Below are 57,471 nucleotides of genomic sequence, written 5' to 3'. Positions count from 1 at the left end.
CCTCGGCGAACCGCGCATCCTGGCGCAGCGCTCGATAGTAGTTGAACCCGGCTGTCATTCCGCCGGGGCGGGCGTAATGATAGGCGAACTCTGAAATGGCATCCTCGGAAATGGCCATCTTGTTGTGCGACCAGGCCCGAATCTGCGCGCGGATGTAGTCGCGCTCTCGACCCATGGTCAGCATCTCCGGAAACTCCGGCGCCATGTGAAATCCATAGTGCCAGGCTCCACCGCGCAGGGCGTCCAAATTCTCGGTTCCCGGAAGCAGGCAGTCGACGAGCACCAGCCTGGAAACGGCTTGCGGGTAAAGGTGGGCGAGGACATAGGCCGCCTTGCCGCCCATATCGTGACCGACCACGTGGGCTGGAGCGGGTCCCAAGTGAGCGATCAATGCGCGTATGTCCTCGGCAATCGTCTGCTTGTCGTATCCAGCGTCGGTGCGTTCCGATAGTCCGGACCCGCGCAGGTCAGCCGCAACCACGGTGAACTTCCTGGCCAGTCGCGGCATGATGCCGCGCCAAGCAAACCAAGTCTCGGGCCACCCGTGCAGCAAAACGAGGACAGGGCCGGATCCCATGGCAACGTAGTGCATGCGGATGCCATTCACATCGACGAAACGACTAGACATCCCGGCCGGTATCTTAGTGGGCTCCGCGCTATCGAGCTTCTCTTGAGCAGAGACGGACTGCAGTCCCGTCGCGGCCGCGGCCGCGAGCAGTATCTGTGATCCTCCGAACAACAGCGATCGCCGGTCGAGCTCCATCGTGCACCTCATCTTGGCCGAGTTCTTGCGCGGAATGTTCATCATGGACCGCACCGCGTCTATCCGCTATGAGCGAATGATCTGCATAACCAGGTGTTATGAATGGATCTGACCGCCGCCCTTCGTGCTTTCGTGCGCACTGTCGAGCGCGGCTCCATCACCGCCGCTGCCCGTGACCTGGGCGTCTCACAGCCCGCGGTGAGCAAGCTGTTGCGTAACCTTGAGCAGCACGCCGGTGCGCGCCTGCTCGAGCGGACCGCGCGCGCGGTGCGCCCAACCCCGCAAGGCCTGATGCTCTATGAAGCAGGCGGAACGTCTCTGGCCGCCATCGATGCGGCGGTGGAGATGGTGCGCCGTGATATGGGCGAAGTCGGTGGCAAGCTGCGCATTCACGGCCCCGTCTGCCTTGGTGAAAGCCATCTGCACCGCATCGTCATGGACTTCCAAAAGCAGCACCCGACCGTATCGATCGACCTCACGCTGGAAAACAGGGCGGCGGACCTCGTGCATGAAGACATTGACCTGGCGGTTCGCATCGGACGCCCGATGGACCAAAGTACCGTCCTGCGCAAGGTGGGCCTCATCAAGCGCATCCTGGTTGCGACACCTGAGTACATAGCAGAGCATGGACCGGTCCGGCGCTGCCAGGCACTGACGGACCATGCGCTCGTTGTCACTGACGCGGTGCTATCTCGTCGAGGAACACTGACGCTCTCCAACGGCGCCAGAACCATCGAAGTGCCAGTCCAGCCCGTGCTGAAGACCAACAACGCACGGGTCCTTATTGCGGCCTTGCTGGCGGGCCGCGGCCTGGGTCCGGTACAGCTTCCATTGGTGACGGAAGAACTGCGTGCGCGACGTCTGGTGCAGGTGCTGCCGCAGTACGAGATTCGAGCGAGCGAACTCTACGTGGCTTATCCGACGTCGCGCTTCCTAAGACCTGCAGTGCGCGCCTTCATCGACTTCGTGGTACCCGCGCTGCGCGCTGTCGAGGGTATCACGTGAGCGCGCTCTTCCCATGAAGGCGGCTGAAAAGGGGAGCGAGGGAGGTTTTCCGCGGAATGTCGGCCGATCCTTCTTGGTGCTTCCCTCGCTGCGCCGAGTGGCGGTGAGAGATTCTCACCGATAGCGGCACATGGGATGCGGAGGAACATCCACCTCCGGCCTGAGTTACAGTCGCAGAGGGAACGCAACGTGGCCCTTTTCCTGCCGAGGACTGGTCATGACGGGCGGACGAGCGCAGATCAGCGACGTCAACATCGGTCCGCATCATCTCGCCGGCATACTGGACGCGCCTGAGGGCGCGACTGCCATCGTGATCTTCGCGCATGGCAGCGGCAGCGGCCGCAACAGCCCGCGCAACAATCAGGTGGCGGCGGGCTTGCGCGAGGCGGGTTTTGCGACTCTGCTGCTCGATCTCCTCAGCGAGCAGGAAGACCGCAACCGCGGCAACGTTTTCGATATCGGTCTGCTGGCGTCACGCCTCGCCGAGGCCTCGGACTGGGTTCGTGCCAGGCCCGAATTCGCAACCCTTCCCGTCGGCTATTTCGGTGCAAGCACCGGGGCCGCGGCCGCACTGGTCGCCGCGGCCGAACGGCAGAATGTCGGCGCGGTGGTCTCGCGCGGCGGACGGCCCGATCTGGCTGGAGAGGCGCTGCGCGCCGTCACCGCGCCGACGCTGCTGATCGTGGGCGGCGTCGACCTGCCGGTCATTCCGCTCAACCGTGCGGCCTTCGCCGCGCTTTCCTGCGAGAAGGATTTGGTCATCGTGCCGCGAGCCAGTCATTTGTTTGAAGAGCCCGGCGCGCTCGAGGAGGTCATCGAGCATGCCAAACGCTGGTTCCGCCGTTTCCTGTCATCGCCGCTGACGGGAACCTGCGACGAGCGCATTTTCGCCGACCGGCGCGAGGCCGGACGCCGGCTCGTGCCCACGCTCATGAAGTTCAAGAACGACAACCCGGTGGTGCTGGCACTGCCGCGCGGCGGCGTGCCGGTCGCATTCGAGGTCGCGCAGGCGCTGAACGCGCCGCTCGATGTCGTGCTGGTACGCAAGATCGGTGCGCCCGGTCATCAAGAGCTCGGACTCGGCGCGGTGGTCGACGGTCCCAAGCCGCAGGTGGTGATGAACGACGAGATCGTTCGCGCCCTTGAGCCCGGCGCCGACTATCTCAAGGCGGAGACATCCCGCCAGCTCGCCGAGATCGAGCGGCGGCGGCGCCTCTATCGCGATAGCGAGCCACCTGTCGACATTGCCGGCCGCACCGTGATCGTGATCGACGATGGCATCGCGACCGGGGGAACGATGAGGGCCGTGCTCAAGGCGCTCTCCAGGGCAGGTGCGCGCCGGCTTGTACTCGCGGTGCCGGTCGCTCCGACCGAAACGCTTGTGAGCCTGAAGGCGGAGGCGGACGGCATCATTTGCCTGATGACTCCTGAGTCGTTCTTTGCAGTGGGCATGCACTATCGGGATTTCAACCAGACCTCGGATCGGGAAGTGGTGGAGCTGCTGCGCCGCGCCAAGGGAAATGGCGGCCGGGCGTGAGCGTCTGTATCGGGCGTGCCGTCAAGTTCAGGAAAGGTGCGCCCTATCGAACCGGTGGTCTCTCCAGGATATCCTCCATCCCGTCGTGTGGACGCGGGATGACATGTGTGGAAACGACCTTTCCGATCTGGCTCGCAGCCGCCGCGCCGGCATCGACGGCGGCCTTCACCGCTCCAACGTCACCCTGCACGATGATCGATATGAGCCCGCCGCCAGGCTGCTGCCGGGTGACGAGCTTGACATTGGCCGCCTTGACCATGGCGTCGGCGGCCTGGATGGCGGCCACCAATCCTCGCGTCTCGACCAAACCAAGAGCCTGCAACGCCATGGCTTACTCCTTCTGCAAGCGTCCGAGCGAAAAGCGGACTTCGTCGCGCCGTCCTACCGGGACCGAGAAGCGGCGGAATCCGATGCGATGAAGCTCGACCAGCAGTTCAGGCGGCACTGTGCTGCCCTCAATCCCTAAGGAAGCGCCCCGCTCTGCAGCCATGGCGGCTGCCGACAGCAGGTTCGCCACATAGGGCGGAAGGCGCCGGAAAGGATTCGCTCGAATGAGCTTTTCGTTCGCGTACTGGTCCAGCACATCCAACGATTGCTGCACTTCAATCGGGAGACCACACACCGTGCGGACGATATCCCCGGCGTCGACCCAGATCGGCGCACCGGTCTCCGTGATCTGAACGATGTCGTCAAGCGCCATCACGTTCTGGATCATGGCGCCCGCACGCAGCCCCGCCTGTTCGGCTTCGCGCTGGAAAGTCGCAAATTCCGAGCAAGCTGAGATGCCGCCGATCAGAACGGCAGCGCCTTCGTGCCTGGCCCTTTCTGCCGCGGCCGATATTCCCAGCAGAATCGCGCGCAGATAGGTCATGGAGCCGAGAGGCAGGAAGAAGCCCGGCGGCAGCTCCTGCCAATTCTCGATCAAGCGCCGCGCGCGGTCCGAGCTCACGCGGGGCAGCCGAAACTGCAGCACGCGTCCCGAAGCTCCCGCAAGCGCCGGGGCACAGGCCTCACACACGATCGCACGGATCTCCTCCGCTATGCCGCGCGGCGGATTCGGCGGACCGGCGGCAACCGTCAATTCGACAAATCGGCCGATGCGGCCATTCGCAATGATGAGGTCGGTCACGCTGACGACGCTGCCGCTCGGGACACCCGCCTCAGTCGATTCGATCAGTTCGTCGCTCGATTTGGGCGAGATCCAGACCGACGCTTCGGACCTCTCATCCGCCCATTCAAGAATGCGCCTGAGGGCGGGCAGGCCCGCGCCGGCGGCCTTCAGCTTGATCGCGCCCGCAAACACCTTCCCGGTGCTTCCATCCATCGAGACTTGATCGCCCTCATGGTAGGTCCGGCCGGCGATCGAGAACGTCTTGCGCTTGAGGTCGATATCGATGGCGTCGCAACCGACAATGCAGGGCCGGTCGAGCGCGCGGGAAACCACGGCGGCATGACTGAGCGCCCCGCCTCGCGCAGTGATGATCCCGCCCGCGGCAAGCATTCCCCTGATGTCCTGCGGGCTCGTCGTCGGACGCAGGAGAATGACGGCCTCACCGGCCAAGGCCCTGTCGGCCGCGCGATCGGCGTCAAGGATAACGGCCCCGTGGGCGTGTCCTGGCGACGACCCGAGTCCCTGCGTCAGCAAGGCGGCCTTTGCGAGATCCGCCTCGTCGAAAGACGGTCGCGACACCTTTCTGACCTGCTCAGACGTAATCCGCGCCAGCGCCGCCTGTCTCTCAATGACTCCTTCCGCAACCAGATCCTCCGCTATCCTGATAGCGGCGGCCGCGGTTCGCTTCGCTGGTCTCACCTGCAGGAAATATAGCTGTCCGGATTCGACCGTGAATTCGATGTCCACGGCATCCGCATAGAGCCGTTCGAGTGTCTCACTGTGCCGCTCGAAGGCTTGCCGCAGGCCGGCGTCAAGCGCGCTCGCTTCGGACAGATCGATCGGCGTATGCGTTCCAGATACCAGGTCTTCTCCCTGCCGGCCGATGAGATACTCGCCATAAAGGGCTTTGTTGCCATCGTTCGGATTGCGGGTGAACGCCACGCCAGACCCGGAGTTTTCATCCGCATTTCCGAAGACCATGGCCTGAACCGTCACCGCGGTGCCGAGATCATCGGAGATTCCATGGTGCTTCCGGTAAGCCTTCGCCCGCGCGCTATCCCAGGACCGGAAGACGGCTTCCACGGCTTGCTCGAGTTGCCGGCACGGATCGGCGCTCGCTGTCTCACCTGCCGATTCAATCTGATCGAGAATGCAGCGTTCCAGGTTCTCGAAGGAGGCAAGCGTGAGATCGTTCCGCGCCATCGACTCCGCGTCTTTCACGGACTGCATCAGCTCGGATGGATCGATCCCCAACACGATGTCGGCGAACATCCGCCAGAACCGCAGCCAGGTGTCGAGCGCAAAGCCGCTTCCTCCGGGACCGCCCGCGAGCGCGAACGCCGACGCGGATGTCAGCCCGAGATTGAGAACGGTATCCATCATTCCGGGCATGCTGACCGGCGCCCCAGAGCGGACCGAGACGAGCAAGGGACGAACTCTGCCGGCAAATGAACGGCCAGACTGGTTTTCCAGAGCGCGGATCGCATCGTGGATTTCGGACAGAAGGCGTTGGTCGATCTTTCCGCCATCGGTCCGAAACTGATGGAAGCCATCGACGCCAATGACGAACGCGGGAGGAATGGGTATTCCCGCACGCGCCATCTTTGCCAGCCCGCTTGCCTTGCCTCCGAACCGCAGCGCGTCCTCGACGTCCCTGTCCGTCACTTCCCGAACGAAGCTGTCATCCATCACATTCGCCATCACACGCAATTGCATCATGTATCCCGTGGGCGCCCAATGACCGAGAGGATATCCTCGTGGAATTCGAACCAGATATTGTGAACGGAGTCGATCGTCGGCTTGCAGACGAAATCCTTCTCGCCGTGGTCGACCCTGGCGACGCTGTTGCCGAACCGGCTGACGTAGTTCTCATATCTGGGAATCAGCGGAATGAGCTCCTGCAGGTTCTTGGTCAGGCGCTCCACCGTCCTGATCAGACGCGATTGAATGCGTTCGTCGCCGTCGGCTGATTGCCACTCGCTCACCTGCTTGATGAACTGTTCGTTGACGGTCTCGAAGCGCTCGTACCATGCAAGAACGACCTGGTTGGAACGCATCGCCTCATAGGCTGTCCGGTAATAGTCGTGGACCGCACTCGTCCCCTCCGGCAAGAGCAGGTGCCTTCCGTCGGCGATCATTAAGAAGCCGGTGCCGGCGGCCGCGCCAAGCACCAATTCGACTGTCGAAACGTCGAGCCCGACCGCATTTGCGATTTCCTCAGTGGTTGCCATCTTCTTCAGATGGACGCCATTGAGCACGATAAAGTCTTGTTCGTTGAGGTCTTTCATCACCTGTCCGGTCGACTGCGAAGGACGAACGAGGCAAAGCGCGCCTCGCCCGTCCCTGTGCTTTGAGCGCTATTTCCAGAAATACTTCGATCTGGTCAGGCTTACATTATCAGGGAAGGGAAGATATCCCTCGCCCGAGAAGATCTTCTGCGGCACCGTCGCCTGCGCAAAGCCACGTTTCACGATGTCATAGTAGTAGTTCGATATGCGCTGGTCGATCTCCCAGAACTCGTAGTCCTTGCAGGCTTTGTCGTAGGTCCCGGCCAGGCGAAGATGCGGCAGGATCATGTCGATATAGTACACGTACAGCCCGTTGGTGATCAGCGTGCGCCGCGACATGCGGGCGAACTTCGTATAGAGCTTGAATGTCGCCTGCTGGATTCCCTCAAGCCGCTTCTCCAGCTCGGAGATCTTGACGGGATATACCTCACCCATCGGCGTGTCCCATTTCTCGCGAACAAAGACCGCGCCGCCGATGATGTGCTCGATGTAGTTCTTCGGACGCGTGAACGTGGTGGAGATGTCGTTCACCCGGATCTCCGAGAGACCCATCTTGTCCGGATCGATCACGAGGCACAGCGAGTAGCAGTGCGGCACGTTCTCGTGGTCGCAGACGTCGCTCCAGTCATAGACCTCCTCGTTGGTGAAGAGGTCGCGGATGATCATGATCTTGCCGTCCGGAAGCTCGTAGGGACCGGTATCGCCCAGTCCCAGGCGGCAATCATAGTGATCCAGGAACGAAAGCAGTTCCGCGGCCGCATTGAACCGCACCAGCGCATCATGCGTGTGGCTGCCCGGGTCGAAATACTCGATCTGCCCGGTCAGTTGGTCCAGGATATCCTTCTCATGGATTCGGCAGCGATAGCGATCCTGGGAGTTCAGGATATAGCCGTCCTGGCGCTTGCCCCAAAGAATGCGCTGCATGAACTTGAGGATGATGTTGCTTTCGCGGACGTAGTCCTGCGGCTGAATAGCCTCGAGCGCGAGCAGGCCGCAACGTCCCATTCCGAAACCGACCGCGCCGATGCACCAGTCGTGGACGCAGTTCACCTTGGTGCCGATCTCTCGTCTCGCCGTCGCCCCGATATTCATGACGCCTTGCGCGCCGATCTCGTTGGTCGTCATCTCCAGGATTTCCGGCCAGCGATAGAATTCGTGCATGAAGGCCAAGATCTCGTATTCCTGACGAGGTATCATGCCCGAGACACCTTCGGTGGCGCGCATTACCAGCACGTCCCAGATGTTCCAGGCGAGATAGTTGTTCAAATCGTTCAGCTCGTCGACCGTGAACTGGTCCCTGAGCACGTCTTCCTTGCTCACCTTCTCCAGCACTTTGCTCTTGGCGCGCTGGCGCAGGATCTTGTCGCCCAGGATGCCGTCGGGCACGGGGTCCATACCCCTAAAATTGCCTTGATACACCAGATCCTGAAATCGCAGACCGTCGTCGGCCGACTTGTAGCGGTCCTTGTAGGTAGACATCCGTTTCCTCCTCGACTGAGATTTGTTTATTGGGCAGTCAGGCGATGACAGCGACGCGCCCCGTTTCCCTGTCTTCGCAATGCAACTGCACCTTCTTGCCTTCGAGTGCCTTGATGATCGCTGCGAAGTGGGCATCGTTGTTGCCGCCGGTGACGTAGCGGGACTCGCTGCCGGTGAGGTAGGCCGTCATGACGCAAGGCATCTGGAATTCGCGGGACAGGATTCCGAGATGAGATTCCGGCGCACCGGACATCGTGATCACGCCGATGGAGCCCAAGCTCAGCGCCGGCGCAAGGAAGGTCGTCGTTCCACCCTGGACCAGCAGGATGTGCTCTTTCAGCTTTCCGCTCTGGATCAGCGCAATGACGGACTTCGGATCTGGAAGATACTTCACGATTCCGGACGGCGTTTTCTTGGTCTCGAAGCTGTTGTACCCTTCCGCGATATAGCTCATTAAACTCCTCCCTCTGTTGCTATCGTTGGAAACCCGGTCATCGCAGCGCTGGTCGGCCACCACCCTGCAGACGGCGTAAACTGGCCAGAAGAATCTTGTCGACGGCGCCGCTGCCCACCGGAGCGCCGACATTCTCTTCCTCGCGAGGTCTGTCGATGCCGCAGCTCACGGGTTGATCGAGCATGGCGGTTGCCGCCATCCTCCGCCGCCTGCGCTCAGCCGCGGCATCGGCCACATCGTTGTCCTGGCAACCGCAGCTACAGCCGGAGCGAGGGGTAATCGAACCTGCCTCAGCGGCGGGCGCAATCGAGCAGCTACTCGAGGCAAAGCCCCCGGGCAGAAGGTGCGCAACGAGCTCCTGCGGCCACACCGCAACGAACTCCGCTCCGGCTGCGAGCAACTGCTGTTCGGCATGCATCCCCCAGGCGACGCCGATGGCCCTTATCCCGCATTCGACCGCATGCCTGATATCGCCGACAGTATCGGTGATCAGGGCGATCTGGTCGGCGCTCGGCGCTTCCGGCTCGTGGCCTTCGCGATAGGCCGGCGAGCAATTCCTGTTGACCATGTACGACCGGTCGGACAGGAAACGTCTCACGCATGCACGCTTGTCCTGTTCGACGTCGCCGCCGAAGACGTGCGAGAAGCAGTGCGTGAGGTTTTCCCGATCCAGGATGCGCCGGATCGTCGCCACGGAATTCGACGAGATGACCGCAAGGGAGCAGCTTCCGGCGAACGCGCGTATGACGTCGGCCATCCCCGGCACGAGGTCGGGATTGTATTCACGCTGCAGCAGTTCGAGAAAATGTTGGGCGGCTTCGTTCGCCCGTCTGTCGTCGCCGCAATGCTTCTGCAACCCATGAAACATGTTGTCTTCGAGCAGACGAAAGAACTCGGCCTGCGTGTTGATGCCGAGCGCAAGCGCCGCGTTCGTCTTCGCAAAGACACGCCACGAGGCTTCCCTGGTCTGAACCAGCGTTCCGTCGAGATCGAAAAGGACGGCCCGCACGCTCATGGCAAGGCCGCCACGCCAGCACGAACCCGCGTCGCGGGTTCGGAATTCAACGCGGTGAGCTGCGGCATCTCGAAGAAGTCCTGGATTTCCCCGTAGCCGGTGAGACCGTCGCAGGTCCATTGCGCCAGCGCATTGAACGACACCATGTTGGGCCAGCATTGCCAGGGAAAGCTGGTCAGTCCCTTGCCGCGCAGCCTCCATTCCCGATCGCTGCTATCGACCAGGACGAGATCAACCTCGTCCGCGTAGCGGTCGCGCGATCTCTTCGTCGTGCCGTGCGCGGCCTTCAGTCCGAAGACCCTGCCCTTCTCGACGACGTAGCCATGGGCGAGCGACAATTCGCGCCCGTTGGTCTTTGGGTCGAAGCTGAAGATCGCGTGAAAGGCCAGATCCCGCGAGAAGTGCGCGTGCAGCCAGCTCATGTTGGGTGCGCCGCGCTCGGGACGAGGGCCCCAGCTATGATCCATCGTTGAGATACAATCGATCGGGAACGATTTGCCGCGGACCGCGACCTTGCCCTTGAAATGTCCGGTCTGGTCAAAATGACCGTTGTAGGCCGTACCCCACGCAAATTTGCCGCCCTGTTCAGCCTCCTTCAGCGCCTTCGCCTTCATCGGGTCCATGACGGGTTCATGGATATCAAAGGGAAGCATGATCGACCGATACTCGACATCGATCGTCGTTCCCTCGCCATCGTCGTATCCAATGTGCCAGTCCATGTTCGGGCGGAGGCACTTGATGCGCAGGGAGTTCTCGAGCGTGAAATCGCTGAGGTCACGCGGTTCTGGGATTGGGATCGAGGCCCGCAGATCGCAGAAGTCCGCCTCCCAGGGCGTGTTGGCAAATCCCGAATTCATGCAGATCGTGGAGCTCACGATCCCAAGATTTGGACGAAACAGGGCATAGACGCCCACATTTAGCGTGGCCTCGGCATTGAAGAAGCCGAAGAAGTTGGTCTCCGCCCAGTTCGGGACGCCAGCGTCCGCTTTGTGGAAATGGACGTCTTCGTCTTGGATCATTTTTGTTTCTCCCTAGCAGGCGCTCTTGGCGGCGCCTTCTGCGAGCACCGTCATCTTCTTCATTTAGTGAAGGCGTTGCCATGGTCCCGCAAGATAAATCGCCCGGCGTCTTTTTATCCGCCCGGGAGAATGACGCTCAGGACGATGCGCTCCTACAATCCGGAAAACGACGGCGATTGAACGCTGGCGATATCGATCTAGGGAGTGTGGCATGGAAATCGGGCGTGTGGTCGGGACGGTGGTTTCGACAATCAAGTCGTCCGGCCTGAACTCCTACAAGTTGCTTATCGTAACGCCTCTCGCTTTTGGCGAGGAGCCGGCGGCTGCCCAAGGAGCTGCCCAAGCCGCCAAGAATTACGTCGCGATCGATCTGGTAGGCGCCGGCGAGGGCGAGGTCGTGCTCGTCACGACCGGAAGCGCCGCGCGCGTCCTGGACGCCACTGAGGTTCCGACCGACGCCGCCATCATCGCGGTCATCGATACCATCCAGATCGGCAGCCGCAATGCCTATTCGAAAGCCTGACCGGCAAAGGCGCCTGTCGAGACACCGCACTCAACCCAAGCAACGAGGAGAAACAGAGATGAACAACACGCCGACAACGGGCCAGCCGAGAGGCGCTCTGGGCCTGATCGAGACCAAGGGCCTTGTGGGCGCCATCGAGGCGGCCGATGCGATGGTCAAGGCGGCCAATGTGCGGCTGATCGGGCGCGAGCAGATCGGCGGCGGGCTCGTGACCGTCATGGTCAGAGGCGACGTCGGCGCCGTGAAGGCCGCCACCGATGCAGGCGCGGCAGCCGCGGGCAAGGTCGGCGAAGTGGTTTCCGTTCACGTCATTCCGCGGCCGCATGAGGACGTGGAGGGAATCCTCGGCAAAGGGTGAGCGCATCGTCAGTTTGAACCTCGAAATTCGAAGGCATGAGCGAGCCGATGGGCGTGGCAGTGGATCTTGATTCCGATTTGGCGGGTTTGGCGGACGCGCGCAGCAAAGCGCGTCAGGCGCGATCGGCGTTCCGAGCATTTGCCGGAGTAGACCAGGAAAAAATCGACAACATCGTTCGGGCAATGGCTGAGGCCGGCACTGCAGCCGCCCAGGAACTCGCGCGACTGGCAGTCGATGAAACCGGGTTCGGCGTCTACGAGGACAAGATCCTCAAGAATCTCTACAACACCAAGTTCGTCGCCGCTTCCATGCTCTCGATGCGGACCATCGGAGTCTTGTGGGTGGACGAAGTCAACCGCATGACGGCCATCGGGTCGCCGATGGGCGTGATCGCGGCCATCATTCCCGTCACCAATCCGACCTCGACCGTGCTTTTCAAATGCCTGGCGGCCGTAAAGTCAGGCAATGCGATCGTGTGCGCGCCCCATCCCCGTGCTATCCGTTGCAGCGTGCGCGCGGCGGAAGTCATGGCGGAGGCGGCGGTCAAGGCCGGCGCACCGAAGGGCCTTATTTCGTGTCTCTCGCTTCCGACCATCCAGTCGACGGGCGAGCTCATGCGACACCCCGACGTCTCGGTTGTGCTGGCGACCGGAGGTCCGGGAATGGTGCGCGCGGCCTATTCCAGCGGCAAGCCGACATTTGCGGTCGGCGCCGGCAATGTGCCGGTTTATATCCATCGGTCGGTCAAGGACGTGAAAGAAGCCGCGCTGATGGCGATCACGTCGAAATCCTTCGACAACGGCACCGCATGCGTCGCCGAGCAATCCATCGTGCTGGACGAGCCGATTGCGGATGCCGCAATCGCCGCTTTCGCAGCGCAGGGAACGTTCTTCCTGAGCGCACCTGATCAGCAGCGGCTTGCGGACGTCATCTTCACCGAGAAGGGCGAACTCAGGCCAGAGGCCGTGGGCCTTTCCGCTCAGGAACTGGCGCGAAGGATCGGTCTCAACATTCCCGGCGACTGCAGGGTGCTTGGTGCCCAACTGAGCGAGGTGGGACCGCTGACACCTCTCTCGCGCGAGATCCTCGGCCCTGTCTTGTCGTTCTACCGGACGGCAGACGTTGCTGCGGCCTTTGAACGGTGCCGGCAGATTCTCGCCTTTGGCGGCGAAGGCCACACGCTCGGTCTTCATTGCGAGGACGATCAGGTGATCGCCACCCTGTCCGCGCTTCCCGCGGGCCGCATCGTCATCAATACGCCGACGCTGTTCGGCGGCATGGGCTATAGCTGCGCAACCGATCCGTCTTTCATGCTCGGCACGGGCACCTGGAGCGGCTCGATCGTCTCCGACAATGTGACCCCGCTCCATCTCATCAACATCAAGCGCATCGCCCACGAGGTGCGCCCGTGGCGCTCGCTGTATCAGGCGAACATGGGGCTCTGAGCATGCTCGCGCGCACGACATCATCGCAAGTGACTGCCAGCGTGGAGGCAACCGCGTTTCTTGAAGCGGCTGCGACGACCTTTCGCAGTCCGGCTTGCGATTCGGATGCAACGCTGTCTTTCGGAATAGACCTCGGGACCGCGACGATCGTCCTGACGGCCGTCGACCGGCAAGGGCGACCGGCCTATTGGGACAGCCTGCCCTGCCAGGCCGTGCGCGACGGTGTCGTTGTCAATTTCGGCGACGCGGTTGCTGCCGTGAAGCAACTCAAGGCCACCGCAACGGCCGCGCTGGATCGGGAGATTGCCGCGGCGGCGACGGCGTTTCCACCGGGCGTGCCACCGGCCGAGGCGAGGGCCTGCCGCTACGTCCTTGAGAACGCCGGCATCACCTGCCGACAATTGGTCGACGAGGTTACCGCGGCGCAGGCCCTGCTCCAGTTGACAGAGGGCGCGATCGTGGATGTGGGCGGCGGTTCGACTGGCGTCGGCGTCGTGATGAACGGCACGATCATCGCGCTCGATGATGAGCCCGGCGGGGGACATCATCTGGACCTGATCTTGGCCGGTGCCCTCGGCATATCGATAGAAGAAGCCGAAGAACGAAAGCGCCGCGGCGATCACGATTACTCACACATCCTGCGACCGGGCATCGAGCGGATCGCGAGCTCGATCGTTCGCCAGATCGGCGAGCATCCCGTTCAATCGATCCACCTTGCAGGCGGAGCCGTCCGGGTGCCTCACGCGGCATCGATCGTTACCGCTTTCAGCGGAATCAAGGCCTGGGCCTACCCGCACTCGGAACTCGTAACCCCCTTCGGAATCGCAATGAGCTGACTGATGGATTTCCAACTGCGCACTTACGCCTTCATCGACAGCATGCAGCCACAGGCTGCCGCGCACGTCGCCTCCACATGTCAGGGAGACGTGCCGATCGCGGGCATGTCTGAGCTCTTCATTGAAGTTGCGCCCGGCAACGAGATCTTCCGCTGCGCGGACGTTGCGCTGAAGGCAGCGGATGTCCGCCCTGCCCTCCAGATCATCGAACGCGAATTTGGCCTGCTGGAAATTCATTCCAGCACGCAATCGGAAGTGCTGGCGGCTGGCCAAGCGGTCCTCGACTATCTTGGCCTCAAGGAGGAAGACCGTGTGCGGCCTACGATCGCCTCGTCGCAATTCGTCACCAATGTGAACCCCTACCAGGCGCAGCTCATCAACAAATGGCGGAAGGGCAATCTGCTGCTGCCAAGGTCCAGTCTCTTCGTCCTTGAAGCGACGCCGGCCGCCTATGTGACGCTCGCCGGGAACGAAGCCGAGAAAGCCGCCAACATCAGCCTGATTGAAGTCCGCGCGGTCGGGCGTTTTGGCCGACTGTTCATTTCCGGCACCGAGAGCGAGGTCGAAACCGCAGCCAAGGCAGCGGTTGGCTCGCTCGAGGAGTTGGGAGCCAAGACATGAGCGTCATTTCGGTTTCTGACGTGGAGAAGGCCAATGGCGTTCTCGTCATTGCCGCGAGAGACGTTCTCACGCCGCTGGCAGCCGATCGCGCCAAGGAGCTGAACGTTCGGATCGAGCGGGCTGGTGTCGCAAAGGAGGCTGCAGCACAGGCTCCGCTGCCTTTGCGCCCAATCGTTCAAGGATCGGTAAAGCCGACGCCTGCAACCAAATCGCCAGTTGGCGGGAACTCAATTCAACCAGGCGCCCTATCGGGCGCGCTGTATCGTCGCGGCGCGCCGGTACCAACAAAGATGCGGGTTCGGGACAACCTTGAAGACGCTGCTCAGGAAAACCGACCCCGCGCTGCGGTGATCGGCGCAGGTCACGTCGGCGCCATGACGGCGCTGCGGCTCGCGGAGACCTCGCTTTTCTCGCGCGTCGTGCTTGTCGATATCATCCCGGGGCTCGCCGCCGGACTTGCGCTCGACATGTGGCACAGCGCTGGCTTGCGCGGATTTACCACCCGGATCGAAGGCAGCACCGAGCTGTCCGCACTCGAGGGCGTCAGCTACGTCGTCATGACCGCCGGCCGTCCCCGTCAGCCGGGCATGAGCCGAACCGATCTGACCGGCGTGAACGCGGAAATCGTCGGTGGTGTCGCAGATGGGATCCGGCGCCATGCGCCCAATTCGGTGGTGGTCGTCGTGACCAACCCGTTGGAGGAGATGACCCACCTGATGGCGAAGCGGACGGGGTTTCCCTCCAACCGAGTCATCGGGATGGCGGGGGTGCTCGACAGTGCGCGCTTCTGTTCCCTGATCGCGCTGGAGCGCGTTGCCAAGCCGCAGGATGTCAACGCCATCGCACTCGGCAGTCATGGCGCAGAAATGGTCATTCCCTTGAGCCTTGCGACTGCGAACGGACGTCCGCTCGAGGAACTGATCGCCAAGGATCGTCTCGCCGCCATCGTCGAGCGCGCGCGGGACTCCGGCGCCGAGGTCGTCAAGCTGCTTCAGAAGGGAAGCGCCTATTTTTCGCCAGCGGAGTCGGCGGCCTCGATGGTGGCGGCCATGGTGCGAGGCGGCAGCTCCTTGATCGCCGCGTGCGTGCAATCAGGAGGCGCATATGGCGTGGCGGATACGCGGATCGGTCTTCCGGTCCGCCTCGACGCCAATGGCGTGAAGGAGATCGTGAAGCTGCCGCTCAGGCCCGATGAACAGGCGGCCCTCGCGGAGGCCGCGCGAAGCATTGCCAAACGCATTTCCGAACTGGGCTGACATGCGCGCCGTTGTCTATCAGGGACCGGGAACCATCGCCGTCCGGGACGTGCCGCCTCCGCGGCTGGAAGCTCCTGACGATGCGCTGGTCCGGGTCGATCTGGCCGGCATCTGCGGCACCGATCTGCACGTCATCGCCGGCGATTTTGCGGGCATTCAACCCGGCGCGATCATCGGCCATGAATTCGTCGGCGAAGTCATTGCCGTCGGCAGCGCCGTCACACGGTTCAAAATCGGTGACCGCGTCACGTCGTCCGACTTCACCGCCTGCGGCCACTGCCATTGGTGCAACCGGGGCGACCATTGGGAATGTCGGGAAAGGGCGTTCTTCGGCACGGGAACTTCCTTTGGGCCTCCCCTCGCCGGTGCGCAGGCGGAAATCGTTCGCGTGCCGCATGCCGAGACCACACTTGGACTCTTATCCAAAGGCTGCTCCGACGAGGCGGCGATCCTGCTCGGCGACAACCTGGCGACGGGTTGGGCGGCGGTCGAGCGCAGCGGCCTCCTGCCGGGTGAGACCGTCGCCATCATCGGCGGCGGGACGGTTGGTCAGCTTGCGGCCCTGTCGGCGCAAGCCGCGGGAGCCGGCGCCGTCATCGTGATCGAGCCGAGCAAGGTACGACGCGCATTCGCCCGCGCCAATGGCAGCCTCGCCGCCACTCCGGAACAGGCCTCCGCACTGGTCGCCCGCCTGACCGATGGAGAAGGTGTCGACGTGGTCGTCGAGGCCGTAGGCAACACCGCCGCCTTGTCTGTCGGATTCGACCTGGTGCGGAAGCGCGGTCGCATCATCTCGGTCGGCGCGCATGCAGCCGAAGGCTGGTCATTTCCCCTCGCAAAGAGCTTTGCCAATGAGCTGACGCTGAGCTTCGCCATAGGTGATTCCATCCGTCTCCGTTCGCGCCTGCTGTCGCTGATCACGACGGGCGTTCTCGATCCCACGGTGGTGGTGGATCGCAGGATTGGATTTGCCGGCGCGGCCCAGGCCTATGCCGATCTCAAGGCACAGAGGATCATGAAAGCCGTGATCGATCCCCGGATCTGATTGAGATCAGCCCTGCCCCGGTTGCCAAATTGGGCCAACCAGAGCAAGCTTCCAGAAGCGGCAGCTATACTGCATCGCACAAGACAAGGTTCGCGACAACGACGAACAGTTGCGGTGTCGGATTCTGGGCCGCGCGGGAGGAGTGTCCATGAGCAGGACCGCGCATTTCGCGCAGAGGGAAGCGCTTGCGGATCATCCGGACCTTGCGCTCGAGCCGTTGCGACAGGCGATCGTCACGCTCGCCAACGCAGCCGATCGCGGCCCTCAGGCGCTGTTTGCCGAGGCACGCATCCTGTTTCGCAACCTCCTCGCCGCCCGCGATGTCCGGCTTCTCGTCCGCTCGGCCGGCGCGTGGCGCGAGTGGGAGAAGCTCAATGATGGCGCCGACGAAGCGCTGATCGAGAGCTTGCCGGATGCGCTGGCGGATATCGTCCGTTTCGACGATTCCGTTTTCGTCCCGGTCCAGGTCGGCAGCGTCGCCCTTCTGGTCGAGGGCATCAACAACGCGGCTGCGCTGCACGGCAGCGCCGCGACTTTATCCCGCGTCCTCAGGCTCGCGATCGCATCGAGCGAGAGCCAGCACGGCAACCCCGACAAGCTTGAAGCGATCCGCGTCTTTCAGCGCGTGGCAAACAAGATCCTGAAGAGCCGAAATCTCCAGGAGATCTTTCTGCAGATCACCCACGAGGCGAAGGCCCGCCTTTCCGCGGATATCTGCGGCATCATGCTGCTCGAGGACGACGCACTGGTGATGAAGCGCTGCACCGGTAATCTGGCCGCAGAGACTGCGTCGCTGAGCATGAAAGCCGGGCAAGGTGTCGGCGGCCGCGTCCTCGAGACCCGCCAGCCCTGCTCGATCGAGGACTACGTTCAAAGCGAAATCATCAGCCGCGACTTCATGAGCCTTGCGCGCGCCGAACGTGTCCGTTCCGCGCTTGCAGTCCCCCTTATGTCCCAGGATCAGGTGATCGGCGTTCTCGAAGTCTGGCGGCGCAAGCCGTCGACATTTACGCCGCAGCATACGGCGGAGCTCGCTACGCTCGCCAATCTCGCTTCGCTGGCGATCGAGAACGCGGCCCTGCTAGAAGCGCGCGAGCTGGCGGCTCAGAAACTGAAGGAAGCCCACGCGGAACTGCAGCAGCGGTACGACGTGATCCGCAATTCCGCCGACCTGCAGGAAAGCCTTATCTTCACGCTCCTCAATGGCGGCGGTCTGTCCGAAATTGCGCAACGCGCGCACGAACACCTCCGCACTCCCGTGCTTCTGCTCGACAAGCACCTCGATGTGCGGGCCTGCCATCCCGAATTGTCCGCCGGAGAAGGCGTCCTCCACGCCATCCGCATCGGAATCTCGCAGAACAGGGGCTCGGAAACCAGATACAGAACGCTCTCCGCAGGGCCGCTGCGCTTCGCCTTTCAGAGCATAACCGCCGGATCGGAACAGTTGGGTTGGGCCGTTCTGATCGATCCGCAGATCGAAGACGAAAGCGCGCAACTCGCCATCACCGAGCTGTGCGTGACTGCCGCGCTCCATCAGACCAAGGAAAGAGCGGCGGCCCGTGCGCTGAGCGACAAGCTGGCCACGCTGACCTGGGATCTGCTGGAGGGAACGGACCATCTGCGGCAGTTGGCCCTGCAGCGGGCGAAGGAGCTGAACGCCGAGATTCCGGCGGAATATTGCGTCGCCGTTTGTCGCATCGACGGGCTCGACAAGCCTGACCAATCAGGCGTCCTGACCGGTGGCGAAATCGAGGGCCGCCGCCGTTCCGTCGCCGAGGCGCCGAACAATCTGCCGGTGCGCCACATTGCAAAGCTCTCGGGACTGCGTGGAAACGAGCTTGCGATCGTCATTTCCACCTGCGAAGCCGTACGGGCCCGCGATTTTGCCCAGAGCCTCATTGCCGAGATCATGCGCCGCGTCCCCGGATCGATCGCGCGCATCGGCCTGAGCCGGAGCTGTTCCGACCCGATGTCGATGCCAGCCGCCTGGAAGGACGCGCGCATTGCACTCGACGTCGCCTGTCAGAGCCGCAAGGCCACGGTCATCGATTACGACGACGTCGGAGTTGCCGGACTGTTGATGAGCATCCGCGACGGAACCGATTTCCAGGGATTCGTCAGCGAGACCCTAGGAGAATTGCTGAAGGAGAAGAGCCCGCAACGCGAGACCCTGTTGCAGACCTTGCGCGTGTTCTTTGCATGCAATTGTTCTCAGCAGGCGGCAGCGAAGGAACTGCGAACTCACCAGAAAACCGTTGCCTATCGGCTCGACAAGATCGAGCGCGTGACAGGTCTGAAGCTCGCTGCACATGAGCAGCGGGTCCTTCTCTATCTCGCGCTGCGGATGAACGACCTGACCGCCTGATCTAGCCGGCCGCAAATGATGGCATCGACGCGCCCCTTCACGGCCGCCTGCAGCGACTCCTTCGGATAGCCGTATCCGAGGGCGCCACATGGGGAGACGACGCGGTAAATGAGCTTTGGCATCGAATTGCCCTTTCCAAAAAAGCGCGCAGACCATCATCGTTACGGCTGTAACTGCTCAGTCCGATCGCGTCATGATCCAGTAGCAGAGCTCGCCAACATTTGAAGACGGCACAGGCCGTGCCTGGCAGTGCCCTTGCTCACGCGTGCGAGGATGTCGAATGAACATCGTCTCGCGCAACGGAGACCGAAGGATTTGTCTGAAGCGTCATTTACACAACGGCATGACTAGCGTCGCGATCAAGATGATTGTCCTGAGCATCGCAGATCGCATTTCGTCAGCGATCGACGTCAGAGCGCTACTCGCTCGACGGGCGTTGCAGGATCGCGGACAGAAGGTAAGCAAACAAGTGACTCTTTTATCACGCCTATTCCTGCTGGTGGCTATCGCATTGATCCCAGCTATCGCGATTCAAGCCTACAATGAATTCCAATTCCGTTGCGCCCGCCAAGTCGAAGTGCAAAACCAGGCACTCAACCTGGCGGAGCTCGCCGCGGCCGAACAGCGCCAGATCGTCCAGGGAATGCATCAAGCCCTGATCGCGCTGTCGGAGCTTCCGGCGATAAAGGCGAAGAACCCAGAAGGATGCAATGCCTATCTCGCCAGGATCAAGCGACGATACCCGGGGTTCATCAGCTTTATCGTGGTCGACACCAACGGTGATGCCTTCTGTGACACCAACAATGATCAAAAGCGATCGACCGCGGCTGGAAGGCCCTACTTCGCCGACGTACTGAAAACCGGCAAATTCACGGTCGGAGAGTTCGCAATCGGTCGGCAGACCGGTCGCAAGGTCCTTCATTTTGCGCTGCCCTTCTATGGCGACGATGCCCGGCTTGGCGGCGTCGTTATAGCCGCCCTCAGCCTGGATTGGCTTGCCGGCTCCATCGCTCAGCAGGATGTGCCGCCGGGGGCTGCACTTGCGATCACGGACCGGAACGGCACGTACCTGGCCCGTTATCCCGATAACGACCGCTTTGTCAGCCGGACGATACCCGGGGATAACGATCGAAAGCCCGACCATCGGAGCACTGCCGACATCGTCGATCTCGATGGTGTGGAGCGGATCGTCGGCTATTCGGTTTTGCAAGACGGAGGGCTCGTTATCGCCTTTGGCCTCGACAAAGCCCGGGCGTTCACGGAGATCCAGCACGGCACACAGCGTGGCGTCTTCCTGATCGTACTGAGCACCGCACTGGTGTTGAGCCTGACATCGCTGGGAGCTCGGCGGTTCATCCATCGCCCGCTTGAGCAACTGGTCGACGCCGCCAACCAATGGCGGCTGGGCGACCTTGCACGACGCGTCGACATCCAAGGAACATCCGAAATCATCCGGGTCGCCGAAGCGTTCAACACCATGGCCGACGCGCTCCAACGCCGCGAGCACGAATTGTCCGAAGCAAAGGAGAGAGCCGAGGAAGCTGCCGCTCGGTTCACCATGATCTTTGAGAACACCACCGACAGCGTGCTTATCGTCGATCGGGATTGGCGGGTCAGCTATCTCAATGGACCGGCCTCGGCGAGTGTCGCCCACGGCCGGGACATCGTCGGCATGGCCCTTTCAGAAGCCTTTCCGGTCGCCGCCGAGCTGGAAGCCTTGAAGAAAATTCGGGAGGCAACGTCAGAGCGACGGCCGACCTATCTCGAAATGTTTTGCCCGCGCATGGAGGCCTGGTACGCAATCAATGCCTTTCCCTCCAGCCACGGCCTCGCGGTCTTCCTCCGCGACATCACCGATCACAAGCAGGCGTTGGAGGAGCGTCGTCTGATGGAGGAGCAGCTCCATCAGAGCCAGAAGATGGAGGCCGTCGGCCAGCTCACCGGCGGCGTCGCACACGACTTCAACAACCTGCTTACGGTGATCTCTGCGAACCTCGAACTCATCGAGGATGCCCCAGATATCGGCAAGATCCGGCAATACGCAGCAGCGGCACGACGTTCCGTCCATCGCGGAACGAAGCTTACGACGCAACTTCTCGCCTTTTCCCGTGGGCACGCATTGAAGCCGGAATTGGTCAACGCCAATCGACTCCTTTCCGAATTCCAGGGCCTCATCCGCCAAGCCGTCGGGAACGGATGCGAAGTCGAACTGCGGCTCGACGAAGCATTATGGATGTGTCGCGTTGATCCGTCGCTTCTGGAGACCGCTCTTCTCAACCTGGCCTTGAATGCGCGCGATGCCATGCCCGATGGAGGTGTGCTGCGGATCGAAACCCGGAACATGGTCCAGGACAAGAGCTCAATGTCCGGCTGTCCGCCCGGATCGTATGTGAGGCTGTCCGTCGCAGACACCGGCTGCGGAATGTCCCCGGAAGTGCGGGATCGCGTGTTTGAGCCATTCTTCACGACCAAGGATGTCGGGAAGGGTACGGGACTCGGACTCAGCATGGTCTATGGCTTTGTTCGACAGTCTGGCGGTCATATTGCCATCAACAGCGCACCCGGAGCCGGAACGACGATCGATCTATACCTCCCCAGCGCTGCGCAAGCGCGCGAGGCTGATCCGGAGCGCACTCAACCCCAGGCCATACCGACCGGCACGGAGCGAATTCTACTCGTTGAAGACAACGAGGATCTGCTGGAGGCCACGTCAGCCATGCTGACCACGTGCGGCTATCAGGTTTCCTGCGCCCGGAACGGCATGGACGCGCTTCGGATACTCCAGAGCGGTCAGGATTTTGAGCTCTTGCTGAGTGATATCGTAATGCCCAACGGAATGAGCGGAGTTGAGCTTGCTCGCGAAGCGAGGAAGCTCGGCAAAGATATCAGAATCCTGCTCGCCTCCGGCTATGCGGCGGATGTATTGGAGCGACACAATGCGGTCGGGGAGTTTCCAATTGTCGAAAAGCCCTTCCGCCTGGCAGACCTTGCCCGGCGTCTGCACGCGATGCTGAACGAAGCATGAGCGCTGACCCGTTTACTCCCGATATCGCCAGTCGCGTAGGCCACGAAACCTATCACGGTTTTAGCTCTGACGTTCCGACGACGAAGGTTGCCGCAAGGCTGATCGGAACGTCAGACCCACCGCACGAGATCATGATCCGATTAGGCGGAATCGGATCATGATCTCATCTCTTTGTTTGAGCATGATCTCCGCGCAAACGCTTCGCGTTTGTCGCGAGGGAAAACCGGTTTCCACTTTTCCGGATCATGCTCTGAGGCTGCAGAAAAGCGATCTCGAAGTGCATGCCGTCCTGGCGCCCGTTGAAGTGGCCGCCTCAGTAGAAGCCGTGCTGGTTGGCGATCGGGACCAGCTTGCGTACGCTCCCTTGGCTGCCGACCAGGGCCGGCGTGTTGCCGAACTTGTTAAAGTGTTCATTGATATCGAACGCCGTGCCAGAGGCATGATCGCTCAAAGAGCTAAAGCGGGATGACGATTCGAAGAAAAGTCATCACGCTTCAGCGCCCCCGGCCGCGATTGGCGGCAATCGGTTCGCGCGGGATCGTCACCTGTGACAACGCTTCAACAAAGATGGGCTCCCAGGCCCTGATATGATGCCTGAGCAGATTTGTGAGAGCCTCCTCCTTGCCGGCAATCGCAAACTCAATGATCTGATAGTGCTCCGCGGTTGACTCATTCTGGCGGGCAAGGCCTGCACGCGACTTGATACCGTAAAGTCGCATTTGGTCACGCAATCCCATCACCAACTCGGTGAGGCGTGCATTGTCCGCCGTAGCCGTCAGCATCTGATGAAAGCTTCGATCGGATTCGAGATAGAGCCTCAGGTCTTCCGTTCTCACCGCGCGCGCGATGTCATCGGCAAAGCGATAAAGCCCTTCGAGATCCCTCTTTGGCTTGCGTGCGACGATCGCCGCCGCATGGAGCTCCAGGACTTCGCGGAGATCAAACAGGTTGCGGAGTTCGGTCAAGGTCGGTTCCACTACCTTGAAGCCCCGATTGCGCATGGGTTCGATCAGCCCGCTGCGCGTCAACTCCAGCAGCGCTTCCCGCACGGGAGTCGTCGAGATGCCGAGGCTCGTGGCCAGCGTCGGCACGGAATACATGGTTCCCGGCATGCTCTGGCCGGAAATGATCTCGGCCCGCACCTGCTGCACCACCTGCTCCCGCAAATTCTGCTCCATCCCCCCTCCCGCTCCGTCGGTTCCAGAGCCCTCCGGTTTAGCAAGTGCAGCACAATAAATGCGCTTGACGGAGGATATGCCCACAGATCATGCTGTGTAAAGCGTTACAGTAACGCGCTACATTAACTTCCCTGTGACACGGTTTCATTGACGATGGCTGAGCGCATCCCGGGCTATTGCACGCTCTGCCGATCACGGTGCGGCTCGACCATGGTGGTCGAGAAGGGCCGGCTGATCAGCGTCGAGAGCCTGCAAGGGCATCCGACCGGCGGAGCGCTATGTGCAAAAGGCCGCGCCGCACCGGAGATGGTCCACAGTCCGCGGCGGCTGACCAAACCGCTTCGTCGAACGGCACCGCGAGACGCTGCCGATCCGGGCTGGACCGAAATTTCCTGGGACGAGGCTCTGGACGACATCGTCCGAGAGCTCGGCGGCATTCGCAGAACATCCGGCGCTGAAGCCGTGGCCTTTGCCGTCACCACGCCCAGCGGCACGCCGATGGTCGACAGCTTCGAGTGGGTCGAGCGCTTCATCAGGTGCTTCGGCAGTCCAAATCTGATCTACGGGGTCGAAATCTGCGGCTGGCACAAGGACTATGCCCATGCCCTGACTTTCGGCCGCGGTATCGGCTTTCCCGATTATGAGCACGCCGACGCCATCGTGTTGTGGGGACATAATCCCGCCCGGACATGGCTTGCCCAGGCGACCCGTATTGCCAATGCGCGACGACGCGGAGCGCGGATTGCAGTGGTCGATCCCAAGCCGAACGGATCGGGACAGGACGCTGACGTCTGGCTACGCATCCGTCCCGGCTCGGACGGAGCCCTGGCCATGGGCGCAATCCGGCATCTCATCGCGACAGGATCGTTCGATGCGAGCTTCGTCACGCGCTGGACCAACGGGCCTTTCCTGGTCGACACCGATACAGGCCGCTTCGTTCGTGCCAACGAACTCTGGGACAATCAATCGTCGGAAGCTTTCGTCGTGCTGGATCAGTCCGGAACGGCGCGGGCCTACGACACCCGCGCTGCGGCTCTCGATCCTGCGCACTGCAGGCTGGATGGCCGGACGACGCTCGCCGCGCGCGATGGTCGCGTGATCGCTGCGGCGACCGCTTTTCGTCTGCTGGCTACGGAGGCTGCCCCCTACACCATCGCTCGCGTCGCCGAAGTGAGCTGGCTCGAGGAGCGCGACATCGCGGCGTTCTACGGTCTGTTCGAGAACAGCCCGAGACTCGCCTACCACGCGTGGACCGGCGTCGGCCAGCATACCAATGCGACGATGACCGAGCGGGCGATCGCGACGCTCTACGCGCTGACCGGCGCCTGCGACCGGCCGGGCGGCAATGTCTGGCCGGTGCCGCCACCGACGCGGAGCGTCAACGACTATGCCTTGTTGCCGCCGGAACAGAAGGCCAAAGCGCTCGGCATCGACGAATTGCCGCTCGGGCCGCCAAGCAGGGGATGGATCACGGCGCGCGATTTCAGCCGCGCCGTGCTCACGGGTGAGCCCTATCGCGTCCACGCGCTGATGAGCTTCGGCACGAACTTCATGGTTTCGCAGGGCCACTCCTCGCGTAATCGGGACGCATTGCGTGCGCTCGACTTCCACGTTCACGTCGACATGTTCATGAATCCGACGGCCGAGAATGCGGACATCATTCTGCCGGCCAATATGCCGTGGGAGCGGGACGCCCTCAAAATCGGTTTCGAGATCACGCAGGATGCCGTCGAGACGATACAATTCCGTCCGCAGATGCTTCCGCGTCTCGGCGAGTGCAAAGCCGACTATGAAATCGCAGCCGAGCTCGCCGTCAGGCTGGGCCTGGCAAACGAATTCTTCGGTGGCGACATCCGCGCCGGCTGGAACCATCAGCTCGCACCGCTCGGCGTAACGGTCGACGAACTGCGTCAGCATCCAGAGGGCCTGCGCTTTCCCCAGCCGTTTCGGCACGAAAAATACGCACTGCAGCGGGATGACGGCACGATTGCGGGCTTTGCCACGCCCACCCGCCGCGTCGAAATCTATTCGGAATTGATGCTCGATCATGGCTACGCACCGCTGCCGAGCCATATCGAGCCTGCCGAAAGCCCGTTTGCGGACACCGCCGACAGCCGTTTCCCACTGGTGCTCACCACAGCCAAGAGCGGTTGGTTCGTGCACAGCTCGCACCGTCACATCGCCTCGCTTCGAAAGAAAACGCCTGATCCCGCGATCGAGATCAGCGGCACGCTCGCGGCGCGGCGCGGTCTCAAGGATGGCGACTGGGCGATTGTCGAGACGTCAACGGGAGAGGTACGGCTGCGCGTGCGGCTGAACGAATCTCTCGACGATCGCGTCGCCATCGCCGAGTTCGGTTGGTGGGAGGATTGTCCGCCACTGGGCCGGGACGCGACCACCCCCGCCGGATTTCCGACATCGAACATGAACGACGGCTTGAGCGACGCGACGCGTGATCCGGTCAGCGGCTCGGTGCCGCTGCGGGCGATACGTTGCGACATTCGCAAGGACGAGACCGCGAGCCGTGGCCGCTGGGTCGGCCAGCGCGCTTTCTCGGTCGCCGCCATCCGCAACGAGTCCAACGATGTCGCCGCGCTCGATCTCATCCCGCGCGACGGCGGCGCGCTTCCCGCGTTCCGGCCGGGACAGCACGTCATGCTGGGCCTGCCGGGAATCGATGTGACCCGCGCCTATTCGTTGACCGGTCATGACGGCCAGGATGTCCTGTCGGTCGCAATAAAGAAACGGCGTTCCGACGATTTGGCCCTCACCCGCGACACCGGTCATCTTTCCGCTCATATCCATCGTCTGACCGTCGGGGATGAAGTCCGGATCGAGGCGCCGAGAGGAATTTTCACCCCACCGCTGGCGGGACCCCGGCCTCTCATTTTTCTCGCGGCCGGTATCGGCATTACACCCTTTATGAGTCATCTCGAAGCGCTAGCGGAACGCGAGCCGACGGAGCGCGTCGCCAAGGTGCTTCTGCTCTACGGCTGTCGCAACGGCAGTGAGCATCCTTTTGCCCGGCGGCTGCGGGAGCTTGCAGACCTCTTGCCAGGGCTCGATCTCGTCACGGCGTTTTCAGCGCCGCGCGCGCAGGATCGCTGTCCGCGGGACTACGATTATGCGGGCCGGCTCGACCTGTCGGCGATCGATCCGCTGCTGCCGCAAAGGCCTCTTGTCTATCTTTGCGGCTCGCCGGACTTCGCGACATCAATGACTGCGCGGCTGGTCGAACGGGGCATGCCGCGCTTCGACGTATTTGCGGAGGCGTTCGCATCGCCGCCGATCGTGCCGCAGACGTTGAAGCCACAGACGGTTCACGTCGTCGGTACCGACAAGAGCTTTATCTGGTCGCCCGAACTCGGAACCCTTCTGGATGCCGCCCAGGCGGCAGGCCTGTCTCTGCCCAGCGGTTGCCGTGTCGGCCAATGCGAGAGCTGCGCCATGCGCATCGTCAAGGGCGACGTCGCACAACTCGGCGGCGATGACGGCGCGGCGGATCAGTGCCTGACCTGCCAGACGGTTCCTCTCTCCGAACTCACGCTCGCGCTTTGACCGGCAATGACGCGACGAAACCAACACAGACATAATAATGGGGGCTGCAATGACCGATGCTACGCATAGAAATTCCTTTCCGGACAAAATGCCGATGCAGGCCAACCCGCTTGCAAGGCTTTCGCAGCATATGGTCGCCTTCGCCGAGCGTTGGTTTCCGGATGCCTATGTGTTCGTTCTGATTGCCGTGGTCGTGATCGCGCTCGGCACCATCGCGCATGGGGGCTCACCGCTTGCGGTCAGCCGCGCCTTCGGCGACGGCTTCTGGAATCTCATTCCGTTCACGATGCAAATGGCGCTGGTCGCGATCGGAGGCTACGTGGTCGCGATGTCGCCACCTGTCGCGGCGGTGCTGCGGCGGCTGGCGGCCGTCCCCTCCACCGCGCGCGGCGCTGTGGTCTTCGTCGGTGTGCTCAGTATTGTCCTGTCGCTGCTGAACTGGGGTCTCAGCCTGATCTTTTCCGGCCTGCTGGTGCGCGAAATCGCGCGGCGCAAGGACATCAGGCTGGACTATCGCGCGGCCGGCGCGGCTGGCTATCTCGGCCTGGGCTGCGGTTTCACGCTCGGCATTACGTCGTCAGCCGCCCAGCTTCAGGCCAATGCGGCCAGCATCCCGAGCTCGCTGTTGCCGATCACCGGCGTCATCGGTTTCTCCGAGACGATTCTGACATGGCAGAATCTGGTCACGACAGTGATCGTGACCGCGCTGTCCGCGGTGATCTGCTACCTGACGGCGCCAAATCCGACGCAGGTCAAGACCGCTGAGGAGCTTGGCGTATCTCTGGACGACGACCGGATTGAGCCGAAGAAGCCGGCACGGCCCGGCGACTTTCTCGAGTTCAGTCCCATTTTGACAATCTTGATCGTCGTGCTGGCGCTGGGCTGGCTCTGGCAAACCTTTCAGTCCGGCAATCCGCTGATCACCCTGTCGGGCCTGAACACTTACAATTTCGTCTTTCTGGTGCTTGGCATCCTCCTGCATTGGCGTCCGCGCAGCCTGCTCGAGGCTTTTTCCAAGGCCATGCCAAGCGTCTCGGGCGTGCTGTTGCAGTTTCCTTTCTACGCCGGCATCGCCCAGATGCTGACCAAGGTGCCAAATAGCAGCGGAGTGACGCTGTCGGACACCATCGCGCACTGGTTTGTGGACGCATCAGCCAATTCGACCGTTTTCTCGTTTTTGGTCGGGCTCTATTCCGCGGTGCTGGGCTTCTTCATCCCGTCGGCCGGCGGCAAGTGGATCATCGAGGCCCCGTACATCATGAAGGCGGCCAATGAGATCGGGGCTCATTTGGGCTGGACCGTGATGATCTATAACATCGCGGAGACGCTGCCGAACTTCATCAATCCATTCTGGATGCTTCCGCTGCTCGGCATACTCGGGTTGAAGTCAAAAGACCTGATCGGCTACACCTCGGTGCAGTTCTTTGTGCATTTCCCGATCGTCATGATCGTTGCGGCACTCCTGATGACGACGTTCACCTATCACCCGCCAATTCTTCCCTGATTGACCGCTGAGCCGCGCGAACTGACACGCCGGGACGACCGCATTGACGTCCCGGCGTGTCCTCGTCCGGCATGCCGGAGCACAACGTCGATTTGGTTCGGCAATCGCGAAAGCATGCGGACGCCGCGCGAGCGCCGCGACGCAAATTCTTGCAATGAGAAAAGCCATGACCGAGAAACAATCGCTGCAGACCATTGATGCAGAGGAGGCAACGCGCCTTCTCCCGATGGACGAGCTGATCCGGCATCTGCGCACCTTCTTTGTCGGGGGGTGCACGGTTCCACCGCGACATCATCATACGATTCCAGTTCCCGGCGAGCCGGACGCAACGCTGTTGCTGATGCCTTCATGGCAGCAGAAATCGGAAGGCGATGACCTGCTTGGAATCAAGCTGGTCGCCGTATTCCCTGGCAATGCCGCGCGCAAGATGCCGGCGCTCACATCGGTCTATCTGCTGTTCGATAGCGGCACCGGCGCGCAACTCGCGACGGTCGCAGGTGACGTCCTCACCGCTAGGCGAACCGCTGCGACGTCAGCGCTCGCAGCGTCCTATCTGGCGCGCGAAGACGCGACCAACCTGCTCGTTCTCGGCTCCGGTCGGATCGCAAGCCTTTTGCCGGAAGCCTATCGGGCCGTCCGCGACATTCGCCGGATCAGCGTGTGGAACGTCAACGCCGACAGCGCCGTTCGGATGGTGGATCGTCTCCGTAACGCCGGACTGGATGCTGTGTTCGTCTCCGACCTTGAACGTGCCGTCCGGACGGCTGATATCGTCACGTCGGCCACTCTGGCAACGTCGCCGCTGATCAAGGGCGAATGGCTGCAGGCCGGCGTCCATGTCGATCTCATCGGCGCCTTCACGCCGGCGATGCGGGAAGCGGATGACGAAGTCGTCAAGCGTTCCGCCATATTCGTGGATACCTATGAGGCGGCCCATGAGGCCGGTGATCTCGTCCACCCGATCGAGGCGGGAATTCTCTCACGTCAGGACTTGAAGGCGTCGCTAGCCGAACTCTGCAGCGGAGCCGCTCACGGGCGACGATCGCGCGACGACATCACCATATTCAAGGCAGTAGGAACCGCTCTGGCGGATCTTGCCGCCGCAGGTCTTGCATACAAGACCCGCATCCAGCACGTCGCCCACATCGCGCAACAACGCGACAGCTACGGAAATTGAGGGCCGCGCCCCCTGCTGCCTCGCCGAGCGCATCGGCACATGCCAAATCCCGTCTCGACAGACAGAGTTCAAAACGGCCGTGGGGCTTGCCCTTCTATGGCGACCTCTGGCGGATTTTGAGCTCGGCGCGTCATGCATCGAAAGCCGGTTGTGCGCTGCGTACTGTGCCGACCTTCCGCCGATCCAGCAAGCGCCTGACCCAGTCACGCCCGGGCTCTTCGACAAAACGATAGGTTGCAACCGATAGCAGGACGGTCAACAACAGCATCGCAATTTGCAGGAGATCACCAAGCCAGAGCGATCCATTTAGAGAGACAACTTTCGTCGGTTCATGGCCCGAGCTCAACGCGTAAGAGATAAACAATTCCGTATGCCTAAGGCGTTCGACGACCATAAGGATGGCCCGCACCACCGCCCTGACGAGCGGATGCAGCATGTAGATCGAATAGGTCAGCGTCCCGATCATGAGCATGGACGGAACCGTCAGCCAACGGCTGACCGCGCCACCTTCACGCGCGAACACCAGAACGACCAGCGTAAACACCAGCGGCGAGGCGACCTGCAGAGTGACGCTGCTTCCAGCGACCGAAACATAGCCCACAACGAGCATGAAACTCGCCGCCTCGAGCAATGTCTCAACGGACGGCGCCAGGCGCGAGCGCAACACTGGGAAGCGCTCTCGTAAATCGAAAGCGAGAACGCCAAGCGCGAAACCATAAAGGCAGCGCACCAACCCATAGTCATAAGTCGCATTCATCCCGTCTGGGCTGATGGTGGCGAGCACAACCGGCCCCGCAATGATCGGAAGCAGCCAAGGCCAGACTGCCGGCCCGATCCTGCTCACGACGGCGGCGAAGATCACATAGGCGGCGAACTCAGTGCTGATGCTCCAACTCGCGAAGTTCAACCAGTTCTGCGGATTAACGCCGAGTCCCTGCAGGAGCAGAATGTTGGTGACGATGGCCTGCAAGAGGTTTGGGCCAATACCGTCCTTCGCAGCGTCGATGGGAATGAACAGCAGCAAGGTCACGAGATGCAGCGGATAGATCCGCCCAAGCCGCAGGACCAGGAACCGGCCCGTGCCGAAACCCTCAGCGAGACGCGAACGATAATTCGAGGCGATGACAAAGCCGCTCAGCACGAAGAAGAAATCGACGAACAGGTAGGCATTTCTGGTGAGCGGCAGGAACGACAGATGGCTGATAACGTCGAAGTGAAACAGCGCGACCATGCAAGCGCAAATGCCACGCCAACTGTCGAGAGCATGATACCGGGTGATATTTTTGGCCGAGTCCATTGAAAACGGGTAGGCAAGACCTGCCACCGGCACAAGCAGCGGTTGACTCTATGCTTAATGTGGCATCATCACCGTCACGGGATGTATCTTGCGCCATGGCAAGGACGACGACAACACCGGCAACGACTCGCCGGCCGTCCGGGCACGCGAAGCGGCACCAGCGGCAACATCAGCGACCCGTTCGACCTCGGCCGCGATCTGGAATTACCGGCGCATGGCCATCGCTGGTATCGTCGAGCTCGCATCGTGGCGCGGGGGCTCGCTCGGACGGCGGTCGGCACGTGCTGCGCGGCGCTGCGCGCTGCAGCCTGCACGGCCTGCATCGCCTCGATCGCGCGCGTCGCCCGCTCGAGAGAGTTGCGGGCATTCGCGGCAGCAATCTGAGCTTGCTGGGCGGCGGCCTCCGCCTGCTCCGCGGTTGCATTCACGGGCACGGAAACGCCCGAGCTCCCCAGCGGCCTTGCCTGTGCACCGAGACCGGCGGACAGCAAGGCTACCGCACTCACCCCCACAAGAAGAGCTGCACGATAGAAACCGATACCGTTTTGTCCGATCGCGAGACGGTTTGAAGTGCCCAACCCAACGCCGCTGCCGAGCCCATCTCGTCGCTTTGATGGCAGATATGATTTTGTTGACGGCATCAGCTCGGTCTCCAGCAGCAAAATCGGCGGCAATGCGCCACCGGGTCTGCGTCGCAGATGGCCGCGCATTCAGGGTCTGATTGTGAGACGAACGCCGAGGCACCGCAGCCAACCACCCGTCGCGATATTTTTTGTGAAAGTTTTGCTACGTCAGAACCACGATGCCGCCGGGCAGCGCCCGCACATTGGCGCCAAAAACGCTGTGGACATAGGAAATCACCTCGCCGATGCGCGCGAGTTCCAACGCCAGTAGCAGCCAAAGCCGACCCTATGCCAACGCACAAGCGTCTCGGGCCGGATGATGGTGAGAATCTCCAGGATTGATGGGAACCATCGATACAGCAGGATCAAGAACCAGCGATCCTGGTTCGTGAGCCGGACGCGACCGTGCAGCCTGCGCCTTAAGACAATCAACTGATGTCGAAGCACCGCGTTCTCCGCTTCGAGCCGCAACTTTGACTTGAACGGTGACCCAAGGACGGCCAGAGCAAAACACAACAGCCCGATCATTCTGCCAGCTTAAGCGATTCCATCGCGTCATCAACTCGGGTGAGGTTTTCGGTACACACAAGATCGGGCGTCATCGCGTTCAGGCTCTCGGGTTCGTTCAATATGAGGATTCCGACCGCGCCATCCCTATCCTGTTTCACTCCGGCCATTCTCTTCTCCTTGCAGCTTGTTTTTCCACCTGTGCCACGCTTCGGACGAGGCGGAGGTCTAGGCTGGCATGCCGGCGACCGCCGCTTGTACGTTGGCACGCGAGAGCGAGCTGAACTCGATCTCCTGATAACCCTTCGCCGCAACGTCGTTGATGATGCCGACGAATTTCGGTGTGCCGCCGTTGTAGACGAAGTATCGGACGGTGCCTTCTTCGTGACCGGTGACGTTCGAATTGTAGCCTGTGAACCATGACTTGGCTTTGCGCATCAGCATGATCTCGTACATCTTGACCACATGCGCGGTCCAGCGCTCCTGCGCCTCGCGCGTGGCTTCGGCGCGGGTGTAGCCGCGGTCCCAGATGTATTGCAGCAGGTCCATGCACCAGTTGACGCCGTTCTCGATGCCGCGCGGGAAATTGGTCGAAGCGGACGCACTTTGCGGTCCGGTCGGCATCAAGAGATTGGGAAAGCCGTGGACAAGCATGCCGAGGAAGGTGGATGGTGCATGCTTCCATTTTCCGGCCAGCGTCTCGCCGCCCAGGCCGCGGATATCGATCAGGTCATAGGCGCCGGTGATGGCGTCGAATCCGGTGGCGTAGACGATGATATCGACGTCATAGTCGCGCTCGGTGGTACGCAGGCCCTTCTCGGTGACGCGAACGAGCGGCGTCTGGCTGATATCGACGAGATGCACATTGTCGCGGTTATAGGCCTCAAGATACCTCGTCTCCAGCGGCAGGCGCTGCACCCCAAAGCCGTGATCCCTGGGGATTAGTTTTTCGGCCACTTTGGGATCCTTGACGCGGCGACGGATGCGATCGGCGATATATTGCGACAGCTCGGCATTGGCGGCTTCGTCCATGAATATTTCGCGGAAATTGGCGAGCCAGATGCCGAAGCCGGGCTCATCATAGAGCTTGTCCCACAGGTCCACCCGCTCCCCGCGCGTCACCTCGTAGAAGCCGCGGCGATCGGGCCCGTGCAGGAAGCCGCCCGGCGTGCGGGCGCAAGCGGCAAAGATCTCGTCATAACGGGAGCGAATGTCGGCCATTTCCTCCTCGGAGATCGCGCTGTTGTTGAGCGGCGCGGTCCAGTTTGGCCGGCGCTGGAATACGGTGAGTCCGCCGACCTCGTCGGCGATCTCGCCGATCAACTGAATGCCGGTGGCGCCGGTGCCGATCACGGCCACTTTCTTGCCGGCGAGATCGACCGGCTCATGCGGCCAGTAGTAGGTGTGGAACGAGCGGCCCTGGAAGTCCCCGATGCCTTCCAGCCGCGGCATGGTCGGCGCTGAAAGCAGGCCGATCGCCAGAACCACGAAACGGCACGTCATCTCACGGCCGTCGCCGATCTTCACCTGCCACAGATCGCGCGTCGCGTCGAAGTGCAGCGCCTCGACCTTGCAATTGAACTGCATATGCTTGCGCAAATCGAATTTGTCGGCGACGTAGTTGAGGTAGCGCAAATTCTCCGGCTGGCCGGAAAAGCGCTCCTTCCAATGCCACTCGTCGAGGAGTTCGCGCGAGAACGAGAAGCCGTAAGTGTAGCTCTCGGAATCAAAGCGGCAACCGGGATAGCGGTTCCAGTACCAGGTGCCGCCGAGGTCGGCAGCCGAATCGAGTACGATGGCGTCGATGCCGAGCTCGACGAGCCGCTTGATCTGGTAAATGCCCGCCACGCCGGCGCCGACGACGATCACCTCGTAATGGGTTTTGGCCTCTCCCATCGTTTCCTGCTCCCGATTTCGTTTTGCGTCGGATTGGCTCGATTACAATCCCTTTCGCCCGGCGCAAGCAACCACCCGCAGTCGAAAGACCGACGCGCGGCACCCGCGGATCGACAGGCGATTCACGATGACAGGCAGGCCCGCAGGAAACCCGACTCGGCAGCCTGCAGATCCGCCTCGTTAACGAGAACAACGAGCTGACGTTTAGTTAGTCGACCGTTCGTTCCTGGCGCGGGGTCAGCCCGAACTGCCCCCGGTAGGTTCGTGAAAAATGCATCGGGGTCGAAAAGCCGGTGGCAAGCGCGATCTCGCTGACCGGCATGGTGGTCTGCCTGAGCAACAGCCTCGCGCGCTCGATCCGTATCTGCAGGTAGCGTTTTTTGACCGTGGTGTGGAGATGTTGCGCGAACAGACGCTCAAGCTGGCGCACCGAGATACCCGCGAGTCCGGCCAGTCGTTTCGGTGCAAGCGGCACCTCGATATTCTGCTCCATGCGCGACAATGTCGCGACGAGCTTCGGGTGATGCACGCCGAAGCGCTCCGTCGGCGAAAGGCGCTGTGCAACCTCGCCGCGGCGAACCTCCGTCTGCAGGAACCAGTCGCTGACGGCTGCGGCGACCGATGACCCGTGATCGATGCGGATCAGCGCATGCATCATGTCGAGTGCCGCAATTCCGCCGGCGCAGGTGAAGCGGTCGCGATCGATCTCGAACAATGAATGGCCGAGGTGAAGGAACGGAAAGGTCTCGGTGAAGGCCGGGATGTGCTCCCAGTGCACCGTACATCTGTAGCCGTCGAGCAGCCCCGCTTTGGCGAGAAGATACGGCCCCGCCGACACCCCGCCCAGTCTCACGCCGTGGCGTGCGACCTTGCGCAGAAAGGCAAGCGTCGGCGGATGATGGAAGACTTGCGGATTGCCGCCGGCGCAAACGACGATGGTATCGAGCCGTCCGACATTGGCGATCGAGGCGTCCGCCTGGATACGCACGCCGTTCGAGGCGACGATCTCGTCACCCTGGATCGCGATATGCCGCCATCGATAGAGGTTCTTGCCGGTCAGGACGTTGGCGGCACGAAGCGGCTCGATGGCGGACGCATAGGACATCAGCGCAAATCCTGGGATCAGCAGGAAGCCAATCCGGCTGCTCCGCGGTTTGTCGCGAACAGACAATTTTTGGTCGTTTTTGGCCATGCGGTGACCTGGATATCAGCGCATTTTGCTGTCCACAAGCTCTCCACAGCGACCCACTCATGCGCTATTCGCTTTTCGCCCTCGCCCGCCAGGCCCTTCGCGGCAATCGCGACTGGCGGCCCGTATGGCGCGATGCCGAACCTCGCCCGAGCTACGACATCGTCATTGTCGGTGGCGGCGGGCACGGGCTCGCAACGGCCTATTATCTTGCGAAGCAGCACGGTGTGCGCAACGTCGCAGTCATCGAGAAGGGCTGGATCGGATCCGGCAACGCCGGACGTAACACGACGATCATCCGCTCCAACTACCTTCTGCCCGGCAACGAGCCCTTCTACGAATGGTCGATGAAGCTGTGGGAGGGCCTGGAGCAGGACCTGAACTATAACGCCATGGTGAGCCAGCGCGGCGTACTGAATGTCTATCATTCGGATGCGCAACGCGATGCGTTTGGTCGGCGCGGCAACGCCATGCGCCTGGCTGGCGCGGACGCCGAGATGCTCGATGCGGACGCTGTACGCCGCATGCTGCCATTCCTCGATTTCGACAACGCGCGCTTCCCCATCAAGGGCGGACTGCTGCAGCGGCGCGGCGGCACCGCCCGTCACGACGCGGTCGTCTGGGGATATGCCCGCGGCGCGAGCGATCGCGGCGTCGACATCATCCAGAACTGCGAGGTCACGGGCTTCCTGCGCGAAGGCGATCGGGTCATCGGGGTCAACACGACCAGGGGAACCATCCGTTGCGGCAAAGTCGGACTTGCCGTCGCCGGCAGCAGTTCCCGGGTTGCGGGGCTGCTCGGCTTGCGGTTGCCGATCGAAAGCCACCTGCTGCAAGCCTTCGTCTCGGAAGCCATCAAGCCCCTGATCCCGTGCGTCGTCACTTTTGGCGCGGGGCACTTCTATGTCAGTCAGTCGGACAAGGGCGGCCTCGTCTTCGGCGGCGACATCGACGGCTACAACTCCTATGCCCAACGCGGCAACCTTCCTGTTGTCGAAGACGTGTGCGAAGGCGGCATGGCCTTGATGCCCGCGATCGGGCGGCTGCGGCTGCTACGCTCCTGGGCGGGTCTGGTCGACATGTCGATGGACGGTTCGCCGATCATCGACCGGACGCCGATCGACGGCCTCTATCTCAATGCCGGCTGGTGTTACGGCGGTTTCAAGGCGACGCCAGCATCCGGCTGGTGCTTCGCGCATCTTCTGGCGCGCGACCAGCATGATCCGGTTGCCGACGCCTATCGTCTCGATCGTTTCGAAACCGGGTACCTGATCGACGAAAAAGGTCAGGGCGCTCAACCCAATTTGCACTGAGACTTGGAGGCTGTCGGTCAAGAGACATGCGGATCCCCTGCCCCTATTGCGGTGAGCGTGACCTGAGCGAGTTCGTCTATTACGGCGATCCCGTTCCGCGCCCCGATCCGACCGCCGCCGATGCTCCGCGCAGATTCTACGAGGCGATGTATCTGCGCGACAACCCGGCCGGCCCGCACGAGGAGCTCTGGTATCACGCCAATGGATGCCGCGGATGGCTGCGCGTCAGCCGTGACACGCGCACGCATGATGTACTCGGCGCGAGCTTCGCGGGGAAATGAGCATGGGCGATCCGGCATCCCGAGCGGCGCGGCACAGGTTGAGCTCAGGCGGACTGGTCGACCGCAATCGGCGGCTGCTTTTCTCGTTCGACGGCAGGACATATGGCGGCTATGCCGGCGATACGCTCGCTTCGGCACTGCTCGGCAACGGCGTCAAGCTGCTCGGCCGATCGTTCAAATATCATCGGCCGCGCGGCATCCTCACCGCAGGCCCGGAAGAGCCCAATGCGCTCGTCGAACTGCGGAAGGGATCGCGCCGCGAGGCCAATACGCGTGCGACGACGGTCGAACTGTTCGACGGGCTGGAAGCGCAAAGCCAGAATCGCTGGCCGTGCCTGAAATTCGATGTTAGCGCGATCAATTCGCTGTTCTCGCCGCTGTTCGCCGCGGGCTTCTACTACAAGACCTTCATGTGGCCGGCCTCGTTCTGGGAAAAGGTCTATGAGCCTGCGATCCGCCGCGCCGCCGGCCTCGGGCGCGCCAGTGGCGAGGCCGATCCCGACAGCTACGAGAAGATGCGTGGCTTCTGCGATCTTCTCGTCATCGGCGGCGGACCGGCCGGCCTTGCTGCCGCACTCGGGGCCGGGCGCGCCGGCGCCCGCGTGATCTTGTGCGACGAGGACTACGTCCCGGGCGGCCGGCTTAACGGCGATGCGCGGGAGATCGACGACCACCCGGGCTCGACCTGGGCGCAGCACACAACGGCCGAACTCGACGCGATGACGAATGTGCGGGTGCTGCGCCGGACCACCGTGTTCGGTGCCTATGACGGCCGTACCTTCGGCGCGGTAGAGCGCGTGGCGGATCATCTTCCGTCACCGCCGCCGCACCAGCCGCGCCAGCGGCTGTGGAAGATCGTCGCCAGACAAAGCGTGCTGGCATCGGGCGCGATCGAACGGCACATCGTTTTCGGCGGCAACGACCGGCCCGGCGTGATGATGGCTTCGGCCGTGCGGACCTACCTGAACCGGTTCGCGGTAGCCCCGGGAAGACGGGCGGCCGTCTTCGCGAACTCCGACGACGCCTGGACGACGGCGCTCGACCTCGGAAAGGCCGGCGTTCAGGTCGAGGCGATCCTCGACACGCGGACGGAGATCGACCCGCACCTGGAGAACAAAGCCAAGCTTGGGGGAATTGCGATCTTTCGTGGCGCGCAGGTGCTCGATACGCATGGAACGCATGAACTGAGAGCCATTTCCGTTCGCAGCGCAGACGGGCAGACGCGCAAGCTTGCGGTCGACCTGCTCGCGGTGTCGGGCGGCTGGAATCCCAATCTGGGCCTGACCACCCATCTCGGCGGACGGCCGGACTGGTCGGATGCGCTGGCGGCGTTCGTCCCGGGCAAGGCGCCTCCCGGCATGACGGTGGCAGGCGCGGCGGGCGGCAGATTCACGCTGGTGGACGCGTTGCGTGCAGGCATGGCGGCAGGGACTGCTGCGGCGGAGGCGGCAGGATTTGTGGCACGACCTCAGCCCCTGCCCAAAGCCGATGACGACCATATCGGCGTCAGGCCGTTCTGGCATGTCGCCGCCTCCCGCTCGAAGGCCTTCGTCGATTTCCAGAACGATGTGACCAGCGAGGATGTCGCACTCGCCGCGCGTGAGGGATTCAAGTCAGTCGAGCTGCTGAAGCGCTATACGACGCTCGGCATGGCCACCGACCAGGGCAAGACCTCGAACGTCAACGGCCATGCGATGATGGCGCAATTGACCGGGCGGCCGATATCGGAGGTCGGGACCACCGTGTTCCGCCCACCCTACACGCCGGTGGCGATCGGCGCATTCGCCGGCCATCATCGAGGCAGGCACTTCAGGCCGACCCGCCTCACCGCCGGACATCGCTGGGCCGAACAGCAGGGTGCAAGCTTCGTCGAAACCGGCCAGTGGCTGCGGGCGCAGTGGTTCGCGAAACCGGGCGAAGCCGACTGGCTAACAACCGTCTCGCGCGAAGTCAGGGAGACCCGCTCAAGGGTCGGGGTGTGCGATGTCTCGACCCTCGGCAAGATTGATATCCAGGGCGCCGATGCCGGCCGTTTCCTCGACCGGATCTACGCCAACATGTTCTCGACCGTGCCGGTCGGCAAGGTCCGCTACGGCCTGATGCTACGCGAAGACGGCATCGCAATGGACGACGGGACCTCCGCCCGGTTTGCCGACGACCATTTCGTGATGTCGACGACCACGGCCAATGCGGGCAAGATCATGCAGCACCTGGAGCACGCCCGCCAGGTGCTTTGGCCCGAGCTCGACGTGCAGCTCGTCTCCGTAACAGAGCAATGGGCACAATATTCGATTGCCGGTCCTTGCTCGCGGGCGCTGCTGGAGCGCCTGCTGGGAGAGGCGTTCGACGTCTCCGACGCGGCCCTGCCCTTTCTCGGCTGCGCCGAATTCAACTGGCGCGGCGTGCCGACGCGAATCTTCCGCGTCTCCTTCTCGGGCGAGCTCGCCTATGAACTCGCAGTGCCCGCCAATTTCGGCGACGCCACGATCCGGGCGATCATGGAAGCCGGCGCCGAATTCGCCGTCGCGCCCTACGGCACCGAAGCGCTCGGCGTGATGCGCATCGAGAAAGGACACGTCGCCGGCAACGAACTCAACGGCATGACGACTGCGGCCGATCTGGGCCTTGGTCGCATGATGTCGAAGAAGAAGGATTTTATCGGCCGCGTGCTGGCGGAGCGCCCCGGACTCGTCGACCCGGAGCGGCCGGCGCTGGTCGGGATCCAGCCCATCGACAAGGCCACGCGGCTTCGCGCCGGCGCGCATGTTCTGGCGCCAGGAGCCCAGGCGACCATGGAGAACGACCAAGGCTATGTCACGTCGGCCGCCTTCTCGCCGATGCTCGGACACTGGATCGGTCTGGGCTTCATCAAGCGCGGGCCGTCGCGGATCGGACAACGCCTGCGCGCCTATGATCCGGTACGCGGCGGCGACACTGAGATCGAACTGGTCTCCCCCATCTTCTTTGATCCCGAAGGAAAGCGTCTCCATGGCTGACATGGCACTCTCCGGGCTGCCTGCCTTGCCGGCTGCAGGTCTGCCGCAGCGGCCCGGCGGCGGCGTGACGATCACCGAGCGCTGCGGTCTTGGGATCGCCACCATGCAGGCGCGCCACGGGCAGGACGCATCCTTGCGAGAACGCATCCGACAGCATTTCCTGCTCGAGCTGCCTGGTCGGCCCGCCATCGTGCGCGCCGGCTCCGTATCCTTCACCGGCATCGGTCCACATCATTGGCTGGCATTGAGCGAAGGCGGTGGCCACGTGTTCAGCGGCTCGCTCCGGGCGCTCGTCACGCCGCTCGCCTCTGTATCCGATCAAAGCGGCGGCTATGTGGTGTTTCGCGTCGGCGGTCCCGCCATCCGGGACACGCTCGCCAAAGGCTTCCCCATCGACCTGGATCCGCGCGCGTTCAAGCCAGGCGACGCGGCGACCACGATCGTCTCGCATATCGGCGCCACCATCTGGCGGTGCGACGATGGCGCGGACGGCAGCGCCTGTTTCGAGATCGCCCTGTTCCGTAGCCTCTCCCAAAGCTTCTGGGAGTGGTTCGCGAGCAGCGCAGCCGAATTCGGCTGCCAATGGCAAGGGGCAGTCCAGCAATAGCTTCTCATCAGGACCTCACACCTTCAGCGCCGAAGCAATCCGCCATGCCGACCAACAGCCATATCCTGACATTCTCATGCCCGAACCGCCCCGGCATCGTCGCCGCCGTCGCCCGCGCCCTGTTCGAATGCGGTGGAAACATCCAGGAGGCGCATCAATATGACGACGTCGAGACCAACGTCTTCTTCGCCCGCATCCGGTTCAACTTCGTAGCCGGCGGCGAGATCGCCGCCTTTCATGAGGCGCTTCTGTCACTCGCGGACAGCCTGCAGATGAAATGGACGATGCGTGCCCAGGCCGAACGGCCGCGGCTCCTGATCCTGGTTTCGCGCTTCGATCATTGCCTTGCCGACCTGCTCTATCGCTGGCGGATCGGCGAGCTTGCGATCGACATCGCAGGCATCGTCTCGAACCATCCGCGCGAGATCTACATCCATCACGACCTGACTGGCATTCCCTTCGACCATCTCCCAGTCACTCCACAGACCAGGCCGCAACAGGAAGCTGCGATCTGGAAGATCGTGGGGGAACGAAAGGTCGATCTCGTCGTCCTCGCGCGCTACATGCAGATCCTGTCGGACGAGTTGTCCGCCAAGCTCGCCGGACGCTGCATCAACATCCACCATTCCTTCCTGCCGGGCTTCAAGGGTGCGAGGCCCTACCACCAGGCCCACAGCCGTGGCGTCAAGCTGATCGGGGCGACCGCGCACTACGTGACGGCCGATCTCGACGAAGGACCGATCATCGAGCAGGACGTCGAGCGCATCTCGCATCAGGATCAGCCGGACGACCTGGTCCGCAAGGGACGCGACATAGAGCGGCGCGTGCTGTCCCGGGCGGTGTTCTGGCATATCGATGGCCGCGTCATTCTCAACGGCGTCCGGACCGTGGTCTTCAGGGATTGAACGATGACAGCGACCATCATTGACGGCAATGCGGCGGCGGAGCGGCAGCGCCTTCAGATCGCAGCCGAGATCGCACGCTGGAAGGAGCAGCGCCGTTGCATTCCCGGACTGGCCGTGATCCTCGTCGGCAACGATCCCGCGAGCGAGGTCTATATCGGCTCGAAGGCACGTCAAACCGTTGCCGTTGGGATGCGCTCGTTCGAATACCGCCTTCCGGCCGAGACATCGCAGGACGAGCTGCTGACGCTCATTTCGCGGCTGAACGCCGACGAAGAGGTCGACGGAATCCTGGTGCAGCTTCCGCTGCCGCAACATATCGACACGGACGGCGTCATCCGCGCCGTCGATCCGGCCAAGGACGTCGACGGCTTCCATCCGGAAAATGCCGGACGCCTGATGCGGGGCCTGCCCAGCCTTGTGCCCTGCACGCCGCTCGGCTGCATGATGCTGCTGCAAACCGTTGCAACCGACCTGCGCGGCCTGCACGCCGTCGTGGTGGGACGATCGAACATCGTCGGCAAGCCGATCGCGCAACTGTTGCTGCAGGCCGACTGCACGGTGACGATGACCCATTCGCGCAGTCGCGACCTGCCGGCCGTCTGCCGCCAGGCCGACATATTGATCGCGGCCGTCGGCCGGCCGGAAATGGTCCGCGGCGACTGGATCAAGCCCGGCGCGATCGTGATCGATGTCGGCATCAACCGGTTGCCCACCGCAGGCGCAGCGAAGGGACGCTTGGTCGGCGACGTCGCCTTTGAAGAGGCCCGGCATATCGCCGGTGCGATCACGCCCGTTCCGGGCGGCGTCGGGCCGATGACGATCGCCTGCCTGCTGCAGAATACCCTGCTGACCGCCGGCGGGCGCGGCAAGTAGGCAGCTCACCGCGGTTGGGGCGACCTCGTGCCGAAGCCGCGCGGCCGCCTCAATACTCAGGCCGACAGCCGCGCTGCGTTTCGCGCACTGAGCCGCTCGGCAAGGCGACGCCGCGCTTCGCGCTTCTGCTCCTCGCCCATGCCACGTACCAACTCTTCGAGCTCGGCCATCGCAAGCCCGACGCCGTGCTGTGCCGCCGCGCTGAGCCAGACAAACGCCTCGATCGGATCGGTGGCAACGCCGAGTCCCTTGGCGTAGCAATAGCCGAGTCGTCCCTGCGACGGGTAATGTCCCCGCTCGGCGGCCCGGCGATACCATTCCACCGCCTGCTTCATATCAGCGTCCACGCCCTGTCCCTTGGTCAGCACGACGGCGTAGTTGAACTGGCCCAGCGCATCGCCCTGTTTGGCGGCCCGGTGAAACCATGACGCCGCCCGCACCGCATCGGTCGCGACGCCCTCGCCCTTGGCATACATCGCCCCGACATTGTTCGCCGCGAGCGGATTGCCTTTCTCGGCCGCGCGCAGATACAGCGCGAAGGCGCGCGTCGGATCCTTCTCGATCCCGAACCCGTTGGCATAGAGCGAACCGAGCCATGCCTCGGCCTCGGCATCGCCGCGTTCGGCGAGCGGCTCCCAGATTTCGCGCGCTTTCGCGTAGTCGCGATCGATAAAGGCGGCTTCTCCATCGGCGGTGGTCAGCATGGGCTTCTCCTCATTGACGCGTATGGGGTGCCATCTTGAACAGATACACACAGTCGAAATCGTTGGAGTCGCCCGCCGGCTGGACGCCCGCCGTCTTCAGATGACCCACGAAATAATCATAGACCGTGCGCGCCGCCCGGTGAGTCAGGAGCTGCTTGTAAAGCCAGGGATCCGCGTCGGCACGCACGCCGTGCTGCTCGAACAGCGTCTGTTTCGGCGCGTCGGAGATGCCGACGCACCAGCTCGAAAACGACTGATCGAATTCCTTGATGTAGGCGAGGAATTCGTACTTGACCTGCTGTACGCTGAAAACCATGCACCTCCTCCCTTCAAGCTCGCATCAAGGGGGCACTCCAGTAGGCGACATGATGTCGGGTGACCCGCTCAATCAAGGCCTGGTTGAACAGCCAGCCGGCGCGGCTTGACTCGGACGGATCCGACGCGAGCGAGAGCTCAATCTTCTCCTGCAGCGAGGACGCCTGCCCGGCTGCCTGGTCGAGCAGGCGCATGAGGCCGCCGCATGCGTCCTCATGTGCGGAACGCGAGAGCTCAGGCGGGCTGAAGAAGGAGAGCCGCCAGAGCGTCTGGTCCAGTGCGGTCGGCTGCAACACCACCACAAGGGTTGCGTAGCGGGACCGGACAAGAACGAGATTGGGAAACGTCCATTCGGCGCTGACATGGTTGGTGGCGCCGCCACCGGCGAGGCTGGAGCGCGCGATGTCGACGATCGTCGCACCCGCAAGCTTCCAGTTCGAACGGTGTTCCTGCCAGTGACCTTCCAGGCGCACAAGGTTCTCCGTCCATTCCGGAAGCAGCGGCCGCTGTTCGGCGTCCAGCGTCGGATCGATGTTCGCGAAGATCAGCGGGCCAGAGGTCCTGACCTTCACCGGCAGAAGGCGCTCCGGCACGGCACCGAGATACTGACCCATCTGCGGCGACATCTCGGCGAGGGCGTTGGCGAGGATGACGTCGCGGTCGCGGCTGAATCCGCAGGAGGTGTAGGAACATCTGGTCTTCTTGCCGGTGCGGCACTGTGCCGGTATCGTCCGGCAGCCGCCGTGCTGCGCCTTGTTGAACCGTCCCTGCAAACCGCCATCGGGCAATCGCTGAACGTGGATCGCGTGCTGGCCGATCGTATAGGGAAGCAGATCGAGCGGATCGGGGATTTCGGGCGACGTGCCGATGCAGACCCAGTCCCGCGTCCAGACCTTTTCGTTCTCGAGGCGCTCGAACACCTCCGATGTATAGGCGCGGCGGGGAAGCATCGTCGCGAGCCCGAACGGCGCGCGACACGATGAATAGAGCCGGGGATCGAGGAAATCGATACCCGCGTCGATATAGACCGTATCCGGATGAGTCAGCATCGTTGCGCCTCCGTCACGGAGGCGGCGCTGGCAAAAACCCGCGCCGCCTTCGTCGTCCTCTCCTGCGCTACTTGCGCGCCTTGTTCATCGGCTGGTCGTAGTCGGCGCGGCCACGATGGATGATCGCCTCCGGATCTGGCATCGGCAATGGACCGTCCTGCATGAAGCGGTTCAGTACGTTGCCGACCAGCGTCGAGATGTTGTTGTCGCCGTTGTTCCAGGGCAGCGCGCCGCAGAAGGCGATCGACGAGAACGCGAACGATCCGCCACCGTTTGGCGTCTCATGATAGGCGATGTCGGAGCGCACGCGCGGGTGCTGAGTTCCGTCAAGGCCCTGCTGGTTGAAGCCGTAGTCCTCCATGACCAGCAGATAGCCTTCTGTGTGGCGCCCTGCGGAGGTTGCCACCACCAGCGTGTGCGGCGGGCTGCCGAGCATGGTATCCACGATGTCGAGCTCGGTGCCCGCGGCGCCGCCGCCGACGAGACCGAAATTTCCGAGCTTCTCGTCGTAGGAGATGCCCTCGAAGGCCCAGGCTACGCGCGTGTCGTTGCTCTCCGGAGTCCTCGAATAGTAGGTCGAGATGTCGAAACCTTCCGACGACATGCCCGTGCCGGCTACCGTATGCAGATAGCGTCCGCGGAACCGCCACATGCCGCCGAGTTCGCCCGTGCCCTGGTGATAATATTCGCCGGGATCGGCACGCCAGGTGCGAATGCCGCTTTCGCAGCGCCTCATCTCCGTGACGATGCCGCGACCCTGTCCGTCATATGCGGGATGATAGGAGTGCACCCAGTACCAGCCGTCCGCGCCCATATACATGAAGCGGCCGCCGCGCTGCATGTAGTTGTGGAGCGCATCGAGCTGCGGTCCGCTGTTGTGCTCGGGATGCGAGCCGGTGATGATAACGTTGTAATTCTCAAGCCGCGCAAGGCCATCATAGGTGACGTCCTCGTCGGTGATCACGTCATACTCGTAGCCCTTCTTCTCCAGCCAGTAGATCATGTGCAGATCGGCCGGGTATTGCCAGGGTGCCTGCGCCAGGAAGTGATCGTACTTCGGCCGGATGCTGAGGATCGGCCGCAGCCGCGACGACAGGCAAAGACCGCTGCCATCGGTGTGGGTGTCGTAGATCGATCCACCGTATTCGCGATGCTCCGACAGGAACATGTTCTGCTGCTGCATGATCGGCACCCGATAGACCAGCAGTTCGGCGCCGCCGGCATTGTTGGCGAGATGCTCGTTGGCATAGGCCATGTAGCTGATGGTCGGCACCATGAAGGCGATCTTCGCGGTCTCTTCGCCGACGCGAGGCACCACCCAGAACGGGATGTAGTCCTCGCTTCCGTCCTTCGCCGTCAGCTTCGCGGCGTAGAACTTGCTGCCCGTGCCCTTCGGCACGTTCCACTCGAAGCTCGTGCTCCAGCGGGCGTCATCGATATCGTCGTCATGGAAATGGATGGCGCCGTATTGTTCCGGTGCGACCTTCCAGTCGAACACCTGGCCTTCCCAGTTGTAGCCGGTCATCGCCCGGGTTGGGCAATTGACGATCGTGGCATGGAACAAATATGGCCCCTTGTCTTTCCCGACTAGCGTGTTGATCCCGTCGGAGAAATCCCATGATGCGGCGATGGCCTCGGAGAGCTTGCCGGTCGGGCCCGAATTGCGCCGCTCGCTGAGACCCGGTTGCGCACCGAGCTTCATGGTCTCGATCTCGAGCCGGCTCAGCGCCCTGTTGCAGATCCGCGGACTGTCGATCTTGCCGTTGTAATGTCCCTTGATGAGGATGCCCGCCGGCACCGAAGCCTTGCCCTGCGGGGCGTCGCTGAACGAGCCGCAATAGCCGGCGATCACGGTCGGCGTTCCCGGCGCATAGGTGAGCTTGGTCGAGAGTTTCTTCGTGACCGGTGGTATCTCCGGATCAAGTGCGTAGACGATCTGCGGCTCGTGATAGAGAATGGCTTCTCCGGTCTTGGCATCGAACGACGCCGCCACGAAGTGCCAGGCATGATCGCGAAGCGGCGCGCCGGTGGTGATGACCTGGTCGTTGACGCGGAATTCGACGCAGCCGGCTTCGTTGATGAAGAGCCCGTATCCGTTGCCGTCGTGCCACTTGGTGACCAAGCCCTGCGCGCCGTGCTTCCAGTATTTGGGATGCGTCTTCGGCGCGGTCGGCCAGATCCAGCACTGCAGCGTTACGCTTTCCAGACAGAATTGCGGCTTGTCGACCACGAATCCGTAGGAGCCGCTGTAGATCTCCTGCTTCATGCCCTTGTACGTGCCGTTGCAGGAAGCCTGGATCTTCTCCTCGATGAATCCCGGCCCGCGCGGATTGGTGTCGGCATGGATCATCTTGACGATCTCCGCCTGGTAGTCGGCCGGTCCGTCGCAATTGACAAAAAACTTGATGGTGTCTCCCGGATGGACGCTGAACTTGTCAGCGTAGCCGGTGATCGTCATCCAACTCATGATTGTGCCCTCAACAGTTGACTTTTCTCATTGAACCTTCAGGTCGTCGCCCACATGTCGTCTCGGCGTTTCCATCCCTCGCGGAAGTGTTCCGGGAAACCGTCGTACTCAGCGAACTCCTCCAGCCGCATCAGAAAGATGTCATGCTGCGGGTCCTGCTCATTGTCATAGACCTTGTCGTTGATGAATTCCGGCGGCACGCCGCGGATGCCGGAAAGGCGGGCGATGCGCCACTCCTTTTCGACCTTGGTGCAGACGACGACGAGCTTGCCTTTCGCCGGCTGCGCCCGCATGCGCAGCAGGACGCGATTGAGCTGGAAGTCCTCGTGAATGCCTCCCGTGACCGTGGTGGTGTCGCCCGGCGTCGCGCATTTGAGCACGCTGTTGCCGGCGACCCCCTTCATGGAGTCGATGCATTCCTTGTGCTCCTTGATCATGCGCTGCGCATCGGACGAAGAGGGCCGGGGTATCGGAATCATCTATCTGCTCCGTGTTGACTAGATGGTGAGATACTTGTGGATCACGTCATCGGTGAGTTCGGCCATCGGGCCGCCGGCGACCACGCGTCCATTGTCGACCATGAGGAATGCATCCCCCAGCCGCCGAGCCACGCGGATGTGCTGCTCGGTCAGGAGAAGCGTGATGCCGAGCTTGCGGTTGAGCGTCAGCAAGGTTTCGCCGATCTCATGCACGATATTGGGCTGGATGCCCTCGGTGGGCTCGTCGAGCAGAAGGATCTTCGGATCGACCGCCAGCGCGCGAGCAATCGCAAGCTGCTGTTTCTGTCCGCCGGACAGGAGGCCTGCCCGGCGGTCGAGATTGGCCTTCAGATAGGGGAACATCTGGAGGCAAATCTCGGGAATCTCGGGACGGCCATCGTGGCGTGCGAAGGTACCCAGGAGAATGTTCTCTCGGACGGTGAACTCCGAGAGAATTCCGCGCCCCTGCGGCACGTAACCGATACCGAGCCTGGCCCGGAGATGGGTTGGCGAGGACGCGATGTCCTGCCCCTCGATGGTGATCTCGCCAACCGACCTGTCGGTCAGGCCCATGATCGTTCGCATCAACGTGGTCTTGCCGACGCCATTGCGGCCGAGCACACAGAGGCACTTGCCCTCTTCCACGCCGAAGGAGAAATCCTTCAGGATTGGCGTCTTGCCGTAATAGGAGGTGACGCGGTCCATCGACAGCAACATGGTCACGCGTCCTCCGTCTCGCCGAGATAGACCTCGCGCACGCGTTCATTGGCCTCGATGTCGCCGATCGATCCATGGGCGAGCAAGCTGCCCATATGCATCACCGTGACCATGTCGGCGATCTGGCGGACGAAGGCCATGTCGTGCTCGACGACGACGAGCGTGTTGGTCTGCTTGAGGCGGTTGAATATCTCAGCGGTCTTCTCGATCTCGGATTCGGTCATGCCGGCGACCGGTTCGTCCAACAGAAGAAGGCGCGGATTCTGCATCAGCACCATCCCGATCTCGAGCCACTGGGTCTCGCCGTGCGACAGGATGCCCGCTTCGACGTTCAGGCGGTTGCCAAGCCCCGTCAGCGCGAGGATCTCCTCGAGCTTCTCGGCGAAGAACGGCTCCCTGAAGCGGAAGAAATTCTTCAGCGGGTTGGTGCTGCGGCTGTAAGCGACTTCGAGGTTCTGCCGCACCGTCAGATCGCGGAACACCGCGGGCACCTGGAATTTGCGGCCGATGCCGCGCCGGGCGATCTCGTGCTCGTCGAGACCGGTGATATCGTCATCGCAGAACAGAATCCGGCCCGAGGTCGGCTTCTGCCGGCCGGTGATCAGGTCCATGGTCGTGGTCTTGCCGGCGCCGTTCGGCCCGACGAGGCAGCACAGCGTTTGTTCCACGAGCTCGAAGCTGAAGTCGTTGATCACCGAGACGGTGTCGAAGCTCTTGCAGAGGTTGCGGATTTCCAGGAACCCCATGACCGCCCCCTACTCGCCTGGCTGCGGATAGAGGCGCGGGGCGGAAACGCCGTTGCCGCCCTTCTTCGAGCCGATCGAGATCCGGCCCAGCGCACTTTCGACCAGCCCGATCAGTCCCTTCGGCAGGAAGCGCACGACCAGGATGAAGAATCCGCCGAGGATCAGGAGCCAGGTATTGAGGAACGCGTCGCCCAGATAGCTCTGCGCGCCCTGGATCAGGAAGGCGCCGAGGATGGCGCCCATCAGCGACATGCGCCCGCCGATGCCGGCCCAGATCACTATCGAAAGGCTGAAGGTGGTATCGAACTGTGCCGGCGAGACATATTGCGTCAGGATGACCCAGCAGCAGCCGGCCACGGCGGCAAAGAGGCCGGACACGGTGTAGATGGCGGTCTCGTAGCCGGCAACATTGTAGCCGAGGAAGCGGACCCGCTCGGCGTCATTGCGGATCGACTGTACGACGAGGCCGAACCGGCTGAGCGTCATCAGCTTGGCCACCACAGTTGCGGCGATCAACAGACCGAGCACCAGCCAGTACGCGCCCGGGCTATAGGGATCGACCACCAGTTCCCCGAGCTTCAGGGCAGCCGGCGGCGTGATGCCGTTGACGCCGTTGGTATAAGGTTGAATGTCGAGGATCAGCGTGTACCACGCGCTCAGCATCGCGAGCGTCATGATCGCAAAGAACGGGCCGGACACGCGGGCGCGGAACATCAGCCCGCCGAAGATCGCGCAGAACACCGTCGGGACAACCAGCGCCAGCACGATGCCGACCGTCGTATTGCCAAAGGGTACCCAGAACAGCGGGAGGTGATCCAGGCTGTTGTTGAGCATGAAGGGCGGCATCGGGTTCGATTCGTCTTGCGACTGCATCTGCATGGTCATCGCCATGCCGTAGGCGCCAAGACCAAAGGGAATACCCTGTCCGAGATTGAGGATGCCACCGAAGCCCCAGCACAGGCTGACGGAAAGCGCGAGCATTGCGAACACGCCATATGTCGAGAGCTGATTAAGCAGGAAATTATCGCTCACGACCAAAGGCACCATTGCAAGCACGGCATAGAAGACCAGATAGGCCAGCCATTGCGCGCTTACCTTGTGATAGAGATTCATTTCGCCATTCCCTTCCCGATCCCGGTGCCGCAGCCTTCACCGACGCTTTGCGGATGGCGCGAACAAGCCCTGTGGCCGTATCCGGAGGAACACCACGATCATCACGAACAGCACGAAGCGGGCGAAAGTGTCGTTGGTGAAATAGGCGAAGATCGATTGCAGTTCGCCGGTCGCGCCACCCGCTGCCACGCTGCCCGCCAGCGTGCCACCGCCGACCACGACCACGAGGAAGGCCTGCACCACATAGGCCGCCCCCATCGTGGGCAGAACGATATTGAGAACACCGAAAAGAGATCCCGCGAGACCGGCAAGGCCCGCGCCAAGCGCGAAGGTCAGCATGTAGACGCGATCGGCATTGACGCCGAAGGACGCCGCCATCTCCTTGTCCTGCGTCACCGCGCGCACCTGGACGCCGAAGCGCGTCCGGTAGAACAGGGCCCAGAGCGCCACGACGACCGCGATGGTGACCAGGAGCACCACCACGCGGAAAACGGAAATATTGACGAAGGCGAACTGGATGTTGCTCGAGAAGATCGGCGGTACCGCAAGATATTTGGGATCGCTGCCGAAGATCAGTCGCACCCCCTGCATGAGCACAAGCGATACGCCGAACGTGGCAAGCAGCGTATCCAACGGGCGTTTGTAGAGGTAGCGGATCAATCCGCGTTCCAGGATCAGGCCGACCGCGGCAACGATCAGGAAAGAAGCCGGAACGCACAACAGAAAAGGCAGCCCAAGGAAGCTCTGCAACATGTACGAACTGTAGGCGCCAAGCATGATGAACTCGCCATGGGCCATGTTGATCACGCCGACCGCGCCATAGATGATCGTGAGCCCCAACGCAGCAATCAGCCAGATGCTGGCAATGCTGATTCCGAGGATCAGCGCGTTGATGAACGCGCTGAGATCGAAGGACGTGAAGAACGATCCGACCGCCATAGCTCGCTCCGTGCCAAGCCGACCGTGGCGCGCGACGCGCACGCCACGGCTGCTGTTTTTCGCTGTGTTCAGATCACGCTCTTGCGCACTTTGCCGTCGGCAGCTTTGAGGCCGTCCGCCGTGCACTTGCCGAGGTCCGGATAGATCGAATACGGGTCCGGCGCGACGTGCTCTGCCGAAGCCTTCACGATCTTGAAGCTGCCGTCGGCCTGGCACTGGCCGATTTTCGGCTTCAGCCAGGCGTTGAAGTTCTGATCGTCGATCCAGATCAGTCCTTCCGGGGAAACCGCATCCTCGACCTTGATGCCGCCGGTACTGTCGCGGATCGCGCGCGGCGTCACCTCCTCCAGGCCAACCTTGGCGATGGCCTTTTCGAGACCGTACTTGAAGACGTAGGCGGAAAGATAGGTCTCTTCCATATTGTAGTGGGTGACACCGTTCTTGCCGTACTTGCTCTTCAGGAATCCCTCCACGAACTTGTGGTTGGTCGGATTGTCGAGCCCCTGGAAATACGGCGCCGAGAGAAAGTGGCCGGCCCCGAACTCGTTGCCCATCGCGCGGGTTTCGATCTCGCCCGTAGTGAGCGAAGCAATCGGCATCGAGTCGACCTTGAAGCCCTCCTGCTTGAACTGCTTGTGGAAAGCGATGTCGGATGCACCGACCACGGTCGAGAAGATGAAGTTCGGCTTCGCCTCCCGGATCTTGTTGAGCACGGGGCCGAATTCCGAACTGCCGAGCGGGATGTATTCCTCACCGAGCAGTTCGCCGCCAGCCTGCTGCAGCCAGACCTTGGCGTTCTTGTTGGATTCCTTCGGCCAGACATAGTTGGAGCCGACGAAGAAGACCTTCTTGCCGAACTGCTGGACCATGAACGGAATCAGGTCCTTCGAGTGCTGGTTCGCCAGCGGACCGGTGCAGATCGTGTTCTGAGTGCATTCCGCGCCCTCATAGCAGGTCGGGTAGTAAAGCAGGTGGTTCTGCGCCATGACGGTCGGCAGGATCGCCTTGCGGCTCGCCGAGGTGTAGCAGCCGAACAGCGCGACGACCCGATTGCGCAGGATGAGTTCCTTGGTCTTCTCCGAATAGACGTTGAAGTCCGACTTCGCGTCGACGATCACCGGCTCGATCGGTTGACCGGCGATGCCGCCGGCCTTGTTGATCTCATCGATCGCGTACTGCATCACGAGCGTCGAGTCCTCTTCAGGCACTGCAAGGCCGCCGGTGAGCGAGAACAGGAGCCCGACCTTGATGGGCTCGCCCTTCTTGATCCAGGACTGAGCTCCCCACGCCTGATTGATGCTCTTTACGAACCCGTATGGAGCGGCGAGGACCGTCGCACCTCCGAGCGTTGCTTTCATGAAACCACGACGATCTGCCCGCATAACAGCCTCTCAAGTGATTTTCTCTACACGAAATCTATTTTCTAAACGATACAAGTGACCCGAACTTTCTCAAGAGTAAAATTTGTGCACTGACAGTTACAATGAGGACAGCTCGGTTTTTACTGCGTCGGGCGACGCAACTGCACGGCCGCGATTGATCGCGACATCGTTCGGAAGTTCTGCGAGCCGACGAAGCCGCGGCGCGGCGCCAAGTCAGACGCCAAGTCACACGTCGCGGTTGCGGGCTGAAAAATTCTTACCGCCTCCGCCTGCCATCGTGTTACGACTTGCGCTGATAAGAACGGGATAACATGCAGATGAAAAGAAAGAGCGCGGCAACGCCGAAGGAAACGGTCATCGAGAATTCGGACTACCGCACGGGCTCGAATGCGCCGATCGAAAGCAGCCGAAGTCTGGAGCGCGCGCTCGGCGCGAAGATCAGGGATACCCGACGTCAGCAGGATCTCTCGGTGCTTGATCTGGCCAGCGCCGCGAACATCTCGGCCGGCATGCTTTCGAAAATCGAGAACGGCCAGATTTCGCCGTCGCTTTCCACGCTACAGTCGATTGCGAACGCGCTTACTGTGCCGCTTAGTTTGCTGTTCGCGGCATCCGAGGAGCGGCGCGACTGCTCCTTCGTTCGCGCCAAGCAAGGCGTGGTCATCGAACGACGCGGCACCAAGGTGGGACATGTGTACCAACTGCTCGGACATGTGAGCGGCGAGGACGTCGTCGTCGAGCCGTACCTCATCACGCTGAAGGAAGAGGCCGAGGCCTATACGGGATTCCAGCACGCCGGCACAGAGTTCATCTACATGCTCACCGGCGAGGTGATCTACCGTCACGGCAACAAGAGCTACCGGTTACGCCCGGGCGATTCCATGCTGTTCGACTCCGGCGCGCTGCATGGGCCCGAAGTGCTGGTGAAGCGGCCGATGACTTACCTCTCGATCATCGTGTATCCGCGGCGCCCCGCCTAATTCTGCCTCATTGCGCCCAATTTCTTATCAGGAAAAACTTATTCCTCACGATTGACGAAGCGTCCGAAGCTGCTACATTTGCTCTCCAAGTCAGGGAGCAGCGCATGTGCGGCATTGTCGGATTGTTTCTCAAGAACGAACAGCTTCAGCCGGAGCTGGGCGAACACCTTTCGCGCATGCTCGCGACGATGTCGGCCCGCGGTCCGGACAGCGCAGGCATAGCGATCTATGGCGCAGGGGCCGACGATCTCATCAAGCTGACGCTGCGCGCCGCCGACGCGGCCGTGGACCGCGATCTGGCGAGGAGGCTCGGCGCGGTGCTGAAAGCGCCGGTCGATCTGGTGCGGCGCTCCAATCATGTCGTGGTGACGATACCCCGTGAGCAACAGGCGCAGGCCCTGGCCTGGCTGCGCGAGCATCATCCCGAGATACATCTCGTCAGCGCCGGCTCCCGGATGGAGATCTACAAGGAGGTCGGCCTGCCGGAGCGCGTCGCCGACCAGTTCTCGCTGCCCGCGATGCAAGGCACCCACGGCATCGGCCATACGCGCATGGCGACTGAATCGGCGGTCACCACTAATGGCGCTCACCCCTTCTCGACGGGCGCCGACCAGTGCCTCGTCCACAATGGCTCGCTCTCCAACCACAACGCGGTCCGGCGCGGCCTCAAGCGCGAAGGTTTCGTCTTCGAGACCGAGAACGATTCCGAGGTGGCCGCGGGCTATCTGACGTGGCGGATGCGCGAAGGCGACAGCCTCAAGCAGGCGTTGACGTCCAGCCTTGTCGCACTCGACGGCTTCTTCACCTTCGTCGTCGGTACCCGCGACGGCTTCGCCGTGCTCCGCGATCCGATCGCCTGCAAACCGGCCATCCTTGCCGAGTCCGATGACTATGTCGCATTTGGCTCCGAGTTTCGCGCCCTCTCGGCGTTGCCAGGCATCGAGAACGCCCGCGTCTTCGAGCCCGAACCGGCGACCGTCTACGCTTGGGAACGTCGATAATGCCCGTGATCGATCTGGAGCGGCAAACAGTCCGAGAACTCAACGCGGCGCTGCACCGTCTCGTACCTGATACCAACGAGACCCTGTGGGAAGTCAGCAACTCCAACGGCAAGCATGCGATCGGAACGGGCGTCGATGCACCCATCGAAATCGATATCAACGGACATGTCGGCTATTACTGCGGCGGTATGAACAAGCAGGCGTCGATCCGCATTCACGGCAATGCCGGAACGGGCGTCGCAGAGAACATGATGTCGGGCGTCGTTCATGTGATGGGCGATGCGAGCCAATCCGCCGGCGCCACCGGTCACGGCGGACTGCTGATCGTCGATGGTGACGCAGCCGCACGCTGCGGAATCTCGATGAAGGGCATCGATATCATCGTCAAGGGTTCGATCGGCGCCATGAGCGCTTTCATGGCCCAGGCCGGCAACCTCGTCGTCTTCGGCGATGCCGGAGAGGCCCTCGGCGATTCCATCTACGAAGCGACCATCTTCGTGCGGGGAAAGGTGAAGAGTCTCGGCGCCGACTGTATCGAAAAGCCGATGGCGAAGGAGGACAAGGCCCGCCTCGCCGCACTGCTCCACCGGGCCGGCGTCGAAGACGCCAACCTCGACGAGTTTCGCATGTATGGGTCGGCACGCCGTCTCTACAACTTCCACATCGACAACATTGCATCCTACTGACGGCAGACGATGGCAGCCCCAAAACCGATAAGAACGGAACCGCGCTTCTCAGCAACCTTCGACCGCTACACGATTTCTGAGATTCAGCGCGCCGCGGCCACCGGCATCTATGACATCCGCGGCGGCGGCGCCAAGCGACGGGTACCGCATTTCGACGACCTGCTGTTTCTCGGCGCCTCCATATCGCGCTATCCGTTGGAGGGTTATCGCGAAAAGTGTGGCACCGACGTCGTGCTCGGCTCTCGCTTTGCGAAAAAGCCGATCCACCTCAAGACGCCCGTCACCATTGCCGGCATGAGCTTCGGCGCATTGTCGAGCACGGCAAAGGAAGCGCTCGGCCGCGGTGCCAGCGCGGTCGGAACCAGCACGACGACCGGCGACGGCGGCATGACCAACGAGGAGCGCGCTCATTCGTCGCTCCTCGTCTACCAATATCTCCCTTCACGCTACGGAATGAACCCCGACGATCTGCGCCGCGCCGATGCCATCGAGATCGTGGTCGGCCAGGGCGCCAAGCCTGGCGGCGGCGGCATGCTGCTGGGACAGAAGATCTCCAGGCGCGTGGCCGAGATGCGCACGCTGCCGGAAGGCATCGATCAGCGTTCTGCCTCCCGTCACCCCGACTGGACCGGCCCCGATGACCTCGAGATCAAGGTCGAGGAGCTGCGCGAAATCACCGATTGGGAGAAGCCGATCTACGTGAAGGTTGGGGCGAGCCGCCCGTATTACGACACGGCCCTGGCCGTGAAGGCCGGTGCGGATGTCGTCGTGATCGACGGCATGCAGGGCGGAACGGCCGCCACGCAGGAGGTCTTCATCGAGAACGTCGGTATTCCGACGCTGGCGGCGGTGCGCCCCGCGGTGAAGGCGCTCCAGGAACTGGGCATGCACCGCAAGGTGCAGTTGATCATCTCCGGCGGCATTCGCAACGGCGCCGACGTCGCCAAGGCGCTCGCCCTCGGAGCCGACGCGGTCGCGATCGGCACGGCGGCGCTCATCGCGCTGGGCGACAATAACCCGGCGCTCGAAAGCGAATACAACAAGCTCGGCACGACGGCCGGCGCCTATGACGACTGGCATGAGGGATTAGATCCGGCGGGCATCACCACGCAGGATCCGGAGCTTGCAAAGCGCCTCGATCCGGTCGTCGCGGGGCGGCGGCTTGCCAACTTCCTGTCCGTTCTTACGCTGGAAACGCAGACAATCGCACGCGCCTGCGGCAAGAACCACGTCCACAATCTCGAACCTGAAGACCTTGTCGCACTCACCGTCGAAGCGGCTGCGATCGCGCGCGTTCCGCTCGTCGGCACCAATTGGACTCCTGGCCGGGACCGATACTGACACTTACCGCTGATGAAGAGGCACCATGTCGATCGATCTTGCTGAAGCCGCCAAAGAACGGAAGATCAAGTACTTCCTGATTTCCTACACCGATCTGCTGGGCACCCAGCGTGCCAAGCTTGTTCCGGCCGAAGCGATCGGAGGCATGGCGAGGAACGGCGCCGGTTTCGCCGGCTTCGCCACCTGGCTCGACATGACGCCGGCCGATCCGGATATCCTTGCCATTCCCGATCCGGACAGCCTGATTCAACTTCCCTGGAAGCCGGAGGTCGGCTGGCTGGCCGCCGATCCATGGATGGGCGGCAAGCTGGTCGAGCAGGCGCCACGCAATATGCTGAAGAGACTGATCGCGACGGCGGCCGACCGCGGCTTTCAGCTCAAGAGCGGCGTCGAATGCGAATTCTTCCTGATCTCGCCGGACGGGGAGAACATCGGCGACATCTCCGATCGTCAGGCCAAGCCCTGCTACGATCAGTCGGCGCTGATGCGGCGCTACGAGGTGATCAGCGAAATCTGCGACGGCATGCTCCAACTGGGCTGGAATCCCTACCAGAACGACCACGAGGACGCGAACGGCCAGTTCGAGATGAACTGGGACTATAGCGATGCGTTGGTTACCGCCGACCGCCACGCCTTTTTCAAATACATGGTGAAGTCGATTGCCGAGAAGCATCAGCTTCGCGCGACTTTCATGCCGAAGCCGTTCTCCGGCCTTACGGGCAACGGCTGTCACGTCCACGTCTCGCTGTGGAAGGGCAACAGGAATCTCTTTGAAGACGAAAAGGGCGAGCTCGGCATTTCATCGATCGGATACGCCTTTATCGGCGGCATCATTCATTCTGCCGACGCGCTGGCGGCCATTCTCAATCCGACGGTGAACTCCTACAAGCGGATCAACGCGCCGCGCACGCTGTCCGGGGCAACCTGGAGCCCGAACACGGTCACCTTCTCGGGCAACAACCGGACGCACATGATCCGAATACCTGAAGCGGGACGGTTCGAACTGCGCCTCGCTGACGGCGCGGCCAATCCCTATGCCATGCAGGCCGCCATCCTGGCCGCCGGGCTCGATGGCATCCAGAGCAACCGCGACCCCGGCAGGCGCCTCGACATCAACATGTACACTGACGGCCATCTGGTGCAGGACGTCAAGAAACTCCCGCTCAACCTGCTCGATGCCCTACGAGCACTGGAAGGCTCCAGACTATTGAGCGACAGCCTCGGCGAATACGTGCCGGCCTATCTGAAGCTCAAGCACCAGGAGTGGAACGACTTTTCACGACACCTCACGCAATGGGAGCGCGAGACCACGTTGGATTGCTGACATGGATCCGTCGTTCGCCTGCCGCTCAGGTGCAGTACATGCCCATGGGGATCTGGCCGATCCGCTCGAATCCGCTTGTTTTGTCTGGCCTTTCGGGCTGTAATTGAACTAAGGCGCTATTCGCCTGTTCGCACGCTTCGATGCTGCAGCGTGTTCCAAGGCAACGACTGCCAATCCCA

At 62.3% G+C, this 57,471-nt stretch carries 49 protein-coding genes (1 of these 49 only partly in view); 26 read left to right on the top strand and 23 right to left on the bottom strand.

Going from position 1 to position 57,471, the window contains the following annotated elements; genetic code table 11:
- A protein-coding gene (locus OZ411_RS04800; RefSeq protein ID WP_282527026.1) for an alpha/beta hydrolase crosses the window boundary here: on the bottom strand, positions 1 to 808 show its 5' portion. 197 nt of this gene lie to the left of the window's left edge; only the first 808 of its 1,005 coding nucleotides appear in the window; it begins with the start codon at positions 806 to 808; the stop codon falls past the left edge of the window.
- A 57-nt stretch (positions 809 to 865) separates the two neighbouring features.
- On the opposite strand from OZ411_RS04800, the gene OZ411_RS04795 reads away from it, so the two are divergent.
- A complete protein-coding gene (locus tag OZ411_RS04795; RefSeq protein WP_130577575.1) occupies positions 866 to 1,768 on the top strand; it encodes a LysR family transcriptional regulator in 903 nt (300 codons plus the stop codon).
- A 217-nt stretch (positions 1,769 to 1,985) separates the two neighbouring features.
- On the top strand, positions 1,986 to 3,305 hold the full coding sequence (locus OZ411_RS43345; RefSeq protein WP_349016977.1) for a phosphoribosyltransferase family protein: 1,320 nt from the start codon (positions 1,986 to 1,988) through the stop codon (positions 3,303 to 3,305).
- 43 nt (positions 3,306 to 3,348) lie between these two features.
- Here the strand turns inward: OZ411_RS43345 and OZ411_RS04780 are convergent, their stop codons facing one another.
- From OZ411_RS04780 to OZ411_RS04750, 7 genes are all read right to left on the bottom strand, one after another.
- Positions 3,349 to 3,633, bottom strand: coding sequence for a BMC domain-containing protein (locus tag OZ411_RS04780; RefSeq protein WP_130577576.1), 285 nt, complete (start codon positions 3,631 to 3,633; stop codon positions 3,349 to 3,351).
- Between the two features lie 3 nt (positions 3,634 to 3,636).
- The gene (locus OZ411_RS04775; protein ID WP_282527025.1) at positions 3,637 to 6,132 is read right to left on the bottom strand and encodes a pyruvate, phosphate dikinase; all 2,496 of its coding nucleotides are present in this window, start codon (positions 6,130 to 6,132) and stop codon (positions 3,637 to 3,639) included.
- Positions 6,132 to 6,704 carry a hypothetical protein gene (locus tag OZ411_RS04770; RefSeq protein WP_282527024.1) on the bottom strand — a complete coding sequence of 191 codons (573 nt, stop codon included), beginning with the start codon at positions 6,702 to 6,704 and terminating at the stop codon, positions 6,132 to 6,134. The genes OZ411_RS04775 and OZ411_RS04770 overlap by 1 nt, the downstream gene beginning before the upstream one ends.
- Positions 6,705 to 6,773: 69 nt before the next feature.
- Positions 6,774 to 8,183: a hypothetical protein gene (locus OZ411_RS04765; protein ID WP_282527023.1), complete on the bottom strand. Its 1,410-nt coding sequence runs from the start codon at positions 8,181 to 8,183 to the stop codon at positions 6,774 to 6,776.
- A 37-nt stretch (positions 8,184 to 8,220) separates the two neighbouring features.
- A complete protein-coding gene (locus OZ411_RS04760; protein WP_130577580.1) occupies positions 8,221 to 8,637 on the bottom strand; it encodes a PEP-utilizing enzyme in 417 nt (138 codons plus the stop codon).
- 37 nt (positions 8,638 to 8,674) lie between these two features.
- Positions 8,675 to 9,652 carry an HAD family hydrolase gene (locus OZ411_RS04755; RefSeq protein ID WP_282527022.1) on the bottom strand — a complete coding sequence of 326 codons (978 nt, stop codon included), beginning with the start codon at positions 9,650 to 9,652 and terminating at the stop codon, positions 8,675 to 8,677.
- On the bottom strand, positions 9,649 to 10,671 hold the full coding sequence (locus OZ411_RS04750) for a hypothetical protein (RefSeq protein WP_282527021.1): 1,023 nt from the start codon (positions 10,669 to 10,671) through the stop codon (positions 9,649 to 9,651). Before OZ411_RS04750 ends, OZ411_RS04755 begins: the two co-directional genes overlap by 4 nt.
- Before the next feature lie 211 nt (positions 10,672 to 10,882).
- Here OZ411_RS04750 and OZ411_RS04745 point away from each other — a divergent pair, with 211 nt between their 5' ends.
- The 10 genes from OZ411_RS04745 (at position 10,883) to OZ411_RS43340 (ending at position 22,614) form a co-directional block, all read left to right on the top strand.
- A complete protein-coding gene (locus OZ411_RS04745) occupies positions 10,883 to 11,194 on the top strand; it encodes a EutN/CcmL family microcompartment protein (protein WP_282527020.1) in 312 nt (103 codons plus the stop codon).
- 58 nt (positions 11,195 to 11,252) lie between these two features.
- A complete protein-coding gene (locus OZ411_RS04740; RefSeq protein ID WP_130577583.1) occupies positions 11,253 to 11,552 on the top strand; it encodes a BMC domain-containing protein in 300 nt (99 codons plus the stop codon).
- A 35-nt stretch (positions 11,553 to 11,587) separates the two neighbouring features.
- The gene (locus OZ411_RS04735) at positions 11,588 to 12,997 is read left to right on the top strand and encodes an aldehyde dehydrogenase family protein (protein ID WP_349016976.1); all 1,410 of its coding nucleotides are present in this window, start codon (positions 11,588 to 11,590) and stop codon (positions 12,995 to 12,997) included.
- Positions 12,998 to 12,999: 2 nt separating this feature from the next.
- Positions 13,000 to 13,833, top strand: a complete 834-nt coding sequence (gene eutJ, locus OZ411_RS04730) for an ethanolamine utilization protein EutJ (RefSeq protein WP_282527019.1) — start codon at positions 13,000 to 13,002, stop codon at positions 13,831 to 13,833.
- A 3-nt stretch (positions 13,834 to 13,836) separates the two neighbouring features.
- Positions 13,837 to 14,454: a hypothetical protein gene (locus tag OZ411_RS04725; protein ID WP_282527018.1), complete on the top strand. Its 618-nt coding sequence runs from the start codon at positions 13,837 to 13,839 to the stop codon at positions 14,452 to 14,454.
- Positions 14,451 to 15,710, top strand: a complete 1,260-nt coding sequence (locus tag OZ411_RS04720) for a malate dehydrogenase (RefSeq protein WP_130577586.1) — start codon at positions 14,451 to 14,453, stop codon at positions 15,708 to 15,710. Before OZ411_RS04725 ends, OZ411_RS04720 begins: the two co-directional genes overlap by 4 nt.
- Before the next feature lies 1 nt (position 15,711).
- Positions 15,712 to 16,755 carry an alcohol dehydrogenase catalytic domain-containing protein gene (locus tag OZ411_RS04715; RefSeq protein WP_282527017.1) on the top strand — a complete coding sequence of 348 codons (1,044 nt, stop codon included), beginning with the start codon at positions 15,712 to 15,714 and terminating at the stop codon, positions 16,753 to 16,755.
- 148 nt (positions 16,756 to 16,903) lie between these two features.
- Positions 16,904 to 19,120, top strand: a complete 2,217-nt coding sequence (locus OZ411_RS04710; protein ID WP_282527016.1) for a helix-turn-helix domain-containing protein — start codon at positions 16,904 to 16,906, stop codon at positions 19,118 to 19,120.
- A 280-nt stretch (positions 19,121 to 19,400) separates the two neighbouring features.
- The gene (locus OZ411_RS04705) at positions 19,401 to 22,145 is read left to right on the top strand and encodes a cache domain-containing protein (RefSeq protein WP_282527015.1); all 2,745 of its coding nucleotides are present in this window, start codon (positions 19,401 to 19,403) and stop codon (positions 22,143 to 22,145) included.
- 157 nt (positions 22,146 to 22,302) lie between these two features.
- Entirely contained in the window at positions 22,303 to 22,614 is a 312-nt protein-coding gene (locus OZ411_RS43340; protein WP_349016975.1) for a hypothetical protein, read from the top strand.
- 25 nt (positions 22,615 to 22,639) lie between these two features.
- On the opposite strand, the gene OZ411_RS04695 is transcribed toward OZ411_RS43340, so the two are convergent.
- Positions 22,640 to 23,323 (bottom strand): GntR family transcriptional regulator, encoded by a 684-nt coding sequence (locus OZ411_RS04695; RefSeq protein WP_130577602.1) that lies wholly within the window; start codon positions 23,321 to 23,323, stop codon positions 22,640 to 22,642.
- 153 nt (positions 23,324 to 23,476) lie between these two features.
- Here OZ411_RS04695 and OZ411_RS04690 point away from each other — a divergent pair, with 153 nt between their 5' ends.
- From OZ411_RS04690 to OZ411_RS04680, 3 genes are all read left to right on the top strand, one after another.
- Positions 23,477 to 26,881, top strand: a complete 3,405-nt coding sequence (locus OZ411_RS04690; RefSeq protein WP_282527013.1) for a molybdopterin-dependent oxidoreductase — start codon at positions 23,477 to 23,479, stop codon at positions 26,879 to 26,881.
- A 49-nt stretch (positions 26,882 to 26,930) separates the two neighbouring features.
- Positions 26,931 to 28,385: a TIGR00366 family protein gene (locus tag OZ411_RS04685; RefSeq protein ID WP_130577590.1), complete on the top strand. Its 1,455-nt coding sequence runs from the start codon at positions 26,931 to 26,933 to the stop codon at positions 28,383 to 28,385.
- 166 nt (positions 28,386 to 28,551) lie between these two features.
- Positions 28,552 to 29,562 carry an ornithine cyclodeaminase family protein gene (locus OZ411_RS04680; RefSeq protein WP_282527012.1) on the top strand — a complete coding sequence of 337 codons (1,011 nt, stop codon included), beginning with the start codon at positions 28,552 to 28,554 and terminating at the stop codon, positions 29,560 to 29,562.
- 130 nt (positions 29,563 to 29,692) lie between these two features.
- Here OZ411_RS04680 and OZ411_RS04675 read toward each other — a convergent pair whose 3' ends face one another.
- The 4 genes from OZ411_RS04675 to OZ411_RS04660 all read right to left on the bottom strand — a co-directional run bounded on the left by OZ411_RS04675 (position 29,693) and on the right by OZ411_RS04660 (position 34,990).
- Entirely contained in the window at positions 29,693 to 30,859 is a 1,167-nt protein-coding gene (locus OZ411_RS04675) for an acyltransferase (RefSeq protein ID WP_282527041.1), read from the bottom strand.
- A gap of 1,147 nt (positions 30,860 to 32,006) precedes the next feature.
- Positions 32,007 to 32,159 (bottom strand): hypothetical protein, encoded by a 153-nt coding sequence (locus OZ411_RS04670; protein ID WP_245475919.1) that lies wholly within the window; start codon positions 32,157 to 32,159, stop codon positions 32,007 to 32,009.
- A 58-nt stretch (positions 32,160 to 32,217) separates the two neighbouring features.
- Positions 32,218 to 33,885, bottom strand: coding sequence for an NAD(P)/FAD-dependent oxidoreductase (locus OZ411_RS04665; RefSeq protein ID WP_282527011.1), 1,668 nt, complete (start codon positions 33,883 to 33,885; stop codon positions 32,218 to 32,220).
- A gap of 208 nt (positions 33,886 to 34,093) precedes the next feature.
- Complete coding sequence (locus OZ411_RS04660; protein WP_130578432.1) at positions 34,094 to 34,990, bottom strand: GlxA family transcriptional regulator; 897 nt, start codon at positions 34,988 to 34,990, stop codon at positions 34,094 to 34,096.
- Positions 34,991 to 35,136: 146 nt separating this feature from the next.
- On the opposite strand from OZ411_RS04660, the gene OZ411_RS04655 reads away from it, so the two are divergent.
- The 6 genes from OZ411_RS04655 to folD are packed head-to-tail and all read left to right on the top strand — an operon-like array spanning position 35,137 to position 42,049.
- Positions 35,137 to 36,387: a sarcosine oxidase subunit beta family protein gene (locus OZ411_RS04655; RefSeq protein ID WP_282527010.1), complete on the top strand. Its 1,251-nt coding sequence runs from the start codon at positions 35,137 to 35,139 to the stop codon at positions 36,385 to 36,387.
- A gap of 26 nt (positions 36,388 to 36,413) precedes the next feature.
- Positions 36,414 to 36,668 carry a sarcosine oxidase subunit delta gene (locus OZ411_RS04650; RefSeq protein ID WP_130578402.1) on the top strand — a complete coding sequence of 85 codons (255 nt, stop codon included), beginning with the start codon at positions 36,414 to 36,416 and terminating at the stop codon, positions 36,666 to 36,668.
- Between the two features lie 2 nt (positions 36,669 to 36,670).
- Positions 36,671 to 39,664: a sarcosine oxidase subunit alpha family protein gene (locus tag OZ411_RS04645; RefSeq protein ID WP_282527009.1), complete on the top strand. Its 2,994-nt coding sequence runs from the start codon at positions 36,671 to 36,673 to the stop codon at positions 39,662 to 39,664.
- Positions 39,657 to 40,271, top strand: coding sequence for a sarcosine oxidase subunit gamma family protein (locus OZ411_RS04640; protein ID WP_282527008.1), 615 nt, complete (start codon positions 39,657 to 39,659; stop codon positions 40,269 to 40,271). Before OZ411_RS04645 ends, OZ411_RS04640 begins: the two co-directional genes overlap by 8 nt.
- Positions 40,272 to 40,315: 44 nt before the next feature.
- A complete protein-coding gene (purU, locus tag OZ411_RS04635) occupies positions 40,316 to 41,176 on the top strand; it encodes a formyltetrahydrofolate deformylase (protein ID WP_282527007.1) in 861 nt (286 codons plus the stop codon).
- Between the two features lie 3 nt (positions 41,177 to 41,179).
- Positions 41,180 to 42,049 carry a bifunctional methylenetetrahydrofolate dehydrogenase/methenyltetrahydrofolate cyclohydrolase FolD gene (gene folD / locus OZ411_RS04630; RefSeq protein ID WP_282527006.1) on the top strand — a complete coding sequence of 290 codons (870 nt, stop codon included), beginning with the start codon at positions 41,180 to 41,182 and terminating at the stop codon, positions 42,047 to 42,049.
- 56 nt (positions 42,050 to 42,105) lie between these two features.
- Here folD and OZ411_RS04625 read toward each other — a convergent pair whose 3' ends face one another.
- The 10 genes from OZ411_RS04625 to OZ411_RS04580 all read right to left on the bottom strand — a co-directional run bounded on the left by OZ411_RS04625 (position 42,106) and on the right by OZ411_RS04580 (position 51,936).
- On the bottom strand, positions 42,106 to 42,753 hold the full coding sequence (locus OZ411_RS04625) for a tetratricopeptide repeat protein (protein ID WP_282527005.1): 648 nt from the start codon (positions 42,751 to 42,753) through the stop codon (positions 42,106 to 42,108).
- Positions 42,754 to 42,763: 10 nt separating this feature from the next.
- Entirely contained in the window at positions 42,764 to 43,069 is a 306-nt protein-coding gene (locus OZ411_RS04620; protein ID WP_130578407.1) for a hypothetical protein, read from the bottom strand.
- A 13-nt stretch (positions 43,070 to 43,082) separates the two neighbouring features.
- The gene (locus tag OZ411_RS04615) at positions 43,083 to 44,117 is read right to left on the bottom strand and encodes a ring-hydroxylating oxygenase subunit alpha (protein ID WP_282527004.1); all 1,035 of its coding nucleotides are present in this window, start codon (positions 44,115 to 44,117) and stop codon (positions 43,083 to 43,085) included.
- Between the two features lie 67 nt (positions 44,118 to 44,184).
- The gene (locus tag OZ411_RS04610; protein WP_282527003.1) at positions 44,185 to 46,584 is read right to left on the bottom strand and encodes a N,N-dimethylformamidase beta subunit family domain-containing protein; all 2,400 of its coding nucleotides are present in this window, start codon (positions 46,582 to 46,584) and stop codon (positions 44,185 to 44,187) included.
- A 38-nt stretch (positions 46,585 to 46,622) separates the two neighbouring features.
- A complete protein-coding gene (locus OZ411_RS04605) occupies positions 46,623 to 47,063 on the bottom strand; it encodes a N,N-dimethylformamidase, small subunit (protein ID WP_282527002.1) in 441 nt (146 codons plus the stop codon).
- Positions 47,064 to 47,081: 18 nt separating this feature from the next.
- Positions 47,082 to 47,780 (bottom strand): urea ABC transporter ATP-binding subunit UrtE, encoded by a 699-nt coding sequence (gene urtE, locus OZ411_RS04600; protein WP_282527040.1) that lies wholly within the window; start codon positions 47,778 to 47,780, stop codon positions 47,082 to 47,084.
- Between the two features lie 2 nt (positions 47,781 to 47,782).
- Complete coding sequence (gene urtD, locus OZ411_RS04595; protein ID WP_282527001.1) at positions 47,783 to 48,526, bottom strand: urea ABC transporter ATP-binding protein UrtD; 744 nt, start codon at positions 48,524 to 48,526, stop codon at positions 47,783 to 47,785.
- A 9-nt stretch (positions 48,527 to 48,535) separates the two neighbouring features.
- On the bottom strand, positions 48,536 to 49,639 hold the full coding sequence (gene urtC / locus OZ411_RS04590; protein WP_282527000.1) for an urea ABC transporter permease subunit UrtC: 1,104 nt from the start codon (positions 49,637 to 49,639) through the stop codon (positions 48,536 to 48,538).
- A gap of 36 nt (positions 49,640 to 49,675) precedes the next feature.
- Entirely contained in the window at positions 49,676 to 50,578 is a 903-nt protein-coding gene (gene urtB, locus OZ411_RS04585; protein ID WP_282526999.1) for an urea ABC transporter permease subunit UrtB, read from the bottom strand.
- Positions 50,579 to 50,646: 68 nt separating this feature from the next.
- A complete protein-coding gene (locus tag OZ411_RS04580; protein WP_282526998.1) occupies positions 50,647 to 51,936 on the bottom strand; it encodes a transporter substrate-binding domain-containing protein in 1,290 nt (429 codons plus the stop codon).
- 341 nt (positions 51,937 to 52,277) lie between these two features.
- On the opposite strand from OZ411_RS04580, the gene OZ411_RS04575 reads away from it, so the two are divergent.
- From OZ411_RS04575 to glnT, 5 genes are all read left to right on the top strand, one after another.
- Positions 52,278 to 52,940, top strand: coding sequence for a helix-turn-helix domain-containing protein (locus OZ411_RS04575; RefSeq protein WP_282526997.1), 663 nt, complete (start codon positions 52,278 to 52,280; stop codon positions 52,938 to 52,940).
- A gap of 104 nt (positions 52,941 to 53,044) precedes the next feature.
- Entirely contained in the window at positions 53,045 to 53,941 is an 897-nt protein-coding gene (locus OZ411_RS04570; protein WP_282526996.1) for a glutamine amidotransferase family protein, read from the top strand.
- Positions 53,941 to 54,627 (top strand): protein glxC, encoded by a 687-nt coding sequence (locus OZ411_RS04565; RefSeq protein WP_130578417.1) that lies wholly within the window; start codon positions 53,941 to 53,943, stop codon positions 54,625 to 54,627. The genes OZ411_RS04570 and OZ411_RS04565 overlap by 1 nt, the downstream gene beginning before the upstream one ends.
- Positions 54,628 to 54,636: 9 nt before the next feature.
- The gene (locus tag OZ411_RS04560) at positions 54,637 to 55,968 is read left to right on the top strand and encodes an FMN-binding glutamate synthase family protein (protein WP_282526995.1); all 1,332 of its coding nucleotides are present in this window, start codon (positions 54,637 to 54,639) and stop codon (positions 55,966 to 55,968) included.
- A 25-nt stretch (positions 55,969 to 55,993) separates the two neighbouring features.
- On the top strand, positions 55,994 to 57,292 hold the full coding sequence (glnT, locus tag OZ411_RS04555) for a type III glutamate--ammonia ligase (protein WP_282526994.1): 1,299 nt from the start codon (positions 55,994 to 55,996) through the stop codon (positions 57,290 to 57,292).
- The last annotated feature ends 179 nt before the right edge of the window (positions 57,293 to 57,471 follow it).

This window comes from Bradyrhizobium sp. Arg237L, assembly GCF_029990105.1.
Classification (GTDB): domain Bacteria; phylum Pseudomonadota; class Alphaproteobacteria; order Rhizobiales; family Xanthobacteraceae; genus Bradyrhizobium.
This window is presented reverse-complemented; position numbering and strand designations above follow the sequence as displayed.

Bases quoted from the DNA above. Each gene is read 5' to 3' on its own strand.
- OZ411_RS04795 (WP_130577575.1), top strand. From the start codon at position 866: ATGGATCTGACCGCCGCCCTTCGTGCTTTCGTGCGCACTGTCGAGCGC.
- OZ411_RS43345 (WP_349016977.1), top strand. From the start codon at position 1,986: ATGACGGGCGGACGAGCGCAGATCAGCGACGTCAACATCGGTCCGCAT.
- OZ411_RS04780 (WP_130577576.1), bottom strand. From the start codon at position 3,633: ATGGCGTTGCAGGCTCTTGGTTTGGTCGAGACGCGAGGATTGGTGGCC.
- OZ411_RS04775 (WP_282527025.1), bottom strand. From the start codon at position 6,132: ATGCAATTGCGTGTGATGGCGAATGTGATGGATGACAGCTTCGTTCGG.
- OZ411_RS04770 (WP_282527024.1), bottom strand. From the start codon at position 6,704: ATGAAAGACCTCAACGAACAAGACTTTATCGTGCTCAATGGCGTCCAT.
- OZ411_RS04765 (WP_282527023.1), bottom strand. From the start codon at position 8,183: ATGTCTACCTACAAGGACCGCTACAAGTCGGCCGACGACGGTCTGCGA.
- OZ411_RS04760 (WP_130577580.1), bottom strand. From the start codon at position 8,637: ATGAGCTATATCGCGGAAGGGTACAACAGCTTCGAGACCAAGAAAACG.
- OZ411_RS04755 (WP_282527022.1), bottom strand. From the start codon at position 9,652: ATGAGCGTGCGGGCCGTCCTTTTCGATCTCGACGGAACGCTGGTTCAG.
- OZ411_RS04750 (WP_282527021.1), bottom strand. From the start codon at position 10,671: ATGATCCAAGACGAAGACGTCCATTTCCACAAAGCGGACGCTGGCGTC.
- OZ411_RS04745 (WP_282527020.1), top strand. From the start codon at position 10,883: ATGGAAATCGGGCGTGTGGTCGGGACGGTGGTTTCGACAATCAAGTCG.
- OZ411_RS04740 (WP_130577583.1), top strand. From the start codon at position 11,253: ATGAACAACACGCCGACAACGGGCCAGCCGAGAGGCGCTCTGGGCCTG.
- OZ411_RS04735 (WP_349016976.1), top strand. From the start codon at position 11,588: ATGAGCGAGCCGATGGGCGTGGCAGTGGATCTTGATTCCGATTTGGCG.
- eutJ (WP_282527019.1), top strand. From the start codon at position 13,000: ATGCTCGCGCGCACGACATCATCGCAAGTGACTGCCAGCGTGGAGGCA.
- OZ411_RS04725 (WP_282527018.1), top strand. From the start codon at position 13,837: ATGGATTTCCAACTGCGCACTTACGCCTTCATCGACAGCATGCAGCCA.
- OZ411_RS04720 (WP_130577586.1), top strand. From the start codon at position 14,451: ATGAGCGTCATTTCGGTTTCTGACGTGGAGAAGGCCAATGGCGTTCTC.
- OZ411_RS04715 (WP_282527017.1), top strand. From the start codon at position 15,712: ATGCGCGCCGTTGTCTATCAGGGACCGGGAACCATCGCCGTCCGGGAC.
- OZ411_RS04710 (WP_282527016.1), top strand. From the start codon at position 16,904: ATGAGCAGGACCGCGCATTTCGCGCAGAGGGAAGCGCTTGCGGATCAT.
- OZ411_RS04705 (WP_282527015.1), top strand. From the start codon at position 19,401: ATGAACATCGTCTCGCGCAACGGAGACCGAAGGATTTGTCTGAAGCGT.
- OZ411_RS43340 (WP_349016975.1), top strand. From the start codon at position 22,303: ATGATCTCATCTCTTTGTTTGAGCATGATCTCCGCGCAAACGCTTCGC.
- OZ411_RS04695 (WP_130577602.1), bottom strand. From the start codon at position 23,323: ATGGAGCAGAATTTGCGGGAGCAGGTGGTGCAGCAGGTGCGGGCCGAG.
- OZ411_RS04690 (WP_282527013.1), top strand. From the start codon at position 23,477: ATGGCTGAGCGCATCCCGGGCTATTGCACGCTCTGCCGATCACGGTGC.
- OZ411_RS04685 (WP_130577590.1), top strand. From the start codon at position 26,931: ATGACCGATGCTACGCATAGAAATTCCTTTCCGGACAAAATGCCGATG.
- OZ411_RS04680 (WP_282527012.1), top strand. From the start codon at position 28,552: ATGACCGAGAAACAATCGCTGCAGACCATTGATGCAGAGGAGGCAACG.
- OZ411_RS04675 (WP_282527041.1), bottom strand. From the start codon at position 30,859: ATGGACTCGGCCAAAAATATCACCCGGTATCATGCTCTCGACAGTTGG.
- OZ411_RS04670 (WP_245475919.1), bottom strand. From the start codon at position 32,159: ATGGCCGGAGTGAAACAGGATAGGGATGGCGCGGTCGGAATCCTCATA.
- OZ411_RS04665 (WP_282527011.1), bottom strand. From the start codon at position 33,885: ATGGGAGAGGCCAAAACCCATTACGAGGTGATCGTCGTCGGCGCCGGC.
- OZ411_RS04660 (WP_130578432.1), bottom strand. From the start codon at position 34,990: ATGTCCTATGCGTCCGCCATCGAGCCGCTTCGTGCCGCCAACGTCCTG.
- OZ411_RS04655 (WP_282527010.1), top strand. From the start codon at position 35,137: ATGCGCTATTCGCTTTTCGCCCTCGCCCGCCAGGCCCTTCGCGGCAAT.
- OZ411_RS04650 (WP_130578402.1), top strand. From the start codon at position 36,414: ATGCGGATCCCCTGCCCCTATTGCGGTGAGCGTGACCTGAGCGAGTTC.
- OZ411_RS04645 (WP_282527009.1), top strand. From the start codon at position 36,671: ATGGGCGATCCGGCATCCCGAGCGGCGCGGCACAGGTTGAGCTCAGGC.
- OZ411_RS04640 (WP_282527008.1), top strand. From the start codon at position 39,657: ATGGCTGACATGGCACTCTCCGGGCTGCCTGCCTTGCCGGCTGCAGGT.
- purU (WP_282527007.1), top strand. From the start codon at position 40,316: ATGCCGACCAACAGCCATATCCTGACATTCTCATGCCCGAACCGCCCC.
- folD (WP_282527006.1), top strand. From the start codon at position 41,180: ATGACAGCGACCATCATTGACGGCAATGCGGCGGCGGAGCGGCAGCGC.
- OZ411_RS04625 (WP_282527005.1), bottom strand. From the start codon at position 42,753: ATGCTGACCACCGCCGATGGAGAAGCCGCCTTTATCGATCGCGACTAC.
- OZ411_RS04620 (WP_130578407.1), bottom strand. From the start codon at position 43,069: ATGGTTTTCAGCGTACAGCAGGTCAAGTACGAATTCCTCGCCTACATC.
- OZ411_RS04615 (WP_282527004.1), bottom strand. From the start codon at position 44,117: ATGCTGACTCATCCGGATACGGTCTATATCGACGCGGGTATCGATTTC.
- OZ411_RS04610 (WP_282527003.1), bottom strand. From the start codon at position 46,584: ATGAGTTGGATGACGATCACCGGCTACGCTGACAAGTTCAGCGTCCAT.
- OZ411_RS04605 (WP_282527002.1), bottom strand. From the start codon at position 47,063: ATGATTCCGATACCCCGGCCCTCTTCGTCCGATGCGCAGCGCATGATC.
- urtE (WP_282527040.1), bottom strand. From the start codon at position 47,780: ATGTTGCTGTCGATGGACCGCGTCACCTCCTATTACGGCAAGACGCCA.
- urtD (WP_282527001.1), bottom strand. From the start codon at position 48,526: ATGGGGTTCCTGGAAATCCGCAACCTCTGCAAGAGCTTCGACACCGTC.
- urtC (WP_282527000.1), bottom strand. From the start codon at position 49,639: ATGAATCTCTATCACAAGGTAAGCGCGCAATGGCTGGCCTATCTGGTC.
- urtB (WP_282526999.1), bottom strand. From the start codon at position 50,578: ATGGCGGTCGGATCGTTCTTCACGTCCTTCGATCTCAGCGCGTTCATC.
- OZ411_RS04580 (WP_282526998.1), bottom strand. From the start codon at position 51,936: ATGAAAGCAACGCTCGGAGGTGCGACGGTCCTCGCCGCTCCATACGGG.
- OZ411_RS04575 (WP_282526997.1), top strand. From the start codon at position 52,278: ATGAAAAGAAAGAGCGCGGCAACGCCGAAGGAAACGGTCATCGAGAAT.
- OZ411_RS04570 (WP_282526996.1), top strand. From the start codon at position 53,045: ATGTGCGGCATTGTCGGATTGTTTCTCAAGAACGAACAGCTTCAGCCG.
- OZ411_RS04565 (WP_130578417.1), top strand. From the start codon at position 53,941: ATGCCCGTGATCGATCTGGAGCGGCAAACAGTCCGAGAACTCAACGCG.
- OZ411_RS04560 (WP_282526995.1), top strand. From the start codon at position 54,637: ATGGCAGCCCCAAAACCGATAAGAACGGAACCGCGCTTCTCAGCAACC.
- glnT (WP_282526994.1), top strand. From the start codon at position 55,994: ATGTCGATCGATCTTGCTGAAGCCGCCAAAGAACGGAAGATCAAGTAC.